60 protein-coding genes and 1 tRNA gene (2 of these 61 running past the window's edge) are annotated in these 54,451 nt (G+C 72.1%); 30 read left to right on the forward strand and 31 right to left on the reverse strand.

Annotation, left to right across the window (positions count from 1 at the left end; all coding sequences use genetic code 11):
* Nucleotides 1–256: the end of a hypothetical protein gene (locus EDF31_RS07765; RefSeq protein ID WP_123292053.1), read on the forward strand. The gene continues 272 nt to the left of window position 1, outside the view; only the last 256 of its 528 coding nucleotides appear in the window; its start codon lies off the left edge, out of view; its stop codon occupies nt 254–256.
* Between the two features lie 215 nt (nt 257–471).
* Here EDF31_RS07765 and EDF31_RS07770 read toward each other — a convergent pair whose 3' ends face one another.
* Together EDF31_RS07770 and EDF31_RS07775 are read right to left on the reverse strand one after the other, a co-directional pair.
* Entirely contained in the window at nt 472–807 is a 336-nt protein-coding gene (locus tag EDF31_RS07770; RefSeq protein ID WP_111084327.1) for a hypothetical protein, read from the reverse strand.
* Between the two features lie 22 nt (nt 808–829).
* Nucleotides 830–2,500 (reverse strand): sodium:solute symporter family protein, encoded by a 1,671-nt coding sequence (locus EDF31_RS07775; RefSeq protein WP_123292052.1) that lies wholly within the window; start codon nt 2,498–2,500, stop codon nt 830–832.
* Between the two features lie 142 nt (nt 2,501–2,642).
* Between EDF31_RS07775 and aroQ the strand changes: the two genes are divergently transcribed.
* A complete protein-coding gene (gene aroQ, locus EDF31_RS07780; protein WP_131845731.1) occupies nt 2,643–3,086 on the forward strand; it encodes a type II 3-dehydroquinate dehydratase in 444 nt (147 codons plus the stop codon).
* Between the two features lie 299 nt (nt 3,087–3,385).
* On the forward strand, nt 3,386–4,438 hold the full coding sequence (locus EDF31_RS07785) for a Gfo/Idh/MocA family oxidoreductase (protein WP_131845732.1): 1,053 nt from the start codon (nt 3,386–3,388) through the stop codon (nt 4,436–4,438).
* Between the two features lie 115 nt (nt 4,439–4,553).
* Here EDF31_RS07785 and EDF31_RS07790 read toward each other — a convergent pair whose 3' ends face one another.
* On the reverse strand, nt 4,554–5,150 hold the full coding sequence (locus tag EDF31_RS07790) for an NAD(P)H-dependent oxidoreductase (RefSeq protein WP_165901113.1): 597 nt from the start codon (nt 5,148–5,150) through the stop codon (nt 4,554–4,556).
* Between the two features lie 92 nt (nt 5,151–5,242).
* Here EDF31_RS07790 and EDF31_RS07795 point away from each other — a divergent pair, with 92 nt between their 5' ends.
* On the forward strand, nt 5,243–5,755 hold the full coding sequence (locus EDF31_RS07795) for an MSMEG_6728 family protein (RefSeq protein WP_131845733.1): 513 nt from the start codon (nt 5,243–5,245) through the stop codon (nt 5,753–5,755).
* A gap of 69 nt (nt 5,756–5,824) precedes the next feature.
* On the opposite strand, the gene EDF31_RS19915 is transcribed toward EDF31_RS07795, so the two are convergent.
* From EDF31_RS19915 to EDF31_RS07830, 7 genes are all read right to left on the reverse strand, one after another.
* Nucleotides 5,825–5,906, reverse strand: a tRNA-Ser gene (locus EDF31_RS19915).
* A gap of 322 nt (nt 5,907–6,228) precedes the next feature.
* A complete protein-coding gene (locus EDF31_RS07805) occupies nt 6,229–6,495 on the reverse strand; it encodes a hypothetical protein (protein ID WP_131845734.1) in 267 nt (88 codons plus the stop codon).
* Between the two features lie 93 nt (nt 6,496–6,588).
* The gene (locus EDF31_RS07810) at nt 6,589–7,764 is read right to left on the reverse strand and encodes a cysteine desulfurase family protein (RefSeq protein WP_131845735.1); all 1,176 of its coding nucleotides are present in this window, start codon (nt 7,762–7,764) and stop codon (nt 6,589–6,591) included.
* A 2-nt stretch (nt 7,765–7,766) separates the two neighbouring features.
* Complete coding sequence (gene nadC, locus EDF31_RS07815) at nt 7,767–8,645, reverse strand: carboxylating nicotinate-nucleotide diphosphorylase (protein ID WP_131845736.1); 879 nt, start codon at nt 8,643–8,645, stop codon at nt 7,767–7,769.
* Complete coding sequence (nadB, locus tag EDF31_RS07820; protein ID WP_131845737.1) at nt 8,642–10,273, reverse strand: L-aspartate oxidase; 1,632 nt, start codon at nt 10,271–10,273, stop codon at nt 8,642–8,644. Before nadB ends, nadC begins: the two co-directional genes overlap by 4 nt.
* Before the next feature lie 56 nt (nt 10,274–10,329).
* Nucleotides 10,330–11,601, reverse strand: a complete 1,272-nt coding sequence (nadA, locus tag EDF31_RS07825; RefSeq protein WP_131845738.1) for a quinolinate synthase NadA — start codon at nt 11,599–11,601, stop codon at nt 10,330–10,332.
* An 8-nt stretch (nt 11,602–11,609) separates the two neighbouring features.
* Nucleotides 11,610–12,308 (reverse strand): NUDIX domain-containing protein, encoded by a 699-nt coding sequence (locus EDF31_RS07830; protein ID WP_111084339.1) that lies wholly within the window; start codon nt 12,306–12,308, stop codon nt 11,610–11,612.
* Between the two features lie 166 nt (nt 12,309–12,474).
* Between EDF31_RS07830 and EDF31_RS07835 the strand changes: the two genes are divergently transcribed.
* The 3 genes from EDF31_RS07835 to EDF31_RS07845 all read left to right on the forward strand — a co-directional run bounded on the left by EDF31_RS07835 (nt 12,475) and on the right by EDF31_RS07845 (nt 15,659).
* The gene (locus EDF31_RS07835; protein ID WP_228504877.1) at nt 12,475–12,756 is read left to right on the forward strand and encodes an acylphosphatase; all 282 of its coding nucleotides are present in this window, start codon (nt 12,475–12,477) and stop codon (nt 12,754–12,756) included.
* A gap of 132 nt (nt 12,757–12,888) precedes the next feature.
* The gene (locus EDF31_RS07840; protein WP_131845739.1) at nt 12,889–14,370 is read left to right on the forward strand and encodes an MDR family MFS transporter; all 1,482 of its coding nucleotides are present in this window, start codon (nt 12,889–12,891) and stop codon (nt 14,368–14,370) included.
* A gap of 41 nt (nt 14,371–14,411) precedes the next feature.
* A complete protein-coding gene (locus EDF31_RS07845) occupies nt 14,412–15,659 on the forward strand; it encodes an FAD-binding protein (protein WP_131845740.1) in 1,248 nt (415 codons plus the stop codon).
* A 69-nt stretch (nt 15,660–15,728) separates the two neighbouring features.
* Here EDF31_RS07845 and EDF31_RS07850 read toward each other — a convergent pair whose 3' ends face one another.
* Complete coding sequence (locus tag EDF31_RS07850; protein ID WP_131845741.1) at nt 15,729–16,223, reverse strand: 2'-5' RNA ligase family protein; 495 nt, start codon at nt 16,221–16,223, stop codon at nt 15,729–15,731.
* Nucleotides 16,224–16,369: 146 nt separating this feature from the next.
* Here EDF31_RS07850 and EDF31_RS07855 point away from each other — a divergent pair, with 146 nt between their 5' ends.
* From EDF31_RS07855 to EDF31_RS07865, 3 genes are read left to right on the forward strand one after another with little or no spacing between them, the layout of a single operon-like run.
* The gene (locus EDF31_RS07855) at nt 16,370–17,323 is read left to right on the forward strand and encodes a MetQ/NlpA family ABC transporter substrate-binding protein (RefSeq protein ID WP_131845742.1); all 954 of its coding nucleotides are present in this window, start codon (nt 16,370–16,372) and stop codon (nt 17,321–17,323) included.
* Nucleotides 17,323–18,399: a methionine ABC transporter ATP-binding protein gene (locus EDF31_RS07860; protein WP_131845743.1), complete on the forward strand. Its 1,077-nt coding sequence runs from the start codon at nt 17,323–17,325 to the stop codon at nt 18,397–18,399. The genes EDF31_RS07855 and EDF31_RS07860 overlap by 1 nt, the downstream gene beginning before the upstream one ends.
* Before the next feature lie 50 nt (nt 18,400–18,449).
* Nucleotides 18,450–19,067: an ABC transporter permease subunit gene (locus EDF31_RS07865; RefSeq protein ID WP_131845855.1), complete on the forward strand. Its 618-nt coding sequence runs from the start codon at nt 18,450–18,452 to the stop codon at nt 19,065–19,067.
* Nucleotides 19,068–19,401: 334 nt separating this feature from the next.
* Here the strand turns inward: EDF31_RS07865 and EDF31_RS07870 are convergent, their stop codons facing one another.
* Both EDF31_RS07870 and EDF31_RS07875 read right to left on the reverse strand, forming a co-directional pair.
* Nucleotides 19,402–20,178: an endonuclease/exonuclease/phosphatase family protein gene (locus tag EDF31_RS07870; protein ID WP_111084345.1), complete on the reverse strand. Its 777-nt coding sequence runs from the start codon at nt 20,176–20,178 to the stop codon at nt 19,402–19,404.
* A gap of 164 nt (nt 20,179–20,342) precedes the next feature.
* Nucleotides 20,343–21,740 (reverse strand): MFS transporter, encoded by a 1,398-nt coding sequence (locus tag EDF31_RS07875; protein ID WP_131845856.1) that lies wholly within the window; start codon nt 21,738–21,740, stop codon nt 20,343–20,345.
* Between the two features lie 171 nt (nt 21,741–21,911).
* On the opposite strand from EDF31_RS07875, the gene EDF31_RS07880 reads away from it, so the two are divergent.
* From EDF31_RS07880 to EDF31_RS07900, 5 genes are read left to right on the forward strand one after another with little or no spacing between them, the layout of a single operon-like run.
* Nucleotides 21,912–23,132 carry an alanine racemase gene (locus EDF31_RS07880; RefSeq protein ID WP_165901363.1) on the forward strand — a complete coding sequence of 407 codons (1,221 nt, stop codon included), beginning with the start codon at nt 21,912–21,914 and terminating at the stop codon, nt 23,130–23,132.
* Nucleotides 23,132–23,977 (forward strand): IclR family transcriptional regulator, encoded by an 846-nt coding sequence (locus EDF31_RS07885; protein ID WP_123338793.1) that lies wholly within the window; start codon nt 23,132–23,134, stop codon nt 23,975–23,977. The genes EDF31_RS07880 and EDF31_RS07885 overlap by 1 nt, the downstream gene beginning before the upstream one ends.
* Nucleotides 23,974–24,951 (forward strand): sugar kinase, encoded by a 978-nt coding sequence (locus EDF31_RS07890; RefSeq protein ID WP_123292033.1) that lies wholly within the window; start codon nt 23,974–23,976, stop codon nt 24,949–24,951. The genes EDF31_RS07885 and EDF31_RS07890 overlap by 4 nt, the downstream gene beginning before the upstream one ends.
* Before the next feature lie 55 nt (nt 24,952–25,006).
* Nucleotides 25,007–25,666 (forward strand): bifunctional 4-hydroxy-2-oxoglutarate aldolase/2-dehydro-3-deoxy-phosphogluconate aldolase, encoded by a 660-nt coding sequence (locus EDF31_RS07895; RefSeq protein ID WP_131845745.1) that lies wholly within the window; start codon nt 25,007–25,009, stop codon nt 25,664–25,666.
* Entirely contained in the window at nt 25,663–27,336 is a 1,674-nt protein-coding gene (locus EDF31_RS07900; RefSeq protein WP_243649927.1) for an amidohydrolase family protein, read from the forward strand. The genes EDF31_RS07895 and EDF31_RS07900 overlap by 4 nt, the downstream gene beginning before the upstream one ends.
* Nucleotides 27,337–27,386: 50 nt before the next feature.
* Here EDF31_RS07900 and EDF31_RS20325 read toward each other — a convergent pair whose 3' ends face one another.
* On the reverse strand, nt 27,387–27,788 hold the full coding sequence (locus EDF31_RS20325; RefSeq protein ID WP_235035960.1) for a Rid family hydrolase: 402 nt from the start codon (nt 27,786–27,788) through the stop codon (nt 27,387–27,389).
* 223 nt (nt 27,789–28,011) lie between these two features.
* Here EDF31_RS20325 and EDF31_RS07910 point away from each other — a divergent pair, with 223 nt between their 5' ends.
* The gene (locus tag EDF31_RS07910) at nt 28,012–29,253 is read left to right on the forward strand and encodes a hypothetical protein (RefSeq protein WP_131845746.1); all 1,242 of its coding nucleotides are present in this window, start codon (nt 28,012–28,014) and stop codon (nt 29,251–29,253) included.
* Between the two features lie 154 nt (nt 29,254–29,407).
* On the opposite strand, the gene EDF31_RS07915 is transcribed toward EDF31_RS07910, so the two are convergent.
* The 3 genes from EDF31_RS07915 to EDF31_RS07925 all read right to left on the reverse strand — a co-directional run bounded on the left by EDF31_RS07915 (nt 29,408) and on the right by EDF31_RS07925 (nt 32,148).
* A complete protein-coding gene (locus EDF31_RS07915) occupies nt 29,408–29,899 on the reverse strand; it encodes a pyridoxamine 5'-phosphate oxidase family protein (protein ID WP_123292028.1) in 492 nt (163 codons plus the stop codon).
* 360 nt (nt 29,900–30,259) lie between these two features.
* On the reverse strand, nt 30,260–30,889 hold the full coding sequence (locus tag EDF31_RS07920) for a hypothetical protein (RefSeq protein ID WP_123292027.1): 630 nt from the start codon (nt 30,887–30,889) through the stop codon (nt 30,260–30,262).
* Between the two features lie 149 nt (nt 30,890–31,038).
* Nucleotides 31,039–32,148 (reverse strand): LLM class flavin-dependent oxidoreductase, encoded by a 1,110-nt coding sequence (locus tag EDF31_RS07925; protein ID WP_216834442.1) that lies wholly within the window; start codon nt 32,146–32,148, stop codon nt 31,039–31,041.
* 88 nt (nt 32,149–32,236) lie between these two features.
* Between EDF31_RS07925 and EDF31_RS07930 the strand changes: the two genes are divergently transcribed.
* Nucleotides 32,237–33,145 carry an SDR family oxidoreductase gene (locus tag EDF31_RS07930; RefSeq protein ID WP_131845747.1) on the forward strand — a complete coding sequence of 303 codons (909 nt, stop codon included), beginning with the start codon at nt 32,237–32,239 and terminating at the stop codon, nt 33,143–33,145.
* A gap of 107 nt (nt 33,146–33,252) precedes the next feature.
* On the opposite strand, the gene EDF31_RS07935 is transcribed toward EDF31_RS07930, so the two are convergent.
* Complete coding sequence (locus EDF31_RS07935) at nt 33,253–34,044, reverse strand: NRDE family protein (protein WP_165901364.1); 792 nt, start codon at nt 34,042–34,044, stop codon at nt 33,253–33,255.
* Between the two features lie 64 nt (nt 34,045–34,108).
* Here EDF31_RS07935 and EDF31_RS07940 point away from each other — a divergent pair, with 64 nt between their 5' ends.
* The 8 genes from EDF31_RS07940 (at nt 34,109) to EDF31_RS07975 (ending at nt 40,882) form a co-directional block, all read left to right on the forward strand.
* Nucleotides 34,109–35,383, forward strand: coding sequence for a bifunctional phosphopantothenoylcysteine decarboxylase/phosphopantothenate synthase (locus tag EDF31_RS07940; RefSeq protein ID WP_123292330.1), 1,275 nt, complete (start codon nt 34,109–34,111; stop codon nt 35,381–35,383).
* 29 nt (nt 35,384–35,412) lie between these two features.
* Entirely contained in the window at nt 35,413–35,811 is a 399-nt protein-coding gene (locus tag EDF31_RS07945; RefSeq protein WP_131845749.1) for a hypothetical protein, read from the forward strand.
* The gene (locus EDF31_RS07950; RefSeq protein WP_165901365.1) at nt 35,808–36,599 is read left to right on the forward strand and encodes a DUF2071 domain-containing protein; all 792 of its coding nucleotides are present in this window, start codon (nt 35,808–35,810) and stop codon (nt 36,597–36,599) included. The genes EDF31_RS07945 and EDF31_RS07950 overlap by 4 nt, the downstream gene beginning before the upstream one ends.
* On the forward strand, nt 36,596–37,069 hold the full coding sequence (locus EDF31_RS07955; protein WP_131845751.1) for a DUF1810 domain-containing protein: 474 nt from the start codon (nt 36,596–36,598) through the stop codon (nt 37,067–37,069). Before EDF31_RS07950 ends, EDF31_RS07955 begins: the two co-directional genes overlap by 4 nt.
* Before the next feature lie 80 nt (nt 37,070–37,149).
* Nucleotides 37,150–37,800, forward strand: coding sequence for a GntR family transcriptional regulator (locus EDF31_RS07960; protein WP_131845752.1), 651 nt, complete (start codon nt 37,150–37,152; stop codon nt 37,798–37,800).
* Between the two features lie 186 nt (nt 37,801–37,986).
* Nucleotides 37,987–38,442: a MarR family transcriptional regulator gene (locus EDF31_RS07965; protein WP_111084361.1), complete on the forward strand. Its 456-nt coding sequence runs from the start codon at nt 37,987–37,989 to the stop codon at nt 38,440–38,442.
* 290 nt (nt 38,443–38,732) lie between these two features.
* On the forward strand, nt 38,733–39,623 hold the full coding sequence (locus EDF31_RS07970) for a phospholipase (RefSeq protein WP_131845753.1): 891 nt from the start codon (nt 38,733–38,735) through the stop codon (nt 39,621–39,623).
* Between the two features lie 92 nt (nt 39,624–39,715).
* Nucleotides 39,716–40,882 (forward strand): low temperature requirement protein A, encoded by a 1,167-nt coding sequence (locus EDF31_RS07975; RefSeq protein ID WP_235035940.1) that lies wholly within the window; start codon nt 39,716–39,718, stop codon nt 40,880–40,882.
* Nucleotides 40,883–41,047: 165 nt separating this feature from the next.
* Here the strand turns inward: EDF31_RS07975 and EDF31_RS07980 are convergent, their stop codons facing one another.
* The 4 genes from EDF31_RS07980 to EDF31_RS19920 are packed head-to-tail and all read right to left on the reverse strand — an operon-like array spanning nt 41,048 to nt 42,731.
* Entirely contained in the window at nt 41,048–41,356 is a 309-nt protein-coding gene (locus tag EDF31_RS07980) for a hypothetical protein (RefSeq protein WP_131845754.1), read from the reverse strand.
* On the reverse strand, nt 41,353–42,000 hold the full coding sequence (locus EDF31_RS07985) for a hypothetical protein (RefSeq protein ID WP_131845755.1): 648 nt from the start codon (nt 41,998–42,000) through the stop codon (nt 41,353–41,355). Before EDF31_RS07985 ends, EDF31_RS07980 begins: the two co-directional genes overlap by 4 nt.
* Entirely contained in the window at nt 41,997–42,551 is a 555-nt protein-coding gene (locus tag EDF31_RS07990) for a sigma-70 family RNA polymerase sigma factor (RefSeq protein ID WP_131845756.1), read from the reverse strand. Before EDF31_RS07990 ends, EDF31_RS07985 begins: the two co-directional genes overlap by 4 nt.
* 9 nt (nt 42,552–42,560) lie before the next feature.
* Complete coding sequence (locus EDF31_RS19920; protein WP_165901117.1) at nt 42,561–42,731, reverse strand: hypothetical protein; 171 nt, start codon at nt 42,729–42,731, stop codon at nt 42,561–42,563.
* Nucleotides 42,732–42,834: 103 nt separating this feature from the next.
* Between EDF31_RS19920 and EDF31_RS07995 the strand changes: the two genes are divergently transcribed.
* Nucleotides 42,835–43,500, forward strand: coding sequence for an MOSC domain-containing protein (locus tag EDF31_RS07995; protein ID WP_131845757.1), 666 nt, complete (start codon nt 42,835–42,837; stop codon nt 43,498–43,500).
* Here EDF31_RS07995 and EDF31_RS08000 read toward each other — a convergent pair whose 3' ends face one another.
* Complete coding sequence (locus tag EDF31_RS08000) at nt 43,501–43,875, reverse strand: MmcQ/YjbR family DNA-binding protein (RefSeq protein WP_131845758.1); 375 nt, start codon at nt 43,873–43,875, stop codon at nt 43,501–43,503.
* 155 nt (nt 43,876–44,030) lie between these two features.
* Here EDF31_RS08000 and EDF31_RS08005 point away from each other — a divergent pair, with 155 nt between their 5' ends.
* Entirely contained in the window at nt 44,031–44,330 is a 300-nt protein-coding gene (locus tag EDF31_RS08005; protein WP_243649928.1) for an excalibur calcium-binding domain-containing protein, read from the forward strand.
* Nucleotides 44,331–44,386: 56 nt separating this feature from the next.
* On the opposite strand, the gene epsC is transcribed toward EDF31_RS08005, so the two are convergent.
* Together epsC and cysK are read right to left on the reverse strand one after the other, a co-directional pair.
* Complete coding sequence (gene epsC, locus EDF31_RS08010) at nt 44,387–44,971, reverse strand: serine O-acetyltransferase EpsC (protein WP_243649931.1); 585 nt, start codon at nt 44,969–44,971, stop codon at nt 44,387–44,389.
* Nucleotides 44,968–45,906, reverse strand: a complete 939-nt coding sequence (cysK, locus tag EDF31_RS08015; RefSeq protein WP_131845759.1) for a cysteine synthase A — start codon at nt 45,904–45,906, stop codon at nt 44,968–44,970. The genes epsC and cysK overlap by 4 nt, the downstream gene beginning before the upstream one ends.
* A 166-nt stretch (nt 45,907–46,072) precedes the next feature.
* Between cysK and EDF31_RS08020 the strand changes: the two genes are divergently transcribed.
* A complete protein-coding gene (locus tag EDF31_RS08020; protein ID WP_131845760.1) occupies nt 46,073–46,744 on the forward strand; it encodes a DUF899 family protein in 672 nt (223 codons plus the stop codon).
* A 53-nt stretch (nt 46,745–46,797) separates the two neighbouring features.
* On the opposite strand, the gene EDF31_RS08025 is transcribed toward EDF31_RS08020, so the two are convergent.
* A complete protein-coding gene (locus tag EDF31_RS08025; RefSeq protein WP_131845761.1) occupies nt 46,798–47,835 on the reverse strand; it encodes a dipeptidase in 1,038 nt (345 codons plus the stop codon).
* 44 nt (nt 47,836–47,879) lie between these two features.
* Here EDF31_RS08025 and EDF31_RS08030 point away from each other — a divergent pair, with 44 nt between their 5' ends.
* Both EDF31_RS08030 and EDF31_RS08035 read left to right on the forward strand, forming a co-directional pair.
* Complete coding sequence (locus EDF31_RS08030; RefSeq protein WP_131845762.1) at nt 47,880–48,455, forward strand: GNAT family protein; 576 nt, start codon at nt 47,880–47,882, stop codon at nt 48,453–48,455.
* Entirely contained in the window at nt 48,452–48,973 is a 522-nt protein-coding gene (locus EDF31_RS08035; RefSeq protein WP_131845763.1) for an SRPBCC family protein, read from the forward strand. The genes EDF31_RS08030 and EDF31_RS08035 overlap by 4 nt, the downstream gene beginning before the upstream one ends.
* Here the strand turns inward: EDF31_RS08035 and EDF31_RS08040 are convergent.
* The 5 genes in view from EDF31_RS08040 to EDF31_RS08060 are tightly spaced (at most 43 nt apart) and all read right to left on the reverse strand, a layout consistent with a single transcriptional unit that may run on beyond the window.
* Nucleotides 48,940–49,773 (reverse strand): MurR/RpiR family transcriptional regulator, encoded by an 834-nt coding sequence (locus tag EDF31_RS08040; RefSeq protein ID WP_123292009.1) that lies wholly within the window; start codon nt 49,771–49,773, stop codon nt 48,940–48,942. The genes EDF31_RS08035 and EDF31_RS08040 overlap by 34 nt on opposite strands.
* The gene (locus EDF31_RS08045) at nt 49,770–51,029 is read right to left on the reverse strand and encodes an allantoate amidohydrolase (protein ID WP_131845764.1); all 1,260 of its coding nucleotides are present in this window, start codon (nt 51,027–51,029) and stop codon (nt 49,770–49,772) included. The genes EDF31_RS08040 and EDF31_RS08045 overlap by 4 nt, the downstream gene beginning before the upstream one ends.
* A complete protein-coding gene (locus EDF31_RS08050) occupies nt 51,026–52,258 on the reverse strand; it encodes an alanine--glyoxylate aminotransferase family protein (RefSeq protein WP_131845765.1) in 1,233 nt (410 codons plus the stop codon). Before EDF31_RS08050 ends, EDF31_RS08045 begins: the two co-directional genes overlap by 4 nt.
* A gap of 43 nt (nt 52,259–52,301) precedes the next feature.
* Nucleotides 52,302–53,726, reverse strand: a complete 1,425-nt coding sequence (allB, locus tag EDF31_RS08055) for an allantoinase AllB (RefSeq protein ID WP_131845766.1) — start codon at nt 53,724–53,726, stop codon at nt 52,302–52,304.
* Nucleotides 53,723–54,451, reverse strand: the 3' portion of a protein-coding gene (locus EDF31_RS08060; RefSeq protein WP_131845767.1) for an aspartate/glutamate racemase family protein. 36 nt of this gene lie beyond the right edge of the window; 729 of the gene's 765 nt are visible here — the last part of the coding sequence; its start codon lies beyond the right edge, outside the window; its stop codon occupies nt 53,723–53,725. Before EDF31_RS08060 ends, allB begins: the two co-directional genes overlap by 4 nt.

Genomic DNA, 54,451 nt, shown 5'->3' on the forward strand with positions numbered 1-54,451 from the left:
CTTGGAGCGACTCGTCTGGGAGCTCGAGGTGCGGGGCGTCACACTCCTCGTCCTCGAATCGCGAGGGAGGGCACGAGATGACGGCGACCGGTCGATGTTCGATGCCCTTCGACGACGAGGAGTCGGCGTTCCGGTGCGACACGAGCACGTCCGCGGGGTCGATGAACCACTGGTCGCACTGGCTGATCTTGCTTGCGGTGCGCACGTGGCGGGCCTCGACGACGAGCTCGACAGCACCCTTGTCCGCGTGGGGTGAACGACCCTGGACAGCGCAAAACCCCGGTCCCGCGCTGGCTGCAGGATTCTCCGGGGCTCACTTTCGACCGAGCAGCACGCGGTCGACATATCAATTTTACGAGTCCAGCGCGGGCCACGTCAAGTGATCCGGGACACCGACTCGGAACGACGAAGCCGCTGTCGTGCGACAGCGACTTCGTCGTTCCGGGTCGGCTCAGTGGCGCGCGACCGAGGTCAGGCGGACGCGCGGCCCTCGCCGGCGGCCTTCTGGTCGGCCTCGGCCTCGGCCTGGCCGATGATGTCCTCGGCCGGCACCGGGTTCAGGCGGTCCCAGAGGAAGAACAGCAGGCCGCCGACGAGCATCGACAGTCCGACCCACAGGTTGATGTGGATGCCGCCGGTCTTCTCGGGGTCGGTGTCCCAGTGGACGATGCCGACGATCGTCACGATGACGCCGTAGAGCACGAACAGGCCGCCGAGGATGCGGCGCAGGTCGAGACGACGGGTCGAGCGGACGAGGGCGGCCTTCTGCTCCTCGGTCAGCGCGCCGGGGGTGGTGGTGTCACTCATGGTCGGTGATCTCCTTCGCGGATCAGAGGAACGGCAGGTACAGGACGACGCACAGGATCAGTGCGACGGTGCCGAGCAGTGCGGGCGAGCGGTACCAGGCGGTGTCGGTCGCGACGGAGTCGCCGTGCAGGTCGATCTTGCCGATGCCGTAGACCAGACCGCCGAGCTCCTTCTCGTCCTTGGGCGTGGTGAACATCGAGACGATGAACCCGACGATCAGGACGGTCACGAACGAGATGATCGCGCCGTACAGGGTCTCGGCGGTCGCCGTGGCGAACAGGTCCGGGTTCACGAGGTACGCGATCCAGGTGATCGTCGGCGTGACGATGCCGAGCACGTAGCCCCAGAGCGCACCCTGCGTGGTCATCCGCTTCCAGAGCAGACCGAGGATGAAGACGGCGAACAGCGGCGCGTTGAAGAACGAGAACAGCGTCTGCATGTACGTCATGATGTTCGACGCCTGGGCCGCGATGAACGCGGTCGCGATGCCCACCAGGACGCCGACGACGGTGACCCAGCGACCGGTCTTCAGGTAGTGGATGTCCGGCATGTTCGGCTTGATGTAGCGCTGCCAGATGTCGTACGTGAAGACGGTGTTGAACGACGAGACGTTGGCCGCCATGCCGGCCATGAACGACGCGAGCAGGCCGGTCACCGCGACGCCGAGGACACCGGTCGGCAGGTACATCTGGATGAGCTTCGGGATCGCGTCGTTGTAGGTGAGCGAGCCGTCGGCGAACTGGTTGCCGACGACCGCCGCGGCGATGAGACCGGGGATCACGACGATGGCCGGGATGAACAGCTTCGGGATCGCGGCGATGAGCGGCGTGCGGCGCGCTGCGGACATGTTCTTCGCCGAGAACGCGCGTTGCACCTCGGTGAAGTTGGTGGTCCAGTAGCCGAAGCCGAGGACGAAGCCCAGGCCGAGCACGATCGCGAGCCAGTTGGCGCCGATCGGGTTGGTCACGTCGCCGAAGCCGGTGCCGGCCCACGCCTGCAGGTGCTGCACGCCCTGGGTCTTCACGATGGCAGACGACAGCCCGTCCCAGCCGCCGACGCGGTGCAGACCGACGATCGTCAGCGGGATGAGCCCGGCGATGATCACGAAGAACTGCATGACCTCGTTGTAGATCGCACTGGAGAGCCCGCCGAGGGTGATGTAGACGAGCACGAAGCCGGCGGACACGACGATGGCCAGCCACTCCGGCCAGCCGAGCATCGCCTCGATGACGATGGCCATGGCGTAGAGGTTGATGCCCGCGATGAGCACGTTCGACACCGCGAACGCGATCGAGTTCACCAGGTGCGGGGCCTTGCCGAACCGGCGGAGCATGAACTCCGGCACCGACCGGACCTTCGAGCCGTAGTAGAAGGGCATCATCACGAGCCCGAGGAACACCATGGCCGGCACCGCGCCGACCAGGTAGTAGTGCAGGGTCGCCATGCCGATCTGGGCACCGTTGGCGGCCATGCCGAGGATCTCGGTCGCACCGAGGTTCGCGGACACGAAGGCCAGGCCCGTGATCCACGCCGGCATCGAGCGCCCGGACAGGAAGAAGTCCATGCTCGTCCGGACCTGTTTGCGGGCGGTGAACCCGATCCCGATGACGACCGCGAAGTACACGATGACCATCAGGTAGTCGACCCAGCCCAAGTCGAGCCGGATCCCTTCGTTCGCTGCAGCGAGAACCATTCAACATCTCCACGTCAGTGTGTTGCAGTCGACAACTCCGCCGACCCGGACGGAGACGTTACACCGAATTGTGACCGTTCACATAGCCGAGGCATGTGTCTGCCGGCGGTACCCCGTGGCCCGCGATCGCTAGGCTCGCCCCATGACCGACCAGGCGCGCATCCTCGTCCTCAACGGACCGAACCTCGACATCCTCGGGCGGCGCGACCCGGAGCAGTACGGCACCGTGACGCTCGCCGAGCTCGAGGCGATCGTGCACACCGAGGCGGCCGTGCACGGGCTGGACGCGGACTTCCGCCAGACGAACCGCGAGGGCGAACTGGTCGAGTGGCTGCACGAGGCCCTTGACGACTTCGCCGCGGTCGTGATCAACCCCGCGGCCTACGCACACACCTCGGTCGCGCTGCACGACGCGGTCGAGGCGCTGTCCGTCCCCGTCGTCGAGGTGCACCTGTCGAACACGTGGAAGCGCGAGCCCTTCCGGCACGTCGACCACGTCGCCACCGCCGCGACCGCGGTCATCGTCGGCGCGGGCGCCGACGGCTACCGCCTGGCCGTCGCACACGTCGCGTCCCTCATCGCCTGACGCCCGTCACGCCGCACGGGCGTCTCTCGCCCCGCCCCCGCCGAGGTTCCGAGATCTCGGAACCTCGGCGCCGCTGCCGCCTCGGAGTGGAACCTCGGCGTCACGCGGACGGCAAGTCGTGGAACCTGGCGGTCGCGCACGTCGCGCACGTCGCGCCCGTCGCGCCCGTCACGCGCGCACGTCGCGCCCGACACGTGCGCAAAAGGCGGACGGGAGGCCCGTGGCGGGGCCGCCGCGGGCCTCCCGTCCGCCTCGTTGGAACGTTCCCAACGCTGGCTGGACGCGCTAGGTTCACATGTATGGACAAAGTGCGCATCGGACTCGTCGGCTACGGCATCGGAGGGTGGGCGTTCCACCGCCCGTTCCTGCTGGACGCGGCAGGCATCGACGTCGTCGGCGTCGTCGCCCGCTCGGCAGCGAAGCGCGAGCAGCTCGCGACCGACCTGCCCGGCGTCACCGTGTTCGACTCGCTCGGTGACCTGATCGCCGCAGGCGTCGACGCCGTCGTCGTCACCACTCCCCCGTCCACCCGCCGCGAACTCGTCCTGCAGGCGATCGCCGCCGGGGTCTCCGTCGTCGCGGACAAGCCGTTCGCCCCGGACCCGGCCATCGCCCGCGAGATCCGGCAGGCCGCGGCCGACGCCGGCGTCGTGATCACGCCCTTCCACAACCGCCGCTGGGACACCGACCTCACCACCCTCCGGAGCGTGCTGGACGCCGGACGGGTCGGGACGCCACTGCGCTTCTGGTCCCGCTTCGACCTGGTCGAGCGGCACGGCATCGCGACCGGCATCGGCGGCGGCGTGCTCTCCGACATCGGATCGCACCTGGTCGACCAGGCCGTGTCGTTGTTCGGACCGATCGCCCGGGTGTCCTGCACGCTCGACGTCCGCGATGCCCGCTCGCTCGGCCGTGACCAGGACGGCCAGATCGACGCCGGCTTCACGCTCGCAGCGACGCACGTGTCCGGTGTCGAGTCCGTCCTGACGTCGAACAAGGCCGGGTGGCTGGGTGCACGGCAGCTCCGCCTCGACGGTGTCGACGGGACGTACGAGGCCACGAGCACCGACGTGCAGGCACAGGCAGCCGTGGCGGGTGCGTCACCTGCCGACGACCGGTCGACCTGGGGAGTCGAGCCTTCGTCCGGGACCCTCACGACGGAGTCCGGCACGGTCGACGTCCCGTCGGCGCAGAGCTCCTACACGGACTACTACGAGCGGTTCGCGCGTGCCGTCCGCGGGCTCGGTCCGGTGCCGGTGCCCGTCGACGACGCGGTGCACGTGGTCGAGGTGCTCGACGCGGCGCGCCGGTCGGCGGTGTCGGGCGAGACGGTCACCGTCCCCGCTCCGTAGGCGTTCTTTCCCACGACATCTGCGATGCGAGGTCGAATCGGGCGTACCTGGTGAGAACTCCAGACCAGGTACGCCCGAATCGACCAGGAACGCGCGGGAGAGCGGCGGCCCCGCGTCAGAAGTCCGCGGGGCGCCGCACGTCGGCCAGGCCGGCCGTGGCGAAGCCCCCGCGGATGATCGGGATCGCCCGGCGCACGGCCTGGTCGATGCGGAGTTCGAGGTCGACGTTGCCGATGTCGTAGCCACCTTCGCGCTTGGTGAAGTCGCGCTCGTTGCCGAACACCCCGATCGGCAGCGTCGTCGACTGGAAGAAGCCGAACAGCGGGCGCATCTGGTGCTCGACGAGCAGGGCGTGACGGTCGCTGCCGCCCGTCGCGGTCAGCAGGACCGGGGTGTCGACGAGGTCGTACTGCCCGATCCAGTCGAAGAACAGCTTGAACGCGCCGGAGTAGGCGGCGCGGAACGCCGGGCTGCCGACGACGAGCACGTCGGCGGCCTCGACGGTCTCGAGTGCCGCCCGGGTGCGCTCGGACATCGCCTCGCGCGACGAGGCGGCACCGAGGTCGGCCAGGAGCGGGCCGATCTCGATGGTCTCGGTGCGGGCACCCTCGATCTCCTGCCCGAGGCGCGCCACCGTGGCGGCGACCAGGGTGGACGTCCTCGAGGGGTCCGAAGGGCTACCGCTGACGCCGACGACCAGTTCTCCACTCATGCGGTCGATGCTCACACGCCTGCCGCCGGGGCGGTCCGCGTGTGACGACATGTGTCGGGTGCCAGGCCCCCCCCCGGGTACCGTCCCGCGGCATGCAGACGTTCTTGCCGTACGCCGACTTCCGGGCCTCTGCCGAGGTCCTCGACGACCGACGTCTCGGCAAGCAGCGCGTGGAGACCCTGCAGGTGATGCGGGCGCTGACACTGCCGGGGTACGGCTGGCAGCACCACCCGGTCACCGCGATGTGGCGCGGCTACCGTCCGGCGCTGATGGCGTACCAGGAGGCGACGTGCCGCGTCTGGCTCGACCGCGGGCACGTGGACACCTGCCTGGAGAAGACGCTGCTGGACCTCGGGCGGGTCCCGGAGGACCTGGCGGCGTACGAGCGCGGCGACGTCCCGATCCCGCCGTGGAACGACGACGAGGCCCTGCACGCGTCACACCGCTCGAAGCTGGTGCAGAAGGCGCCGGAGCACTACCGCGTACTGTTCCCGGACGCACCCGACGACCTCGACTACGTCTGGCCGGGCACGCCGCACGCCCCGGGCAGCACGGCCGCAGCCGTCACGCCACCGGGATCCACCGCGCACCGTCGCGGCGCGTGACGACGTCGGAGCGGATCTCGACCACGTCGCGGAGGCCGTGCACGGCCCGGTCGCGCACGACCGCTGCCGTGGCGTCGTCGTCGGACTCGAACCGGACGACCGCGCACGGCACACCGCGCAGCAGGCGGACGTCCTGCGCCTCGACCACGGCGTGCTCGGCGACCAGCCGGGCCGCAGCGGGCAGGACGGCGTCGGGCGCGGTGCCGGCGGCGAGCGCGCCGATCGCCAGGGTCACACGGTACGAGGGCATGCCCCGACGGTAGCGGGAGCGGGAGACACCGGGAGCCCGCCGTGGGCTGCAGGGGAACTGACGTCGTTCAGGGGGTCGACGTCGGCCCACGGCGGGTCGCGGTGTGTGGCGGGACGCGACGACAGGGGGAACGTCGCGCCCCGCTCCGGATGTCGATCAGGGGTATCGGCATCCGGTCTGGGGCACCGGCCGGGTCACGGGAGGAGCCGGGCGGTGTCGGACCTCAAGGGTGTTCGGTGTCCTCTCGGTACCGGTCCGTCTCGATCGGTGCGGGCATCGATCGTCGAGCGGCGGCGGGTCGGATCATGGGGAGCAGGGCGCTCCCGACGGTCGCGAGGGCTCCGACGGCGGCGATCAGCCCGAGGGGGGCGGTGCCGAGGTCGTGCTGCGCAGCCAGGGCGAGCGCGACGAGGGTCGCCGGTGCAGGCAGGAGCTGCACCGCTCGGAAACGGTCGTCCCGTCGTGTCCGGGTCATCACCACGTTTGCCATGTGGACACTCTGGCGCAGATTCCGTGTCCGCATAAGGGGGGACACGACCCCACTCATGGAGTAGAACGTCTAGTACACCCTGGATACGATGTCTCAGCCCAGAGCGCGGACGGTGGCCACGGCGTCCGCGACCGCTCCGACGACGACCGGGACGTCCTCGGCGCCGAGGGAACCGTCGAAGGTGAGTCGGAGCGCGGTGCGGGCGACCTCGTCCGGGATCCCGAGCGCGGTGAGCACGTGCGACGCCTCGGTGCTGCCCGCGGCGCAGGCGCTGCCCGACGAGGACACGACGTCACGCTGTTCCAGCTCGAGCAGCACGGTCTCGCCGTTGACCCCGGGGAAGCAGAACGACGCGTGCCCGGGCAGTCGGTGCTCGCGCGACCCGGTCACGAACGCGCCGGGGACGGCGGCGAGCACCCCGTCGAGCACGGCGTCACGGACGGTCGTCGCGGCGGCGGAGGCAGCAGAACCACCAGAGGCAGCAGCACCACCGGAGGCAGCAGCACCACCGGAGGCCACCAACCCGAGCGCCGTCGCGACCGCCACCGCGCCGGCGACGTCCTCGGTGCCGGAGCGTCGGCCCCGCTCCTGTCCCCCGCCGTGCAGCAACGGTTCGACGGGCACCCCCGACCGGACCGCGAGCACACCGGTCCCCTTCGGCGCCCCGAGCTTGTGCCCGGACAGCGACAGTGCGTCGACACCCAGGACGTCGAGCCCGACCGGCAGCCACGGCGCGGACTGCACGGCGTCGGTGTGGAAGCGCGCGCCGACCGCGTGGGCCTCGGCGGCGAGCGCCGGGACGTCCTGCACGGTGCCGATCTCGTTGTCGGCGTGCGCGATCGACACGAGGGTCGTGTCCGGCCGGAGCGCCGCGCGCAGCACCGACGGGTCGACCAGGCCGTCCGACGCGACCGGCAGCACCGTGACGTCGAAGCCGTGGAAGCGTGCCAGGTACGCGCAGCTCTCGAGCACGGCCTCGTGCTCGATCGCGCTGGTGACGACGTGGCGTCCGCGTGGGGCGGCGAGCGCGATCCCCTTGACCGCGGTGTTCGCACCCTCGGTCCCACCCGTGGTGAAGACGACCTCGGCCGGTCGGCAGCCGAGCACGCCGGCGACCGTGGCCCGTGCAGCGGCGAGCCCGCGCGCGGCCTCGTCACCGACACCGTGCGTCGACGACGGGTTGCCGAACACCCCGGTCAGGTACGGCCACATCGCCTCGAGGACCTCGCGGCGGACGGGGGTCGTGGCCGCCCGGTCCAGGTAGAACACGGTCAGTCCCCGGCCGCCACCGCGATGTCGAGCCCGAGGTCGAGCGCCCGGGCCGAGTGTGTGAGCGCCCCCACCGAGATGACGTCGACCCCGGTCGCGGCGATGGCCGCGACGGTGTCGAGGGACACCCCGCCCGACGCCTCGACGAGCGCACGACCCGCGACGATGCCGACACCCGTCTCGAGCTCGGCCGGCGTGAAGTTGTCGAGCATGATCGTGTCGACGCCCGCCGCGACGACGGGCTCGATCTGGTCGATGCGGTCCACCTCGACCTCGACGTGCACGGTGTGCCCGAGCCGCTGCCGTGCGGCGGTGATCGCGTCGCCGATGCCGATGCCGCCGGCGAGCAGCACGGCCAGGTGGTTGTCCTTGGCCAGCACGGCGTCGGAGAGCGACGTGCGGTGGTTGTGGCCGCCGCCGCAGCGGACGGCGTACCGCTCGAGCGCACGGAGGCCTGGCGTGGTCTTCCGGGTGTCGACGATGCGCGCCGAGGTGCCCGCTGCGGCCGCGACGTGGGCCGCGGTGGCGGTGGCGATCCCCGACATGCGCTGCACCAGGTTCAGCGCGACCCGCTCGGCGCGGAGCACCGAACGCGCCGACCCCGTCACGGTGGCGAGCGTGTCGCCGGCGGTGAACGCGGCCCCCTCGTCGGCGTGCACGGTCGCCCGGATCGACGGGTCGACCGCGTGCATCACCGCCACGAAGACGGTCCCGCCGCTCAGTACTCCGGGCTCACGGGCCGCGAGCGTCGCCGTCGCGGTCGCGTCGGCCGGGATGAGCGTCTCGCTGGTGACGTCGCCCCAGGGCGCGTCCTCTTCCAGCGCGGTCTCGATGACTCGGCGGAGGGCGTGCGGCGGGATGGTGCCGGGGTCGATGGTCATGCGGGAACCTCCTGCGGAACGGCGATGTGTCGAGTGACCGTCTCGGCGACCCAGGCGTACGAGGCCGGGGCTGCTGGATCGGTGTCGGGGTGGTCGGTGCGGGCGTGGGCACCGCGGGACTCGGTGCGGGTCTCGGCGGCGAGCGCCACCAGCCGTGCCAGGTCGAGCAGTGCGCGGTCCTCGTGCTCGCGCACGCCGCCGGTGGCGGGCGCGGTGAGCGCGTCGAGGTCCCGCCGGGCGCTCGCCAGTCCGGTCGCGTCACGCAGCAGCCCGACGCGGTCGGTCATGACGGCCTGGACCGCCTGGCGGACGTCGGTGGACCCGTCACGGTGATCCGGGCCTCCTGGCCAGGTCTGACGGGAGGCGCGGATCACGTCCGCCGCTCGGGGAACGCTGGTCACCCGCAGGTCTGCGTTCCCCCGCAGGCGGAGCAGGCCGGGCCGGGGTCCGGCGACCGCGTCCGCTGCGCGGACCGCGAAGACGAGCCCCTCGAGCAGGGAGTTCGAGGCCAGTCGGTTCGCGCCGTGGACCCCGGTGCACGCGGCCTCGCCGATCGCGAGCAACCCCGGGAGGCTGGTGCGCCCCTCGGCGTCGGTGGCGATGCCGCCCATCGAGTAGTGGGCCGCCGGGGACACCGGCACACCCTGCCGGGTCCAGTCGAAACCGGCCGCACGGGTGGCCCGGGTGATACCGGGGAAGCGTCCGGTCAGGAAGTCCGCGCCGAGTCCGGTGGCGTCGAGGAGCACGGGTGCGCCGCCCTGGTCGCGGACGGCGGCGGCGATGCCTCGGGCGACGACGTCGCGCGGAGCGAGCTCGGCGTCCGGGTGCACCGCCGTCATGAAGCGGCGTCCGCGCGCGTCGCGGAGGACGGCTCCCTCGCCGCGGACGGCCTCGGAGACGAGCCCGCCGTCCGGCACTGCGAGGCGGGTCGGGTGGAACTGGACGAACTCCAGGTCGGCGACCACCGCTCCGGCACGCCACGCGGCGGCCACGCCGTCCCCCGTCGCCACGAGCGGGTTGGTGGTCTCGCGGTACAGGTGTCCCGCTCCCCCGGAGGCGATCACGACGGCGTCGGCGTCGATCCGTCGGGGTTCGCCGAGCAGGTCGAGGACGTCGATGCCGACGACGGTGCCGTCCCGGACGACGAGGTCGGTGAGGCAGGTGCGCTCGAGGATCGTGACGTGCTGACGGTGCAGCGCGTCGATGAGCGTGCGCTCGATCGCGGCGCCGGTCGCGTCGCCGTCGGCGTGCACCACGCGCCAGCGTCCGTGCGCGGCTTCGCGCCCGCGGGCCAGGTCGTCGCCGTACCGGTCGAGGGCCGACGGGTCGGTCGAGCGGTCGAACGGCACACCGAGGGCGAGCAGGTCGCGGACCCGGGCCGGCCCGTCGGTGCAGAGGACCTCGACGGCGCGCGCGTCCGCGCTGCCGGCCGCCGCGACGTGGGTGTCGGCCTGGTGGAGTGCCGGCGCGTCGTCGGCACCGAGCGCCACCGCGACCCCGCCCTGGGCGTACGCGGTGGCACTGTCGGCGAGCGCGCCCTTCGTCACCAGCGTGACGTCGTGGACGGCGCTGGCACGGATCGCTGCGGTCAGTCCGGCGATGCCGGAGCCGACGATGACGACGTGCACGGTGGTCTCCCTCGGTCGTTCGGGTTCGGGCTCGGGCTCAGGCTCGGGCTCGGGGCTCAGCCGCGGGGCTTGGCCGCGAGCATGCGCTCGAGCGCGACCTTGGCGTCGGCCTGGACCTCGGCGGGGACGACGATCTCGTTGAGCACCTCGCCGCGCACGAGGGCCTCGAGCACCCAGGCGAGGTAGCCCGGGTGGATCCGGTACATCGTCGAGCACGGGCAGACGACCGGGTCGAGGCAGAAGATCGTGTGCTGCGGGTACTCCGCGGCGAGCCGGTTCACCATGTTGATCTCGGTGCCGATCGCGAACGTCGTCGGTTCGGTGGCCGCGGCGACGGTCTTCCGGATCAGGTCGGTGCTGCCGGCGTGGTCGGCGGCGTCGACGACGGCCATCGGGCACTCCGGGTGCACGATGACCTGGACACCGGGGTGCTCGCGTCGGGCCTGGTCGATCTGGTCGACCGTGAAGCGACGGTGCACCGAGCAGAAGCCGTGCCAGAGGATGACCTTCGCCGCTTCGAGGTCGCGCTGCTCGTTGCCGCCCAGGGGCTTCCGGGGGTTCCACATCGGCATCAGGTCGGTGCTGATCCCCATGGCCTTGGCGGTGTTGCGACCGAGGTGCTGGTCGGGGAAGAACAGCACGCGCTGCCCGCGCTCGAACGCCCACTCGAGCACCGTCGCGGCGTTCGAGCTGGTGCAGACGATGCCGCCGTTGCGCCCGCAGAACGCCTTGAGGTCGGCAGCGGAGTTCATGTAGGTGACGGGGATGACGGGCACCCGGCCGTCGGCGTCGGGCTCGGTGCCGTAGACGGCGGTCAGCTCGGCCCAGGCGGCCTCGACGCTGTCGATGTCGGCCATGTCCGCCATCGAGCAGCCGGCCGCGAGGTTCGGCAGGATGACGCGCTGGTCGTCGCGGGCCAGGATGTCGGCGGTCTCCGCCATGAAGTGCACACCGCAGAACACGATGGCCTCGGCGTCGGGCTTCGTCAGCGCCGCGTTGGCGAGCTGGAACGAGTCACCGAGGAAGTCCGCGTGCCGGACGACCTCGTCGCGCTGGTAGAAGTGCCCGAGGACGACGACCCGGTCGCCGAGCGTCGCCTTCGCCCGCTCGATGCGCTCGTGCAGCTCGTCGGTCGACGCGGTCTTGTACTCGTCCGGCAGCACGCCCTGCCGCGGTGCGCTCGTCGGGATGACGTCGGTCATCGACGAGCCCGGGCCGTACCCGGGCCGGGAGTCGAAGTCCCACGTGGGCATGGCGAGGTCGGGCGTGCAGGTGCTGCCGCCGGCCTTGCCGTTCGAGATGAGGTCGATGGTCGTCGCGATGGACACGGTGGTTCCTATCGGTTCTGCGGTCGTGTGCCCTGCTGCAGCGGGCCGTTGTCCGCGTAGGCCAGGTCGGGGTTCGAGCGGTACAGCCGGGCCGGACGGTGCCGACCCCCGCTCGTGGTCTCGTCGGTCGGCAGGATCGCGTCGGTCTTCTCGACCTGCCGACGGAAGTTCGCGGGGTCGAGCGCGCGCCCGAGCACCGCCTCGTACACCCCGCGCAGCTCGGCGAGGGTGAACCGGTCCCCCAGGAAGGCCTGGGCGATGCGGGAGTACGACATCTTGGTGCGGAGCCGCCAGAGCGCGTACTCCACGATCCGGTCGTGGTCGAAGGCGAGCGGCGGGTGCTCGTCGGCGAGGAACCAGCGGACGTTCCAGTCGTCCGGCACGACGTTCGCCTCGTCCGGGTGCACGAGCGCCCAGTACACGATCGACACCACCCGGCTCGGTGAGCGGCCGACGTCGCCGAACGCGTAGAGCTGTTCGAGGTAGCGGGGCTGCACGTTCGTCGTCTCGCGCAGTCGGGCCGCGGCGGAGTCCTCGAGTCCCTCGTCGACGCCGACCCAGCCGCCGGGCAGCGCCCACGACCCCTCGAACGGTTCGGCGACCCGGCGCACCAGCGGCATCCACAGCGCCGGCGCCCCGGTGTCGGGGTGCGGGCGCAGCGCGACGATCACGGTCGAGACCGCGACGCGGATGCCTGCTTCGTCCATGGTGGACCTTCATGTCATTCTGACTCGAAGTGTTCGGGTTGCGATGACCCTATCACCGCTTCGCGGTGTGTTGCGCCCGCAGGCGGCTCCGGGTCGTCACGAACCGGAAACAGATCGTCACGAGGCCGAAAACTCCGGGAGGCCCCGCGTGGATACGGTGAGGATCATGACGACGGTGACGAGGATGCATGCCGTGGTGTCGGGGACCGTCCAGGGGGTCGGGTTCCGGTACTGGACGGCACGGAAGGCCGACGGGCTCGACCTCGTCGGGTACGCCAGGAACCTCTGGGACGGCACCGTCGAGGTCGAGGCCGAGGGGCCGTCGGTCGCGGTCGAGACGCTGATGGAGTGCCTGCGGAGCGGACCGCCGTCGGCCACCGTGACGGACGTCGAGTTCCGGCCGGTCGTGCCGCACGGCGACGCCGACGGGTTCGCGATCCTGCACTGACCCGGTCGCACCGACCGTTCACGTGCGGATGTCGGTGCCGAGCGGAATAATCGAATCCACTCAGGCGGTTGCCCTGTCTGCGCGTTCTGCGCCACCTCGTTCCACCAGTCGTGATCCACCAGGAGCTCCCGCATGACCCAGGCCGTCGATTCCGCCCCCCGCACGGGAAGCGTCTCGCAACCGACCGCTGCCGAGACCCGACTCGTGATCGGGCTGTTGCTCGTGTCCGCGTTCGTCGTCATCCTCAACGAGACGATCATGGGCGTGGCGCTGCCGCGGCTGATGGACGACCTCGACATCAGTGCGGCGACCGGGCAGTGGCTGACCACCGGCTTCCTGCTCACCATGGCGGTCGTCATCCCGATCACCGGGTTCCTGCTGCAGCGGTTCAACACCCGCCCCGTCTTCGTCTGGGCGATGGGCCTGTTCTCGGCCGGCACCCTGATCGCCCTGCTCGCACCCGGGTTCACGCTGCTGCTCGTCGGCCGCATCGTCCAGGCCAGCGGCACCGCGATCATGATGCCGCTCCTGATGACGACGGTGCTCACCCTCGTCGACCCGGCCCACCGTGGCCGCATCATGGGCAACATCTCGATCGTCATCTCGGTCGCGCCGGCCATCGGCCCGACGATCTCCGGGCTCATCCTCAACGCGTTCGACTGGCGCTGGCTGTTCGGCTTCGTCCTGCCGATCGCGATCGCTGCGCTCATCCTCGGCATGGTCAAGGTCCGCAACGTCTCGACGCCCCGCCGGGCACCGCTCGACGTGTTCTCGGTGATCCTGTCCGCGTTCGCGTTCGGTGGGATCGTCTACGGCCTGTCCAGCATCGGCGAGGCCGGCACCACCGGCCTGTTCGTCCCGGTCACCGCGCTCGTCGTCGGCGCCGTCGCCCTGACGGTCTTCATCCTCCGTCAGACCCGACTGCAGCGCACCGACAGCGCCCTGCTCGACCTGCGCACCTTCCAGACCCGCGGCTTCACCGTCCCGATCGTCGCGATGGCGCTGAGCTTCATGGCGATGTTCGGCACGCTCATCCTGCTGCCGATCTACCTGGAGCGCGTCCTCGGGCTCGAGGTCCTGAACGTCGGACTGCTGCTGCTCCCCGGCGGGCTGCTCATGGGGCTCCTCTCTCCCATCGTCGGACGCATCTACGACCGTCGCGGACCGCGCGTGCTGCTCATCCCCGGGTCGATCATCGTCAGCGCGGTGCTCTGGGCGCTCTCCACGGTCGGCGTGGACACCAGCGTGTGGTTCGTCCTCGGGGCGCACGTCGTGCTGAGCATCGGCCTGGCGCTCACCTTCACCCCGCTGTTCACGGCGGCGCTCGGTGGCCTGCCCCCGAAGCTCTACTCGCACGGCAGCGCGGTCCTCGGCACGGCGCAGCAGCTCGCCGGAGCCGCCGGCACCGCCCTGTTCGTCACCCTGCTCACGATCGGCGCCGCCACGGCAGCGACCGGCGCGGGTGCTGACGCCGTGGCCGCTGCGACCGCTTCCGGTGTGAAGACCGCGTTCATGGTCGGCGCGGTGATCTCGCTGTTCGGCATCCTGGCATCGGTCTTCGTCACCCGTCCGGCGGTGCCCGAGGGCGCGCCGACGCCCCCGCCCGCGCACTGACCGCGGTGCCGCCCACGGGTCCACGTGGCATCGTGGGCGGCATGCGGTCGACGGCGAGCGAACTGAACTGGTCCGGCACGGTCACCTACACGGCCGAGCAGGTGCTCCGACCGGGCTCGATCGACGAAGCAGCCGAGGTCGTCGCACGCTCCCCGCGGGTGCACGGGCTCGGCACCCGGCACTCGTTCAACGACTCCGCCGACGCCCCGGGGGTCCTGCTCGACCTGACCGCGATCCCCACCGACCTGGTCGTCGACCCCGAGCGGCGGACGGCGACTTTCGGAGCCGGCACCCGCTACGGCGTCGTCGCGCCCGACCTCGACCGCGCCGGGTTCGCGCTGCACAACATGGGGTCGCTCCCGCACATCTCCGTCGGCGGCGCGGTCGCCACCGGCACCCACGGCTCCGGCACCACCCTCGGCTCGCTGACCACCGCGGTCCGGTCCCTCGAACTGCTCGGCCCCGACGGTTCGCTCCGGACCGTCGACCGCACCGACCCGGCGTTCCCCGGCACCGCCCTGCACCTCGGGGTGTTCGGCATCGTGACCCGGGTGACGCTCGACCTCGAACCCGCGTACCGGATGCGGCAGGACTCGTACGGGCCGTTCCCGTGGAGCACGTTCACCGACCACGTCGCCGCAGTCCACGCCGCCGGGTACTCGGTGTGCGCCTACACGGTCTTCGGCGACGAGATCAGCGAGGCGCTCGTGAAGTCCCGGGTCCCCGACGGCGCCGACGACACCGCCGTGCCGGACGACCTGTTCGGCGCTCCCCGGCTGCCCGGCTCCCCCGGCGACGGCCACCACACGGCGCGCGACGGGTCGGTGGGCCCCTGGTGGGACCGGCTGCCGCACTTCCCCATCGAGTCCGTGCCGAGCCACGGGTCCGAGGTGCAGAGCGAGCACTTCGTCCCGCTCCGGCACGCGGCGGCGGCGCTCGACGCCCTGCGCGGGCTGGCCGACCGCATCCAGCCGCACCTGCACGTGTGCGAGCTCCGGACGATGGCGGCCGACGACCTCTGGCTGAGCCCGACCCAGGGCGAGGACGTGCTCTGCATCGCGTTCACCTGGCAGAAGCACCCGGAGGCGGTCGCTGCGCTGCTGCCCGACCTCGAGGCGCGGCTCGCGCCGTTCGACGGGCGACCGCACTGGGGCAAGATGAGCTCGCTCGACGGCGACGCGATCGCGGAGCTGTACCCGCGGGTGGCGGACGTCCGTGAGCTGATCGCACGAGCCGACCCGGACCGGACGTTCGCATCCGCGTTCGGCGAGCGGGTGCTGCGGGCCTGACCCGCGCCTCCAGTCCGACGCTCCTGCGCACCTGCGCACCCGCGCCCCGGTGCCGGTCCGCAGCGTGCGTCAGCGCAAGCGGGTGACCACCTTCGCACCCCCGTCCCAGTGCCGGAGACCGCCCACGGTGAGCACCTCGGGCAGGGGCGTGTCCGCAGCGAGGACCCGGAGCGCCGCCGGCAGGTCGACGTCGCGGATCCGCCGAGCGAGGGTGACGTGCGGCGCCCACCGACCGGGCAGCGACGAGTCGACCGAGCCCGGAGCGGCGGCGTCGACCGCGCGGTGGAAGCGGGCCAGCGGCTCGTCGACGACCACGCCGAGGCCGAGCACGTGCCGACCGGGGCCGGCGGGGAAGAGCAGGACACCGGCGACGCGCAGGGTCTCGGGCACCGCGACGTCGAGGTCCGTCGGGACGGGCAGGGTCTCGCCGGCCACGAGGGTGACGTGCGGGTCGTTCGTGCCCGAGTGGCCGAGGCTCGGCAGCTCCGCGGCGACGAGGGTCTGCCAGAGTGCCCGGACCGCCGCGTCCGAGGGGCCGTCGAGGACGAGTTCGATGCTGCGCACGTACCGAGTGAACCAATGCACCCCGTGACGGCGATGTAACACGGCGGAACGGAACTCGCACCGGGGACCCGCTCCCGTCACACTCGACTCCACGCCGCGGACCACCGCGGCTCCCCCACACAGCACGGCCCACGAGGAGCACCAGCATGTCCGCAGCCCCCGCACTGCCCGAGAAGCCGAAGGGCAAGCGCCCGATCGGCTGGATCATCGCCGCCGTCATCGTCGTCGTGGCGATCGTCGTCGCCGTCATCGTCGGAGTCGTGCGCTCCGGTGGCGACAGCGGTGGCGCTGCCGCCGGTGACGCTGCGCCGAAGACCGTCACGATCGGTGTCTCGGACAAGTCGCTGCCCTACTGGAACACGTACGTGAAGGCCGCCGAGGAGCAGCTCAACGTCACCGTGAAGCTCCAGAACTTCTCGGACTACTCGCTGCCGAACCCTGCGCTCAAGGACAAGCAGATCGACATCAACCAGTTCCAGCACATCCAGTACCTGGCGAACTACAACGTCACCTCGGACGACGACCTGCAGCCGATCGGCGCGACGGCCGTCTACCCGCTGCCGCTGTACTCGACGAAGGTCTCCGACGTCGCGGACTTCGAGGACGGCGCGAAGGTCGCGATCCCGAACGACGCCATCAACGAAGCCCGTGCGCTCCTGGTCCTGCAGGCCGCTGACCTGCTCGAGCTCAAGGACGGCGGCAACGCCTTCTCGACCACGGCCGACATCACCTCGCACAAGGTCGACGTGCAGACGCTCGACGCCTCGCAGACCGCGAACGCCCTGCAGCAGGGTTCCGTCGAGGGCGCGATCGTCAACGTGAACTACGCCACCTCGGCCGGGCTCGACACCAAGGACGCGATCTTCCAGGACGACCCGAAGAGCGCCTCGGCTGCCCCGTACGTGAACGTCTTCGCCGTCCGCGACGCCGACAAGACCAACAAGACGTACCTCGACCTGGCGAAGCTGTTCCAGGACGACGCCGTGCAGAAGGTCTTCGCGAAGGACTACCCGGACGCCGTCCCGAGCGACGAGAGCGCCGCCTCGCTGCAGAAGGAGCTCACCACGGTCGAGTCCGACGCGAAGGCGGCAGCGGAGTAGTGCCGGTCCTCGTCGAACTCCGCGGCGTCTCGAAGCACTACCGCCGCGCCGACACCGGCGAGACCGTGGTGGCCGTCGAGGACGTCTCCCTGGACGTGCACCAGGGAGAGGTCCTCGGCGTCATCGGGTACTCCGGTGCCGGCAAGTCCACCCTGGTCCGTCTGGTGAACGCCCTCGAGCTCCCCAGCTCCGGGACGGTCACCGTGGCGGGCAAGGAACTGACGGCGATCCCCGAGCGGGATCGCCGTCTGGCGCGTCGCAACATCGGGATGATCTTCCAGCAGTTCAACCTGTTCCGGTCCCGCACCATCGCCGGCAATGTCGCGTACCCGCTCAAGGTCGCCGGTGTGCCGAAGGACGAGCGCGACCGTCGCGTGGCCGAGCTGCTCGACTTCGTCGGGCTCCTCGAGCGCGCCCACGCCTACCCGGAGCAGCTGTCCGGCGGTCAGAAGCAGCGCGTCGGCATCGCGCGGGCCCTCGCGGCGTCGCCCGACCTGCTGCTCGCCGACGAGGCCACCAGCGCCCTCGACCCGGAGACCACGTCCGAGGTGCTCGGGCTGCTCCGCCGGGTGAACAAGGAACTCGGCGTGACGATCATCGTCATCACGCACGAGATGGACGCCGTCCGGCAGATCGCCGACCGCGTCGCCGTGATGGAGCAGGGTCGCGTCGTCGAGGTCGGAGACGTCTACGACGTGTTCTCCGCGCCGAAGACGGGCGCTGCGCAGCGGTTCGTCCGCACCGCGCTGCACGACCGCCCCTCGGTCGACACGCTCGTTCGCCTGCGCGAACGCCACCCCGGTCGTCTGGTGACCGTGCAGATCACCGACGAGGCCGGGCTGCAGAACCGGATCGACGCGGTGTTCCGCGCCGCTGGGGTCACCGCCGAGCTCGTCTACGGCGGGGTCGGCGAGATCCGCGAGCGCCGGATCGGTTCGCTCACGTACGAGCTGACGGCCGGCGGGGTTGCCGGTGCTGGTGCTGGTGCCGGTGCTGGTGCACCGGACGCCATCGACCGCGCCGTCGCCGCCCTGCGCGCCGACGGCGTCACGACCGACGAGGAGGCAGCCGCGTGAACAACTCGTTCCAGAGCGTGATCGACACGTTCGACGTCTTCCTCGCCGCCATGCGCGACACCATCGTGATGTCGCTCGTGTCGCTCGTCATCGCCGGCGTCATCGGGCTCGCCCTCGGGCTGCTGCTCTACGCGACCCGTCCGGGCAACCTGCTCGGCAATCGCACCGCGTACACGATCATCAACGTCGTCGTGAACCTGGTCCGGCCGATCCCGTTCGTGATCTTCCTCGCCGCGATCGCCCCGCTGTCGCGCGTCGTGGTGCAGACCACGATCGGCGTGCCCGCGGTGACCTTCGCGATCTCGTTGGCAGCGGCCTTCGCGGTGTCGCGCATCGTCGAGCAGAACCTGCTCGCGGTCGACCCCGGCGTCGTCGAGGCGGCTCGAGCATCGGGTGCAAACCCGGTCTCGATCCTGCTGACCGTCCTGATCCCCGAGGGCCTCGGGCCGCTCATCCTCGGCTACACGTTCATCTACATCGGCATCGTCGACATGACGGCGCAGGGTGCGTTGATCGGTGGCGGTGGACTCGGCGAGTACGCGATCACCTACGGATCGCAGCGGTACGACTGGTGGATCGTGTACGTCTCGGTGGCGGCGATCGTCGTCATCGTGCAGCTCGGCCAGTTCGTCGGCAACCGGCTGGCGCGCGCGACCCTGCGTCGCTGACGGGTCGCGACTCCCCGCTCACGTCCGCCGAGTGGTCACGACGTGTCGCTCGGCGGAACGCTGGCCGACAGTTCGTGACCACACGGCGGCGGGCACGGCGCGTTTCGCCGCCTCGCCACGTGCTGTGGCCGCAACCGACTGGAGGCCCGGTGCCGGTACACGAGACCGGCACCGGGCCTCCAGTGCGTTGCCGGCTCCACCGGCGCGCCCAGCGTCGCCCGCCGAGCGGTCAGGACTTCCCGCCGTCGCCCGCGGAGTGGTCACGACGTGTCGTCTGCCGGACCGCCGGACCGCCGGCCGACACTTGCTGACCATTCGACGACATGCGCGCGGGTCAGGCGGCCGGGGACTCCACGGTCTCGATCGTGCCGGTCGCTCCGGGGTGCTCGTAGTGCGCGCGCACCAGGATCGGACGGTGGTCGGAGATGCCCGCCGGCAGGGTCTCGACGCCGGCGATGTGCAGCCCGACGCTCGTCGCGAAGTCGAAGTGACCCGTGAACTTGCGGTAGCGCAGGTACGTCGGCTGGTCGGACAGCGACAGTGCGAACCCGCCCTGCTCGATCTTGCGACGCAGGTTCGTCTGGAACCAGGGGTAGTTGAAGTCACCGACCATGACCGCGGGGACGTCCTTCGCGAGCTCGCGGAGGAACTGGTGCGCCGCCTCGATCTGCTTGCGGCGCAGGGAGTTCGTCGCGGTCAGCGGTGAGGCGTGGAACGAAGCGACGACGACCTCGGCGTCGGCCTCGGTGTCGCGCAGGTGCATCGCGATGAGCCGTTCGTGCGCGGGTGCGAGGACCCGGTCGTGCAGGGACTTCTGCAGCGAGTGGATGCTGAAGTCTTGCACCTCGAAGCGGTCGTCGCGCTTGTAGATGGCGAGTCCGAGGCGGTTCGTGCGGGTCGACGCGGCGAGCGAGAGCCCACCGATCGACGGGGCGAGGTCGTTGCTGTCGCACTCCTGCACGCAGAGGACGTCGGCGTCTGAGGCCTCGGCCAGGGCGGCGAGTTCACCGTTCGCGGTGTGCTCCCGGAGGTTGTAGCTGACGACCCGGAGGGCAGTGGGCGGCACGCCTGCGTCGGTGGCGATCGTGCTCTGCTGTTCTGGCGCGGCCATGCTGCCTTCCTGTCCGGGTGGTCCGGGTCACCCTGCCGCGGCAACCGTACTCGGCGTTCGCAAACGGATGCTGAGACTGTAACGCCTGTCGGGTTTCACGCGTGTGACCGTGACGGAAACGGACAGCCGCGGGCCGCGCGCAGGGCTACGTGGAACCGCCCGGGTCAGGCGCGAACCCGGCGGGCAGGGCGGACGGTGTCCCCCGCTGTGCGGCTCATCAGGATGCCCTCGAGGCACGCGACGGCGAGCAACGCCGCGATGACCCAGAACGCGACGGAGTACGGGCCGTCGCCGCCGAGCCCGCCGGCCGCGCGGATGACGACCGCGGCGACGGCGACGCCGAACCCGGCGGCGGTCTGCTGGAGCGTCGACGAGAGCGTGTTGGCCGGGGTCATGTCGGCCTGCTCGACGTCGGCGAAGGCGATGGTGTTGTACGCCGTGAAGCCGACGGAGCGGGCGGCTCCGCTGACGACGAGCAGGACCGCGAGCAGCCAGAACGGGGTGTCCTCGGTCATGAACGCCATCGCGACGACGGTCAGCGCAGCGATCGCACTCGACACGATGATCACCGGGCGGTAGCCGAACCAGCGCAGGAACGGTGTCGTCATCGGCTTGATGCCGAGGTTGCCGACGAAGACCCACAGCACGGCGGACCCGGCGAGCACGGCGCTCCAGCCCCAGGCGTCCTGGAACAGCAGCGGGAGCACGAACGGCACCGCGGAGACCGCCAGTCGGAACAGGCTGCCGCCGGCGTGCGACACCCGGAACGTCTCGAGCCGGAACGCCTCGAGCCCCATGATCGGGTGCGGTGCGCGGCGGAAGTGCCGGATCGCGAACCAGCAGCAGACAGCCCCGACGACACCGGACACCACGACGGCCAGGACGGGGATGACGTCGAGCGCGAGCAGGGACGCCATGACGACGAGCGACCCGAGGCCGAAGCACGCGAGCAGCGACCCGAACCAGTCGAACGGCACGCGCTGCGCGGCGCGCTCCTGCGGGACGAGCACGAGCGCGGCGACGAACGCGATGACGCCGAGCGGGATGTTGATCAGGAAGATCCAGTGCCACGTCAGGGTGTCGACGAGCACGCCGCCGATGAACGGGGCGATGATCGGCGCGGCGAGGGCGGGCCAGGTGAGGATCGCGATGGCGGTGACGAGCTGCTCGCGGCCGGCGCTCCTGAGCACCACGAGCCGGCCGACGGGCACCATGAGCGCACCGCCGAGCCCCTGCAGGATCCGCCAGAGCGTCAGGTCGACGAGGCCGGTCGACATCGCGCAGAGCGCCGATGCGATCGTGAAGAGCGCGATCGCGCCCGCGAAGACGGTGCGGGACCCGATCCGGTCGGTGAGCCAGCCCGAGACGGGGATGAACACCGCCAGGGTGACCAGGTACGCGGTGATCGCGACGCCCACCGCGGCCGAGTCGACGCCGAGATCACGTCCCATCGCGGGCGCTGCGGTCGCCAGGATCGTGCCGTCGAGGAGCTCCATGAAGAAGGTCCCCGCCACGAGCACGGCGACCGCCGTGCTGCCCGTCCGCCGTCTGGGTGTCGTCATCGTCGTCGCCATGTCGCGTCAAAGGCTATGCCCGGTGCCGGGTCGCAGGGGGATCGTGTCAGGAGGTTCCGCGATCCTGTTGTGCATTGCAGAATGATGCGCACCAGTGCGTTGCCCCGCGGGTGCGCCGAGCGGGAGCGTGGAGGCTGCGCGACGACAGGAGGCTCACCGATGACCGACGCCGACACGACGACCGGGACCGTGACCGCGAAGGGCGCCTGGGACCCGGCAGCGGGCACTCCGCACCACGTCCTCGACCACGCCCACCTGCCCGTGATGACCCTGCGTGAGTCCGCCCTGGCGAACAACACCGCCGTCATGCAGGCCTACGTCGAGCGCCACGGTCTGCTGTTCGCGCCGCACATGAAGACGCACATGGCACCCGACCTCGCCGCGCGGCAGATCGACGCCGGAGCGTGGGGTGTGACGGTCGCGTCCGTCCAGCAGGCGATGGTCGCGTGGGAGCACGGCGTCCACCGGATCCTGGTCGCGAACGAGGTCCTCGACCCCGCCGGCCTCGCCTGGCTCGTGTCCCGGCGCACGGTCGACCCGGACGCCGACGTCCTCTGCTACGTCGACTCCGCCGCGGGCGTCACCGCCGCCGTCACCGCACAGGGCAGCGTCGCCGGCGAACTGCACGTCCTGGTCGAGCTCGGGTTCCCGGGCGGGCGCACCGGAGTCCGCTCCCCCGACGACGCGCGTGCCCTCGCGCTGCTCGCCCACGACGCCGGGCTCGTGCTCCGCGGGGTCTCCGGGTACGAGGGCGGACTGCCCGGCGTCGACGCTGCGCGCGAGTACGTCGCCGGCGTGCTCGACGTCGCCGAGGACGTCCGCGGGCTCGTCGACGGTCGCGGCCTCCTCAGCATGGGCGGCAGCGCCTGGTTCGACGCCGTCGTGGACGCCGTGGCAGCCCGCACCGACGATCTCGACGTGCTGCTGCGGTCGGGTGCGTACCTGACCCACGACGACGGCTTCTACGCCGAGCGCACGCCGTTCGGCCGGCACCCGGCCGAGGGCTCGCTCGTCGCCGCGATCGAGGTCTGGGGACGCGTGACGTCCTGCCCGGAGCCCGGGCTCGCGTTCGTCGCCGTGGGCAAGCGCGACATCTCCTTCGACGAAGGGCTGCCGGTGGTGCGGTCCGTGCGGCCGACCCTGCCAGGAGGCCCGGCGGGCGCCCCACAGGTCGTCCCGCCGCCCGGGGCGGTCACCGTCACCCGCCTCGACGACCAGCACTGCTACCTCGCGCTGGCGGACGGTGCCCCCGAGCTGACGCCCGGTGACGTCGTCGTCTTCGGTATCTCGCACCCCTGCACGGTGTTCGACAAGTGGCGGCAGGTGCACGTCCTGGCCGACGACGACACCGTGCTCCGGACGATCGCGACGTGGTTCTGATGCGCGCGACCACCGCGGCCCCGGTGCCGACGGACGGCGACGGTCCTGCCCGGAACGCTGCACTGTCCCTGCGTCGCGGGCTCCGCCTGCTCGACTGCATCGCCGACCGGACCCGCAGCGGCGCGGTGTCCGTCAGCCTGTCCGTGCTGGCCGCCGAGCTCGGCACCTCGAAGTCGACGGTGCTCCGTCTGACGGCCCCGATGCTCGAGAACGACCTGCTGCGCCGCACCCCGGACGCCGGGTTCACGCTCGGCCTCGGCGCCCTGCTGCTCGGGCAGAGCTACCTCGAGGGGATCGACCTGCGCTCCGCCGCCGCACCGTTCCTGCGTCGGACGGCGGAGCAGACCGGGCTGACGTGCCACCTCGTCGTGCCGGACGGCACCGACATCGTCTACGTCGACAAGGTCGAGACCCGTGGCACCGTCCGCATGGGCTCCCGGATCGGGAACCGCCTGCCGATGCGGAACACGGCGTCGGGCAAGGCGATCGTCGCGTTCGGTGAACCGGAGCTGCTCGACCGGGTGCTCGCCGAGCCGGCCCAGGTCATGACGGAGCACACCATCACCGACGACGACCGCTGGCGGCACGAGGTCGACCGCACGCACGGACGGGGGTACGGCATCGACGACCGCGAGAACGAGCCGGACATCCGGTGCGTCGCCGCCCCGGTGTTCGACCACGCGAACCAGGTGGTCGGCGCGATGAGCATCTCCGGGCTGGCCTCGCGGTTCCCCGCAGCGGCGGTCCGCGAACTCGGCGACGGCGTCGTTCGGACCGCCCACGAGATCTCCGTCGCGCTCGGGTCCTCGTCGGCGCAGCTCGCCCTCGCGCGGGGTGCCCGGTGACCGGCTCGGTGCTGACGTTCGGCGAGACGATGCTGCTCCTGACCGGGCGCGACGTCGGCGCGGTGCCGGACCTGGAGCACATGCGGGTGGACACCGGCGGCGCGGAGAGCAACGTCGCGATCGGCCTGGTCCGCGCCGGGGTGCCGGCCACGTGGATCGGTCGGGTCGGCACGGACCCCGCCGGCGACCGGGTCGCCGCCGACATCGGTGGGGAGGGCGTCGACGTCCTCGCGGTCCCCGACGCCGAGCGATCCACCGGCATCATGATGAAGGAGCGGCTGCTCGACGGCCGCACCCGGGTGACCTACCACCGCCGTGGTTCGGCCGGCTCGGCGTTGGCCGCGACGGACCTGCCCGGCAGCGTCGTCGAGACCGCTGCGCTCGTGCACGTCACCGGGATCACCCTCGCGCTCTCCGAGTCCGCACACGACACCGTGACCGCAGCGCTCGACCGGGCTGCCGCCGCCGGTGTGCCGGTGTCGTTCGACGTCAACCACCGGCCGAAGCTCATCGGCGCCGACGCTGCACGAGACCGGTACCGAGCTGTCGCAGCACGGTCCGCCGTGGTGTTCGCCGGCGACGACGAGGCCCGACTCGTGCTCGACCGCGACGAACAGGACGACGACGAGGAGTCACTCGCGCACGACCTCGCCGCGCTGGCACGGGGCCGCGCGGTCGTGAAGCTCGGCTCCCGCGGCGCCGTGGCGTCGATCGACGGCGTGTTCGTCCGTCGGCCCGCGACCCCGGTGCGCGTCGTCGACCCGGTCGGTGCCGGTGACGCGTTCGTCGCGGGCTGGCTCGCGGCGAGCATGGGCGGAGCGGACGCCGCCGAGGCGCTCGACCGGGCCGCCGACGCCGGCGCCCTCGCCTGCACCGTCGAGAGCGACTGGCGCCGCCCGGACCCGGCCGCCTTGCACCACGCCCCGGACCCGTCGGACACCGACCACACCGTGCACGACCACGTCGACCGCTGACACCGCGTCCGACGACACCGCGTCCGCTGAACACCACCACTCGAGGAAGCGCACCATGACGAACGACACCACGAGCACCGAGCAGCACGCCGGCGCACGGCACCGCCACCAGGCCGGACCGGCGATCGCGATCCTCCGCGGCGGCACCGGCGACCACGTCGAGGACGTCATCGCCACCCTGGTCGAGTCCGGCGTGACGGCGATCGAGATCACCACGAACACCCCACGCTGGCGCGAGGGCATCGCCTGGGCGGTCGAGCGGTACGGTTCCGCGGCCTCCATCGGCGTCGGCACGGTGCTCGACGTCCGCCAGCTCGACGAGGCCGCCGCCGCCGGCGCCTCGTTCGCCGTCAGTCCCCACCTCGACGCCGAACTCGGCGAGCGCGCGCACGAGCGTGCCCTCGGCTGGTACCCCGGCGCCGCGACCCCGACCGAGATCGTCCGCGCGTGGCGGCTCGGCGCCCGTGCGGTGAAGGTCTTCCCGGCGGCACAGCTCGGCGGCCCCGCGTTCCTGAAGCAGGTCCTGGCACCGCTCGACTTCGTCGACGTCATCCCGACCGGGGGCATCGGGGTCGACGACGCCCCGGACTACCTGGCCGCCGGTGCGGTCGCCGTCGGACTCGGGTCCCCGCTCGTCGGCGACGCGCTGACCTCGGGCGACCTCGACGCCCTGCGGGACCGGGCCGGCCGCCTCGTCGCGGCGCTCGACCGATGACCACCGGCGATCCCGAGCACATGACGGGCTCCGAGCAGCCCACCGGCGAGCAGTCCGCCGGCGGCGTCGTCCTGCTGCGCGGCGGGTCGGTACTCAGTGCGGACGGGTCCCCGGTGCGCGCCGACGTCCTCGTCACCGACGCCGTCGTCCGCGCTGTCGGTGCCGACCTGGACGCCCCTGCCGACGCGCACGTGATCGACTGCGACGGACGCCTGGTGCTGCCGGGCTTCGTGGACGCGCACTCGCACGCCGGGTCGCTCGTGTTCGACGAGGGCGTGCAGCTCGCGCTCCTGCGCCAGGGCGTGACCACGATCGTGACCGGACAGGACGGCGTCGGGCCGGCACCGGGCGACGGTTCGTACGCCGACACGTACTTCGCCGCCATCGACGGTCCGCATCCGACGTACCGCGGTGGCGGGGTCGACGGCCTGCTGACGACCTACGACGGAACGACCCCGATCAACGTCGCGACGCTCGTGCCCGCCGGCACGGTCCGGCACCAGGTCATGGGCGACGACCCCGGGCCGGCGGACAGCGCGCAGCTGGCCGCGATGCGGGAGCTCGTGCGCGACGGTCTCGCGGACGGTGCAGTCGGCCTGGCGACGGGGCTCGACTACGTCCCCGGCCTGTTCGCCGACACCGCCGAACTCGCTGCGCTGTGCACCGAGGTCGCTGCCGTCGACGGGCTGTACGTCTCGCACATGCGCGGTGGTTACGAGGGGAACGCCCGCGCCGGCCTCGACGAGATCGCCGACATCGTCCGCGCGTCGAGCGTCCGCGCACACGTCTCCCACCTGCACGCGCCCGTCGACCTCGCGGTGACCGCACTGGCCGAACTCGAGGCCGAGGGCGCCCCGATGTCGTTCGACGCCTACCCGTACTCGCGCGGCTGCACGATCCTGTCGATGCTGCTGCTGCCCGCGGCCCTCGCCCGCCCCGGCACCGAGGACCTCGCCCACGCGATCGCCGACGACGAGGGTCGTGCCGCGGTCCGGGCGGCCGTGCTCGACCGCGTGCTGTCCCGCGCCGACCTCGGCACCGGCTGGGCGGAGCAGATCACGCTGTCGCACGGGCCCGCCGCCGAGTTCCACGCGCTGCAGGGCCGCACCCTCGCCGACGCCGCCGAGGCGACCGGGACGGATCCGGTGGACCTGGCCCTCGACGTCCTGGTCGACTCGGCACTGCAGGTCACCGCCGTGATGCGCGTGCCCCGTCCCCGGACTGCCGACGACCTCGCACCACTCTTCCGACTGCCCGGGCACACGGCCGGGTCCGACGGCATCTTCGTGGGAACGCATCCGCACCCGCGGGCGTACGGCACGTTCGGGCGGTACCTGCAGGACTTCGCCCGCACGGGGCTGCTGACCTGGCTCGAGGCCTCGCGGCACCTGTCCACCACGGCGGTCGAGCGACTCGGCCTCGGTCGACGGGGCTCAGTCACCGTCGGGGCGGTCGCCGACCTGGTGGTCGTGGATCCCGATCGCGTCGGGGCGCGGTCGTCCTACGACGAACCGATGCGCCTGGCCGAGGGCATCGACGACGTCCTCGTCGCCGGCGTCCCCGTGCTGACCGAGGGCGCCCTGACGCACGCGACACCCGGTGCCGGGCTGCGTCGTGACCCGGGCCGGATCGACCACGAGCAGGGAGCAGCGGGCACCGGGGGTCGGTGACCCAGCGCGGCGAGGCGCCTCGGTGAGGCTTCACACAGCCTGCGCCGACGTCACGAAGCGCTCGGCAGCACCGCCACGACGTCGATCTCGACCAGGATGTTCGCCAGGTGCGACTGCACGGTGGTGCGGACCGGGTACGGCTGCGAGAAGTGCTTCGCGTACTCCTCGTTGAAGGCCGGGAAGTCGCGGTCGGAGTGCTCGAGGTGCACCGTGGACTTCACGACGTCGTCGAGGGTGGCACCGTGCTCGGCCAGGACCGCTGCGACGTTGGCCAGCACCTGCGCGGTCTGACCGGCCACGTCGTCGGCGATCGCACCCGTGGCGGGGTCCTGCGGGCCGAACCCGGCGGTGTAGATGAAGCCGTTGGCGACGATGCCCTGGCTGTACGGCCCGGCGGGCTTCGGGGCGTTGTCGGTCACGATGGCGGTCTTCGGGGCGGTGGGGTTCGGCACGGTTCCTCCTGGGGTTCGTCGGTCGTGGGGCTCCAGGCTAGGCGGAAGGCCGCCTCGAGAGCCGACCACGCACCCGACCGATTCCGTATTGCAGAACGCAGGGCGGGCCTCCCGTCCGGGGTGCCGCACCGACCACCCAGGTGGAGGGCGACTACCCTGGCCGGGTGCCGTCCTCCCTGCCCGAACGCCGCCGAGCGCGCACGGGCTCGCGCCGAGCACGCGCATGAGCCGGCTCGACGGCGCGGTCACCGGGACCGCCGCGACCGGACGGCGCCGCGCACTCGACACCGTGACCTCCCTGCCGGCGTGGGCGGCCGTGCTGCTCGTCTGGACCGGCGGCCGGATCGTGTCGACGCTGTGGCTGGCACTCGCGTACCCGCTCATCGGACGGGCGATGCCGGACAACGCCATCTGGGGCAACGGGCACGGCTTCACGGCGTTCCTCACCGCCTGGGACGGTCAGTACTACGAGCAGATCTCGCTGCACGGGTACCCCGACGTGCTGCCGCTCGACGCCGTCGGCAACGTGGCGCAGAACGCCTGGGCCTTCCTGCCGGCGTTCCCGTTCACGATCCGGATGCTCACCGCATCGACCGGGCTGCCGTTCACCGTCGGTGCCCCGCTCATCTCCGTGCTGGCCGGTCTGCTGGCGACCTACCTGCTGCACCGCCTGGTCCGCGACCGTGCGGGCAACGCCGCCGCGATGTGGGCAGTCTTCTTCTTCACGTGCGGGCCGCTGTCGTTCCTGCTGCAGGTCGGGTACGCGGAGAGCATGTTCCTCGCGCTCACGTTCGGCGCGCTGCTCGCCCTGGAGCGTCGCCGGTACGGGCTGCTCACCGTGCTCGGAGTCGCCGCTGCCTTCACCCGTCCGGGTGCGTTGGCCGTCCCGCTCGTGCTCGGGGTCATCGCGCTGGTGCGGTGGGTCCGGGCTCGCCGTGGGACCGGGCGGGTGCTCGACACCTTCCCGCTCCGCGAGCAGGTGCAGGTCGTGGCCGCCGGTGCCGTGATGGTGGCGGCGGGCCTGGCGTGGCCGGTCATCGCGTCGCACGTGACCGGCACGCCGAACGCCTACCTCGAGACCGAGATGTCGTGGTGGGTGAACTTCATCGGCCGCGTGGACTTCGTGCCGCTGTCGCCGTGGTTCCTCATCGCGGGGCGCTGGCTCGGCGTCGGCGGGATCCTGATCGTGGTGTTCCTGCTCGTCGGGTTCCCGATCTGGCTGCTCCGCCGGTCGACGAAGCGGCTCGGGTCGACCACCGTGTTGTACTCGGCCGCCTACGCGCTCTACATCTTCGCGGTGTCGCTGCCGATGGCCTCGACCCCGCGGCTGCTCATGCCCCTGGCGCCGTTGTTCGGCTCGCCGGAGCTCGTCGCGAAGCCGTGGATGCGGTGGACGTTCGTCACTGCGGCGCTGGCCGGGCAGCCGGTGCTCGTCGCGGTGCTCTGGCTGCTCGGGCCTCCGTAGCGAGGACGGGGACGCCGGCAGCGGCCCGGCACCGGCATCGGCACGACGGCAGCTCCGACGCGGAACGACGGAATCGACGTCGTACGACATCGGTCCCGTCGTTCGGAGTCGGATCGAGCCGAGCCGAGCCCGTCCGCCCCGCCCCGCCCCGCCCCTACAGCTCGACGGTCCCGTGGTCCCCGGTGTCCGGCTGGCTCTGCTTGCCGAGTGCGGCCTTGAGCGTCTGCACGAGACTGCCGACCGGGCCGGTGTCCTGCGTCCAGTACTCGACCGAGTCGCCCGACACGGTGAGGAGTCGGATCGAGGGGTCGTCGCGGCCGTCCGGGAACCAGGCCTCGGCGAACGGTGACCACAGCTCGTCGATCACGGCACTGTCCTGCGTCACCGTGGCGGTGCCGGCGATGGACAGGTAGCCGCCCTGCGACTCGATGGAGACGTTGACGTGCGGGTTCCTGGCGATGTCGTCGACCTTCTCGCTGCCGTCCTGCACCAGGAAGCGGAGGGTCCCGTTGAACGCCTTGTCCTGCACGGCGAGGGGCCGGGCGTGCAGCTGGCCGTCCTCGCTCACCGTCGTCAACAGGGCCGTGTGGGCGCCGTGGACGATGTCCGAGATGGCGGCGCGCTGGTCGGTCTGCGTGTCGGTCATGATGCTCCTTTGCGTCGTGCGCCCCACCCGTCCCGACGTTCGACCGCGGGTCCGGCGGGGCCGTACCGTTCCCGCCAGTGTGCCCCTCGACGCTGGGCGCGTCCGGCACACGGCAGCACCACCCCGACCGGGAGGCCCGCGCCGACTCCCCCGGACACGTCCGGCCACGCAGGTGGCCGGTCCGCAGTGCCCGCACCCGGTCCGGCGCGCTCCATGCGTCCGCACACAGCGACACTCCACCAGTCGATCACCGCGTGCATCGTCGGAACATGCACACGCACCGGATGCATGCGCAACGAGCGACACTCCACGAGTCGATCCGGTGGTGGATCGTCGGAAGATGCGCCCGTACGGAACGCGTCAGGCGGGTTCGCGGATGGTGGTCTCGACGTCGACGACCTGCGGCACCCGCGGCATCGACGCGAAGCCGAACGCCACGGGCGGGTCGAGCGGCGCCAGGGTGCCGAGGGGCTCCCCCGCCCAGGTCCCGCGCACGCCGGTGACGTCGTGCGCCCCGGTCACGCCGTAGTACTCGCGGCGTCCGTTGCCCGCCGAGCCGGCGGTGCCGGATCCGGGCGCGACGAGCCGGGCGATCGGGTCGATCGCGGCGAGCCACCGCGGGTCGCGGGCGATCGGCTTGGGGACCACGCGCAGCACCCGGCCGAGCGGTGAGATCGTGCCGACGTCGACCGAGACCTGCAGGGCGCCGGCGTCGAGCTCCAGGCCACGTGCCGTCCGTCGGGCCCGGACGTCGACCACGGACACCGTGTCGAACCGGTAGGTGCCGGAGACGTACGCGGCGACGATCTCGTCCGGCGCGAGCAGCACGCTGGTGCCGTCGGGTAGCTCGAGGAACACGTCGGTGAACGCTCCGAACGGCGAACGGTCCCACATCCCGACGACGATCCGGACGCCCGAGGTGGTGCCGACGCCCATGATCCGGCCGCGGAACCGGCGCTCGACGGGAGGGGTGCTGGGACGTGACGGCATGCCGTGGACCGTACCCGGCGTGCCCGTGAGCCGGACCGACGGAGCCGACCCGCGCCTCCCGGCCGACAGGTGCGCGAAAGCGACAGATCGCCGCGAACGTTCCGCGGCGATCTGTCGCTTTCGCGGGGTAGGCCCGCCGGGGTGATCGCCTACGGGACGGGGACGGGCTCGGCGAGCAGCTCGCGCACGCGCGGCGCGACCTGCGTGCCGTAGAGCTCGATGGACCGCAGCATGTCCTCGTGCGGCAGACGACCGGTCGCGTAGCGCATGTCGAACCGCGAGGCGCCGAGGATCCGCATGTTCCGGGCGATCTTCCGCGCCACGGTCTCCGGCGACCCGACGTACAGCGAGCCACCGGCGGACAGGCCCGCGTGGTACCCGGCGACGTCGAGGGGCGGCCAACCGCGCTCCCGGCCGAGCTGGTCGGTGACGGCCTTGTGGTACGGCCAGTAGCGCTCGGCGGCTTCCTCGTCGGTCGCCGCGACGAAGCCCGGCGAGTGCATCGCGATGGGCTGCTGCGGCAGGTCGAGCTGAGCGAGCGCCTGACGGTACAGCCGCGAGAACGGGGCGAACTGTGCCGGCTGCCCGCCGATGATGGCGAGGAACAGCGGCAGGCCGTACGACGCCGCACGGATGACCGACTGCGGGGAACCGCCGACGCCGATCCAGGTGGGGATGGCGCCGTGCTCGAGCTTCGGGAAGACGTCCTGGTCGACCAGGCTCGCGCGCTTCGTGCCGGACCAGGTGACGGCGTCGCCGCCGCGCAGGGCCGCCCAGAGCTGGAGCTTCTCCTCGAACAGGACCTCGTAGTCGGAGAGCTCGTGGCCGAACAGCGGGAACGACTCGGTGAAGGATCCGCGCCCGAGGATGACCTCGGCGCGGCCGTCCGAGATCGCGTCGACGGTGGCGAAGCGCTCGTAGACGCGCACGGGGTCGTCCGACGAGAGCACCGTGACGGCGGAGCCCATCCGGATGCGGGAGGTCGAGGCGGCGATCGCGGCGAGGACGACCTCGGGTGCGCTCACCACGAAGTCGGCACGGTGGTGCTCACCGACGCCGATGAAGTCGATGCCGACCTGGTCGGCGAGGACGGCCTGGGCCACGACGTCGCGGATGCTCTGCGCGTCGGACTTGAGACTGCCGTCAGCGAGTTCGGTGACGTCACCGAAGGTGTCGATGCCGAGCTCCACGCGTCCGATCCGCTCGGGTGCGGGCGGCGGGACGTCCGAGGGGCGGTCGGTGCCGAATGCGTTGCTCATGGTTCCTCCTGGTCGCACTTCCATGCGTTTGCATCAAACTATCACGATCGGGCCGGCAGGGCCAGCGCCCGCGTGTACGGTCGCCCGCATGCCGAAGCTCCCTGACCAGACCGGACGCAGGATCGTCGTCACCGGCTCCAACAGTGGCACCGGGAAGGAAGCCGCGACCCGTCTCGCGGCCGCCGGCGCGAGCGTCGTGCTCGCCGTGCGCACGACCGCGAAGGGCGATGCCGCCGCGGCCGAGATCCGTGCAGCCCACCCGAACGCCGACGTCGAGGTGCGCGAACTCGACCTCGCGGACCTGGCGAGCGTGCGCCGCTTCGCCGACGGCATCGTCGGCGAGGACCGCCCGATCGACGTCCTGGTGAACAACGCTGGCGTCATGGCGCCGCCGCAGCGCTTCGAGACGGTCGACGGGTTCGAGCTGCAGTTCGGCACGAACTTCCTCGGTCCGTTCGCGCTGACGAACCTGCTGCTGCCCTCGCTGCTGCGTGCCGAGGCACCGCGGGTCGCGACAATGTCGAGCCTCGCCGCGATCCCCGGCCGGATCCGCTTCGGCGACCTGCAGTGGGAACGCGGGTACAACGGCTGGCGCGCCTACGGCCAGTCCAAGCTCGCCGACCTGCTCCTCGCGCTGCACCTGCACCGACTGACCGTCGAGGCGGACGTCCCCCTCGTCAGCACCGCGGCGCACCCCGGCTACACCCGCACGAACCTCCAGTCGGCCGGGCGCTCACTCGGACGCGCGAAGCCGGTGCGGTCCAGCAACCGCGCGCTCCCCTTCACGCAGGCGGTCGAGCAGGGCACCGAGCCGCTGCTCTACGCCGCGGTCGGCCCGAACGCGGTCGGCGGCGCCTACTACGGCCCGGCCGGCCCCTTCGGCCTGACCGGACCGACGACCGCCGTCTCGATCCCCGGGTCGGCACGGAGCGCCGACCTCGCCCGCTCGCTCTGGGCCGTCGCCGAGGACCTCACCGGGACACGTCCGCCCCTCTGAGCGCCGGGCGCGGTTCGCACGGTGCGAGGGCACTGCGGTCCGGTGCGCGGGTGCGGGGCGCGGGGCACGGCCGGGAGGCCCGTGGCGCGTCCGGTGCGCCGCCCGCGTCAGGCGCGGTGCAGCTCCACCGACCCGTCCAGCCGTCCGGGTTCGGTCAGGCGGGCGTGCTGCAGAACGGTGCGGTCCGGACCGATCGCCGCGGCGACGATCGACAGCGTCGTCATGTGCCCCTCGGCCTCGTGCGCGTCGCGGAGGATCGCGTCGGGGTGGTCGCTCGGCAGCGCAGCGGACTCGGCCAGGACACCGAACCAGCCGCTCCACTCGTCTCCGGCGTCGTCGCCCGCGTCCACCGTCCGGAGCTCGCCGAAGGGTCCGAGCACCGGTGGCCCGACCGGGGCGTCCGCGGCACGGAAGGCCTCGAGCCACCGGCCGATGCGCGGCGCCGCCGGGTCGTCCGGTTCGCCGTGCGTCACCATGTGCACGCCCGGGCCGAGCTCGGTCGCGCGGACCCGTGTGCCGTCCCAGGTCAGGACCGCGGCGCCGTCGGCGGTCGCCCGCACCAGGTTGAACGCGCGGGTGGTCGGCAGCGTGCCGTCGTGTCCGGGCAACAGGTCGTCGGCGACGGCGTCGACCGGCACCACGCCGCGGGTCGTCCACGTGCCGTCGACACTCGGCACCGGTTCGCCGCGGTTGAGCACGACCGCCAGTCCGGCGCGGTCCGAGGCGGCGAGCCACGCACCGCCGGCAGCACGGTCACGCACGCCGCGGACCCCGGGGTCGCGATCGGGCCACCACGCGGCGGGCGGGTCCCACGGACGCTCGGGTGACTCGTCCCGCAGGGCGAGCACGGTGACGGGCCACGCGGACCCGGGGTCGACGCGGACGACGACGGTGCACATGCCGTCGATCCTCGCACGTGCCCCCGGTAGCGTGAGCGGCGTGAACGCAGCAGCAGAGCGCACCCTGACCGTCATCGTGGGGATCACCGGGGGCATCGCCGCCTACAAGGCCGTCGGCGTGGTCCGCGACCTCGTCAAGCGCGGGCACGAGGTGCACGTCGTCCCGACCGAGGGGGCGCTGCGCTTCGTCGGGCTGCCGACGCTCGAGGCGCTCAGCCGCAACCCCGTCACCACGAGCGTCTGGGACGACGTCTCCGAGGTCCGCCACGTCGCCCTCGGCCGTCGCGCGGACCTGGTCGTGGTGGCCCCGGCGACCGCGGACTCCCTGGCACGGATGGCGAACGGCCTGGCGAGCGACCTGCTCGGCACGACGCTGCTCGCCACCGACGCCCCGGTCGTCGTCGCTCCGGCGATGCACCCGCAGATGTGGGAGCACCCCGCGACCCGGGCCAACGTCGCCGTCCTGCGCGAGCGGGGCGTGCACCTGGTCGGACCGGTGGTCGGCGCGCTGACGGGCGACGACGCCGGCATCGGCCGGATGGCGGAACCCGAGGACATCGTCGCCGCTGCGCTCGCCGTGCTGGACGACACGGCCGGTGCAGGCGCGGGGCGTCGCGCCGGCACCGACGGGGGGACGCAGTCCGGCGCCGGGGCCCGTGGCGAACAGGGGGACCTGTCCGGCGTCCGAGTGGTCGTCAGCGCGGGGGGCACCCGCGAGCCGTTCGACCCGGTGCGCTTCGTCGGCAACCGGTCGAGCGGTCGGCAGGGCTTGGCGATCGCCGCCGACGCAGCGGCGCGCGGCGCCGTCGTCACCGTCGTCGCCGCGAACGTCGAGGCCGGCCTGACCGCGGGCATCGACGCGACCGTCGTGCCGGTGGGGTCAGCGCTCGAGCTCGCCGAGGCCGTGCACGCCGCGGCGGTCGACGCCGACGTCGTCGTGATGACCGCTGCCGTCGCCGACTACCGGCCGGCCGAGGTCCTCGCCGAGAAGCTCAAGAAGGACGCCCAGGGCGAGCGGATGACGCTCGAGCTGGTGCGGAACCCTGACGTGCTCGCCGACCTGGTGGCAGCGCGGCGCACCGGGCAGGTCATCGTCGGGTTCGCCGCCGAGACCGAACCCGACCGCGACGCCCGCATCGCACTCGGGCGCGCGAAGATCGCCCGCAAGCCCGCCGACCTGCTCGTCGTGAACCACGTCGGCTGGTCGGCCGGGTTCGAGCGCGAGGAGAACGCGATCGAGGTCCTGGTGCCGGGCGGCGAGGTGGTCCGCGAGACCTCGGGCACGAAGGCCGAGGTGGCGGCGGCGGTCCTCGACCTCGTCGCGACCGCACTGACCTGATTCCGAGGACGGGCGAGCACGATGGGGCCATGCGACGACGTGAGCGGATCAAACGAGCCACCCGGACTGCCACCATGCTCGCGGTGCTGCTCAGCGGGGCCGGCGTCACCCACTTCCTGCAGCCGCGCCACTACGACCGGATCGTGCCGGACACCCTGCCACCGCGCCTGACGACGGTCGCCTCCGGCGTGGCCGAACTCGGCATCGCAGCCGGGCTCGCGTTCCCGGCCACACGGCGGGCCTCGGGGTGGGCGGCAGCTGCCCTGTTCGCCGCGGTCTTCCCTGCGAACGTGAAGATGGCGAACGACCTGCTCGACAGCCCGCGCTCGACCCGGGCGATGCGCCTCGTCTCCGTGCTGCGGCTCCCGCTGCAGGCTCCGCTCGTCCTGTGGGCCGTGCGCGTCGGTCGGCACGCACCGAAGCGGTGACCCAGCCGTCCTGGACCCGTGCGGCCGCACCGCTGCTGCACCGGCCGGTGACCCAGCACGCGTGGGACGACGTCGTCTTCGTGCACTGGCGACACGACCCGGGCTCGCTGGCGCGACTCGTCCCGCGGGGGACGCGCCCCGACGTGGTCGACGGCAGCGCCTGGGTGGGACTCACGGCCTACGTCTTCCACGAGACGCGAGTGCCGCCGTTCCCCTCCGCCGGCCGCCTCGGCCGCATGACCGAGGTCACCATCGAGGTCCTGACCGTGGACGACCAGGGCCGGCGCGGGGTCGCGTACCGCACCGTGGACACCGCGAACGTGCCGGCGATCGTGGCCGCACACGCGCTGCTCGGCGTGCCGTACACCTTCGCGCACGCCCGGTCGCGCCGCCGCGGCGAGGTCGTCGCGCACCGGTCGGTCCGGCATCCCGCACGTGCACTGCACCCGGTGCGCTGGGCGCGATCGCTGCGGCAGGAACGCCCCTCGGGCACGGCCAGACCCCGGCACGCGGCCTCGATCCGGGTCACCGCCGGTGACGTCGTCGACACGCCACTGGCCGCCGAACTCACCACCCGCGCCGGCATCCACGCCCGGTACCTGGCCCAGACGCTGTTCTGGCAGCGACAGCACCCGACGCTGACCGTGCGGGCCGCGCACCTCGACCGGCTCGAGGGGGACCTGCCCGACGCCGTCGGCATGCCGGGGCTGTTCGACCGGGCACCCGACTCGCTGCTCGTCGTCGACGGCACCACGGTGCGGTACGCCTGGGGTGGGGTCGTGCGGTGAGCGACCACGCCACGGACGATGCCGCCCAGGACGACCTCGACCGCTTCGTGCGGGCGCAGGACGGCGTGCACGACGACGCCCTCGCCGAGCTGCGGCGTGGACGGAAGACCTCGCACTGGATGTGGTTCGTCTTCCCGCAGCTCGCCGGCCTCGGGCGGAGCGCCACCGCTGAGCGCTACGGCGTGCGCGGGCTCACCGAGGCCCGCGCGTACCTCGCGCACCCGGTGCTCGGGGACCGGATCCGGACCGCCGCGACCGTCGTCGCGGCGGCGCCGGCCCCGTCGGCCGAGGCGCTGCTCGGTGGGACAGACGCCCTGAAGCTCCGGTCCTCGATGACGCTGTTCGCCCGGGCGGCGACCGACCCGGAGCCCTTCGCGGCGGTGCTGGACCGGTGGTACGACGGGGCGGAGGACCCGGTCACCGTCCGGCTGCTGGACGCGGGCGAGCGAGCGACCGGTGACACGCGCTGAGCCGAGCGGAACGCCGGTCTCATATCAGGTACGTTGATCGGTGCGCGTGCACTGACCGCGCCCCGATCGAAGGAGAACGCATGCCGGTCCCCCGCAGCGCCCCGACCGAGCACCAGCTGCTCCGCGACACCGTCCGGCACAAGATCCACGACGCGATCATGGACGGCACGCTCGTCCCCGGCGAGCGACTCAACGACGACGAGCTCATCGCCTGGCTCGGCGTCTCCCGCACGCCGATCCGCGAGGCGCTGAGCCAGCTCTCCCGTGCCGGCCTCATCGAGATGGCGCCGAACCGGTACACACGCGTCACGACGCCGAACCCCGCTGAGGTCATCGAGGCGATGCAGACCCTCGGGGTGCTGTTCGGTGGCGTCGTCCGCCTCGCGGTCCCGCGCCTCGGCGCCGGCGCACGGAAGAAGATCCTCGCGCAGCTCGACAAGACGATCGCCGAGCTCGAGTCGCACGACGTCCCCGCCGTGAACCACGACGCGCTCGACGTGTTCGCGCTCTACGTCGCCGAGTGCGGCAACGAGAACCTGCAGCGCGTGTGCGGCGACACCATGGACGGTCTGGCCTTCCGCCTGCGCCTGCCGAACCTCGACGAACTGGTCGACTGGGACCGCATGACCGAGGACTTCCGTCGACTGCGCACTGCGACCGAGTCCGGCGACAACGTCACCGCCGAGCTCGCGACCGAGGCGATTCACCAGCTGCCGGGCGAGAAGCACTGAGTCCGGCTGTACCCCCGTACAGGAACCCGCCCGTCTCGCGCACGCGAGGCGGGCGGTCTGCGTTCCACGGGCCTCCCGGACACCCCGTGCTGGCCCACGACCGACGCGCACGACGCTCCCAGACTGCGGATCCGGCGAGCCGATAGCATCGCTGGCGACCACCCGATCGCCCACCCGGAGCAGCACATGAGTCCTCGATCGACGGACCGTACCGAGGTCGCCGCACGTCTGGCCGCGGCGGTCGGACGGATCAACCGGCGAGCACGGACGGACTCGGCCTCGCTCGGGTACGGGATCGTGTCCGCACTCGCCACCATCCAGCGCGAAGGACCCCTGCGCCCGGGCGACCTGTCGCGGATCGAGGTGGTCACGAAGCCCACGATGACCCGCATCCTGACCGAGCTCGAACAGCGCGGCTTCATCGAGCGCGAGGCGGACCCCCGGGACGGCCGCGCCTTCATGGTCTCAGCCACCGACGAGGGCATCGCGGCGGTCGAACGGGCGCGCTCGGACCGCACCGGGATCGTCGCCGAGCTCATCGCCGAGCTCGGTGAGTCCGACGTCACCGCGATCGCCGGAGCGCTCGACGCCCTCGAACGCGTCGCCCAGGGCGACCGCACCCAGGAACCTCACACGTTCTAGGTCCGAACCGGCCGTTACCGAACCGTTACCAACGGGTGGACGGACGGTTCTGCCAGCGATCCTGGACGCGTCATCCAGTCTGACGAGTCATCGTGTCGGCTTCGCCCGACGGCGGCCTCCCCAGGGCCGGTCGCGGCGGACGGACGGGCCCCACACCACCGTCCGGTCCTCCCCGGTTCGCCGGACTCCCCCTGCTGCGCGCACCTCGACGCGAGCAGCATCGCTCACCGGCCCCGACGTGCCGCGCAGCCCGGAGTCCCGCACCACGAACCGCCCGACCACCGGAACCGATGCCAGGACACACCCCCGACCTCCCCACCACCACCGCCTCGACCCGACGTGAGGCCCTGAACTCCCCCAGCCGGCGCGTGCGCCGCGCCCTCCGCCACCGTGCGCTCCGACACCGTGCGACGTTGATCGTCGGCGGCGCCGCGGTCCTCGCCGTCGCCGGCGGTGCCCTCACGATCGGCACCCAGCCCGCCATCGGCGAAGCGCTCGGCATGCCGACCGGCACCGCGAGCGCGTCCGCGACGGCCCAGCCCGCCCTGCGAGGCACCGCCCTCGACCGTGCCCAGGCAGCGGCGACCATCTCCACCGCGAAGACCGTGATGACGACGGCGAACGCCAAGACCGACACGGCCTCGCTCGAGCAGCACATCGACGCGCTCAGTGACTACCCGGAGCTGTCCGGCGCCGCGCTCACGACGCGCATCTCGTCGACCGTCGAGTCGACCGCGCACGTCGCGCAGGCCAGCGCCACGCAGGACAAGCGCGACGTCGACGCGAAGGCAGCAGCCGTCGCGAAGGCCGCCGCCGAGAAGCGGGCGGCCGCAGCAGCAGCGGAGGCCGCACAGAAGCTGGCGGCGGGCAACACCGTCGCAGGCGCCAAGGCGACGGCGACCTCGCTGGCGTCGTCCGAGTACGGCTGGGGCTCCGACCAGTTCCAGTGCCTCGACAACCTGTGGACCAAGGAGTCGGGCTGGAACTACCAGGCCGTCAACGCGAACGGCGGGGCGACCGGCATCCCGCAGGCGCTGCCCGGTTCGAAGATGGCGACCATCGGCTCCGACTGGCAGACCAACGCCACGACCCAGATCAAGTGGGGCCTGCAGTACATCAGTGCCGCGTACGGCACGCCGTGCTCGGCGTGGGCGCACTCGCAGGCGAGCAACTTCTACTGAGCGGCGCGGGCCGACCGACTGGTGGCCCACGCACCTGCACATCGAACGGCCCCGGGTACCGCCCGGGGCCGTTCGTCCTGTAGGCATGCCGGGTGACGACGATCGGACTGCGCCGGATGGCGCCCCGCGACCCCGCCGAGCGACACCGTGCCGCGAGCCCCCTGGAACTGCTGTTCGACCTGGTGTTCGTCGTCGCGGTGGGCTTCGCCGCCACCAACCTGCACGAGATCGAGACCGAGGGGCACGTCAGCTCCGCGGTGGTGGCGTACGCCATGGTGTTCTTCGCCATCTGGTGGGCGTGGCTGAACTTCAGCTGGTTCGCGACTTCGTTCGACACCGACGACTGGCTCTACCGCGTCACCACGTTCGTGCAGATGGCCGGCGTGCTCGTGCTCGCCGCCGGGGTGCACGCCGCCATGACCGAGGGGGACTTCACGGTGCCGGTGATCGGCTACGTGGTGATGCGCCTGGCGATGGTGGCGCAGTGGCTCCGCGTCGCCGTGTCGTCCTCGCGGTACCGCCGCACCGCACTCCGGTACGCCGTGGGCATCGTCGTCGTGCAGGCGCTCTGGGTCGGCATGCTCGCGCTGCCGCAGGGATCGACGGTGTGGGCGTTCCCCGTCCTCGTCCTGCTCGAGGTCCTCGTCCCACCGATCGCCGAGGGCACGGGCGAGACGACGCCGTGGCACACGCACCACATCGCCGAGCGGTACGCGCTGTTCACCCTCATCGTGCTGGGCGAAGGGCTCGTCGCCTCGGCGAACGCGGTCATCGACGGCATCGCCCAGGCCGACCACCTCGCGTCGCTGCTCGTCCTGGCCGCCGCCGGGCTCGTCATCGTCGCCGGACTCTGGTGGATCTACTTCTCGCGCGAGCAGCACGACCACATCCGGAACCTGCCGAGCGCGCTCGTGTTCGGCTACGGCCACTACTTCGTCTTCGCCGCCGCGGGTGCGCTGCCGGCCGGGATCGAGGTCGCGGTCAGCGCGGACGCAGGCGAGGCCGACCTGTCGCACGCCACGGTGGCGGCGACCGTGGCCGTCCCGGTCGCGCTGTTCGTGCTCGCGATCTGGGCGCTCGCACTCCGGCCGTCGATGTCCGCCGGGTGGAACGCGATCGTCGTCGTGCTCGCCGTCGCGATCCTCGCGACGATCGCGGTGCCCGACGTCTCCCTCGTCGCGACCGCGCTGCTCGTCGCCGCGATCGTCGTGGTGCTCGAGGTCGCCGAGCGGCGGCCGGGGACGCACCGCGTGCGCTGAGGACGCGACCGGGGGTCGGACGGGAGGCCCGTGACGGCGCCGCCACGGGCCTCCCGTCCGCCGTCGTCGAAGCGACAGAATCCCGCGAACTGTTCACGGGATTCTGTCGCTTCAGCGGGACGTCCGTGCACGGTGACGGGACTGTGTCGCGTTGACGAGCCGGGTTCACCCCACTCGCGCGACCCGCACGTCGACCCGCGTGAGCGCCAGGCCGTGCGCTGACGCCGTCGTCAGGGCGACGTCGTGCACGGCGCGGGCGACCTCGGGCGCGGGACGGTGTCCGTCGGTGCCGATGACGACCCGCAGGACGCCGTCGTCGACCACGACACGTGCGGGGGTCGCGCTGGACGCCATGCCGCGGACGGCACTGACCGTGCTGGCCACGGTCGGGCGAGCGCGGTAGACGTCGGTGACGCCGGGGACGTCGACCACGGCCTGTTCGACCGCGGCGAGGGTGTCGTCGGTGGTGCTCATCGGGTCCCCTCGGTGTCGGTGTCGGTGTCGGTGTCGGTGTCGGTGTGCGGGTCGTCGGTGTTGTCGGGCCGCGGTTCGAGCAGGTCGCGGACCACCACGTCGATCGACTCGACGACCAGGTCGGTCTGCTCGGCCAGTGCCTGGGCGACCCCGGTGCGGACCAGGTCCGCCGTCGCGACGATCGACGGACCCGACATGATCGCGACCTCGACGACCACGCGGATCGGGGCGGCGAGTTCGGTGACGTCGCCGTCGAGCCGGCACCGGGCGACGAGGACGCCGGGAACACCGTCGCCGGTCCGGCGGATGAGCGATCGGATCGCTCCCTCGGTCATGACCGGGCGCTCCGACTCGGACTGCGCGCGGAGCGGGACGTCCCGTCCGGAGCGGGACTCCAGCGAGATGTTGGCGAGCACGCCGCCGATCCACGACTCGTCGGCCGGGGCTTCGTCGCGGGCGGCGGCCTCGAGGGACCCGAGCGACGCGTGCCGCACCCGCAGGATCGCCGCGAGGGCGTTCTGGCACGCGGGTGAGCCGTCGATGGTGGGGTCCGGCGGCTGCATGCCGGCGTCCAGGTAGTCGGCGAGCTCGTCGATGGAGTGGCCGTCGAGGTCGTCGAGTTCGAGTGCGTCGAGGTCGCTCATCGCCATCCCTCCATGAGTCGGATCATGTTCTTCCTCGCTCGGGACAGGAGTCCGCGGACCGTCGAGGGCGGCAGGTCGAGTTCGGCGGCGATGTCGTCGTAGCTGTACTCGAGCACCTCCTTCATGATCCAGCAGCGTCGTTGGGCTTCGGGCAGTTCAGCGAGCGCCGTCTCCGCCGCTTCCTCGCGCGAGCGGGCCTCGGCCACCCGGTCGGGAGCGTCGTCGGCGGGTGCGGCGACCTCGAGTTCGGTGACGTCGTCGTGGAACCGTCGGGCCCGGATGCGGTCCAGGCACTTCCGGCTGAGGATCCGCATCAGCCAGGACTTCACCTTGGCGTGGTCCTCGAGCCGGTCCAGGCGGTCCCACGCGGTGATGAAGGTCTCCTGCACGACGTCGTCGAGTTCGTCGGTCGATCCCAGGCTCCGACGGGCGTAGGCGCGCAGGAGCGGTGTGTAGCGGCGGATCAGGACCTCGAAGGCCCGGACGTCGCCATCGGACGACCGGCCGGCGAGGACCGCGTCGTCGAGCTCGGCGAGGGACTGGTGGTGCACGCTTTCCTTCTACTGGTGGTGGATGGTGTTCCGCTGGACGCGCTTGCGGACGGGGACGACCCGCAGCGGACCGACCGGTCGGGAGCTGAGCGAACGGATCCGGGCCTGCACCAACCCGTGCGTCGGTGCGTGCCTGCCATGTGAGGTCAGGCGGACGGCAACGATGTCGTCGTCGAGCATGGGAACTCCTCGGTCGGACCACCGGGCGTGGTCCCTCACCGGTGTGACGCACCGAACCGGCGGTTCGTCACACGTGCCGACGGACTTGCGCCAGAGTTGTGGCATGTCGCTCGTCACCGCCGTCTGCCGCGTCGACCGCCTGCTGCCCGACTCCGGCACGATCGGCGTCACCGCCATCGACAAGCGTCCGGTCGACGGCAAGGTCCGGGTCCGACCGCTCGGGCTGTACGCCGACGTCCAGGCCGACCGGAAGCACCACGGCGGCGAGGACCAGGCCGTGTACGCCTACGCCGACGAGGACGCCGCGCACTTCGCCGCGTCGCTGGAGCGCGAGATCCCGCCGGGCCTGTTCGGCGAGAACCTGCGGACCACGGGTGTCGACGTCACCGGGGCCGTGACGGGCGAGCGGTGGCGCATCGGCGAGACACTGGAGCTCGAGGTGACGATCCCGCGGATCCCGTGCGGCACGTTCGCGCGCCGGATGGGCGTCGACAAGTGGGTCCGGCGGTTCACCGAGGAAGGCCGTCCGGGCGCGTACCTGCGGGTCGTGAAGTCCGGCCCGGTGGCAGCTGGCGACCCGGTCGTCGTGACGTACCGGCCGGAGCACGGCGTGACGATCGGCGAGGTCTTCGCGGGGCTCACCCCCGAGCGTGCCCGTGCCGTCCTCGAGTCCGGGGAGCGACTCGCGCCGAAGGTCGTCCGCGACGTCTCGAAGGTCCTCGCCCGGTCCTCGGCAGCCGCCAGCTCCTCGGCAGCCGCCAGCTCCTGATCAGTCGCCGCGCGTCGGGTCGAGGGGCCGCTTCGCTCGGGGCAACCCGGCGACGACCAGGTCGTAGGCGTTCGCGACGAGGTCCTCGACCAGGGTCTCGTCGATGCCGTCACCGGGAGCGAGCGTGATCCAGTGCCGCTTGTTCATGTGCCACCCCGGTGTGATCTCGGCGTGGTCGCGGACGAGTGCTGCCCCATGCGGCGGCGCGCACTTCAGGTTGACGATCGGCACACCCCGGAGCTCGCTCGTCATCACGAACATCTTGTCGACGACCTTGTAGACCAGGGCGCCCTCGCCGAACGGCTCGGTCTCGAACACCGCGGGCAGGGCCATCGCGGTGCGAATCGCGATCTCGTGCAACTGCGCGCCGTCCATGCACCCAGCATGCCCCAGACGCCCGACACCGCGGCTCGCGGACCGGACCTGTTCGGGGGCATGTCATGAGCGTCGTTCACATCGTATGATCAGCTCGCCGCGTACCCGACGCGGCGGTCGCTCCGGCGATCACCCACTCGTTCCAGGGGGAACCCGTGCGCATCATCCGTACCCTCGGCATCGCCGCCGCCACCGCAGTCCTCGCCACCACCGTCGTCGTCGGTGGGGCCTCCACCGCGCAGGCCGCCCCGAAGACCTACGCCAACTGCACCGCGGTGCACAAGGTGTACTCGGGCGGCATCGCGAAGAAGTCGGTCACGAAGAACAAGGTCACTTCGAATGGCAAGGTGACCTACCGCGCCCTCAAGGGGACGGTGAAGAAGGACGACGCCCTGTACAAGGCGAACAAGAAGATGGACCGCGACGCCGACGGCATCGCCTGTGAGAAGAGCTGACGCGCCGACGCGCCGAAGCACTGGCCCTCGGACGCCCCGTCACCGCGACGGGGCGTTCAGAGCGTCGGCACGCCCTCGTGCCCGGACCTCGGACGGGCGGTCCCGGCGACCCCGGTGACGACCGAGCCGGCAGGGACGTCCTTCGTCACCACGGTGTTCGCGCCCACGACGGAGTCCTGTCCGATGGTGATCGCCCCGATCAGCGAGGATCCCGCGCCGAGCACGACGCGGTCGCCGACGATCGGATGCCGGCGAGCTCCTGGGCCGTGGTCGCCACCGCGCCCGCCCAGGGTCACCCCGTGGAACAGCACGACGTCGTCCCCGATCACCGCGGTCTCCCCGATCACGACGCCCATGCCGTGATCGATGAAGAACCGTCGGCCGATGCGGGCGCCGGGGTGGATCTCGATGCCCGTCACCGACCGTGCTGCCTGGCCGATGACCCGTGCGACGAACCGCGATCCAGGCAGGCCCCTGGCGAGCCAGAGCCGGTGCGTCACGCGGTAGGTCCAGATGGCGTGCAGCCCGGAGTAGACGATCGCGTTCTCGAGGTCACCACGGGCGGCGGGGTCGCCGCGGCGTGCTGCGGCCAGGTCCTCCCGGACCGTCCGCAGCACGCCTCGTCGGACGGGACGACTCACGCAGTGAGTCCCTCGAAGAGCACCGTCGACAGGTAGCGCTCCCCGGTGTCGCAGACGATGGCGACGACGCGCTTGCCGGCGTTCTCGGGTCGTGCGGCGATCTCGAGCGCGGCGTGGATGATCGCGCCGGACGAGATGCCGGCGAGGATGCCCTCGTCGGTCGCGAGCGCCCGCGACACACGCAGGGCGTCGTCGAGCTCGACGTCGAACACCTCGTCGATGACGGACTGGTCGAGGACCTCGGGGATGAAGTTCGCACCGATGCCCGCGATCTTGTGCGGTCCGGCCTTGCCCTCGGTCAGCAGCGGGGAGTCCTTCGGCTCGACCGCGACGATCTGCACGCCGGGCACGCGCTCCTTGAGCACCTGGCCGACACCCGTGATCGTGCCACCGGTCCCGACGCCGGCGACGAACACGTCGACGTGCTCCTCGGTGTCGCGCAGGATCTCCTCAGCGGTGGTCTTCCGGTGGATCGCGGCGTTCGCGGCGGTCTCGAACTGGTGGGCGAGAATCGCGCCGGGCGTCTCGTCGACGATCGCGGCGGCGCGTTCGACCGCGCCCTTCATGCCCTCGGGACCGGGGGTGAGCACGATCTCGGCCCCGTAGGCGCGCATCACCGCACGACGCTCGACGCTCATCGTCTCCGGCATCGTGATGATCACCCTGTAGCCGCGGGCCGCACCGACGAGCGCGAGGGCGATGCCGGTGTTGCCCGACGACCCCTCGACGATGGTGCCGCCCGGCTGCAGGTCGCCGGACTGCTCGGCCGCGTCGATGATCGCGACGCCGAGGCGGTCCTTCACGCTGGCGCCGGGGTTGTAGAACTCGAGCTTGGCCAGCACCTCGGCGCCGCCCGCCTTCGGCAGCCGGTTCAGCTTGACGAGCGGGGTGTTGCCGAACGCCTGGGAGATGTTGTCGTAGATCGTGCCGCTCATCCGGTCCGTCCTCATCGGGTCAGGTCGCGCATCGCTCTTCCTGGAGGCGCGGTGTGCGCCCGATCCTAGCGACCGGACCCCAGGTGGTCCTGTCCACGGCGTCGGGCCCCCGTTGCCGTGTGGCCCACCTGGGCGTACGGTGCCGGGCAACGACGAGGAGGTCGCCATGTCCAAGCTGCAGCAACCCGAGGTCGCACCGCCCGTGGTCGACCGTGCCGCGTTCGACGAGGCACTCGCCACCCAGGTCCGCGACGAGAAGGAACTCACCCGGCACGGCGACCGGGTGTCCGCCGCCCGCCGCCGACTCCCGATGGCCCAGGTGGAGGACTACGAGTTCCAGGGCTCCGACGGCCCGGTCCGGCTCTCCGAGCTGTTCGACGGCCGCTACCTGCTCCTCGTGCAGAACGTGATGTTCGCGCCCGACTGGGACGACGGCTGCCCGAGCTGCACCTGGGCCGTGGACAACCTGCCGGCGAACACGGGCCGGCTCGACGACGAGGGCATCGCGTTCGCCATGGTCTCGCAGGCTCCGATCGAGAAGCTCGAGCGCTGGCGAGAGCTGCACGGCTGGCCGCACCGGTGGGTGTCGTCGGGTGCCACGAGCTACCACGACGACTGGGGGTGGACCCTGCACCACGACGACTACGACGGTCCGGTGCCGGGCTACTCGTACTACCTGCTGCGCGACGGCGTGCCCTACCTGACGTACGCCACCGGATCGCGTGGGACCGAGGCGATCCTGCCCGTCGCGCACATCATGGACCGCACCGCGTACGGCCGCCAGCAGGACTGGGAGGACAGCCCCGAGGGCTGGCCGCAGTACCCCACCTACGGTTGACGCCGGCGCTCCGTGCCGATCGGTCAACAGGCTGTTGACCTATTGACGATTCGTCAGCGCACGAATGCCGTCCGCGCGAACCGCTCGTCGGTCGCTTCGAGCACCCGCAGCACGTTGCCCCCGGCGAGCGCCCGCAGGTCGTCCGCTCCCCACCCGCGCCGCTGCAGCTCGGCGGCGAGCACCGGGTACCGCGACACGTCGCGCAGGTCCGGCGGCAGCACCGGGGTGCCGTCGTAGTCCCCGCCGAGGCCGATGTGTGCTGCGCCGGCGAGGTCGCGGGCGTGCTCGACGTGGTCCGCGACGTGCGCCACCGTCACGAGCGGCGGTTCCCCCACCGAGCCGGCGTCCTCCCAGTCCGCCCAGTCGCGTGAGACGAACTTCGGCACGAACGTGATCATCACGATGCCGCCGTTGTCCGACAACCGGGCGAGCACGTCGTCCGGCACGTTCCGCGGGTGGTCGTCGACGGCGACGGTGGACGAGTGGCTGAAGACGACGGGCTGCGTGGCGACGTCGAGGGTGTCCCGCATGGTCGCCGGTGCGGTGTGGGACAGGTCGACGAGCATGCCGATCCGCTCCATCTCGGCCACCACCTGGCGGCCGCGGTCGGTCAGCCCGCCGTGCGGACGCGAGCCCGTCGCCGAGTCGGCCCAGGGGGTGTCGTCGTTGTGCGTGAGCGTCATGTAGCGGACGCCGAGTCGGGCGAAGTCGCGGAGCACCGCCAGGTCGTCGCCGATGGAGTGCCCGCCCTCGGCGCCGAGCAGCGACGCGATCCGGCCGGACTCGACCGCCGCCCGGACCTCGGCCGCCGTCCGGGCCAGTACGAGCGACTCCGGGTACCGCTCGATGATCCGGTGCGCCAGGTCGATCTGCTGCAGCGTCGTCCGCACCGGGTCCGGTTCGTCGACGGGCACGAAGACCGACCAGAACTGGCCGACGACCCCACCGGCGCGGAGCTTCGGCAGGTCGGTGTGCAGCGAGTCGACCTCGGTGTCGATGCCCTCGACCCCGGAGTCGTGGGTCTCGCGGCGCTCCCACGGCAGGTCGTTGTGGCCGTCGATGACCGGGAACGGGATCGCGTCGAACGTCATGCCCCCGACGCTACCGCGCACGTCCCCGTGGCTAGGCTCGGCACGTGGACCCCGTCACCCTCCGGACCGATCGCCTGGTGCTCTCCGTGCCGGTGCCCGCCGACACCGAGAACGTCATCGCCTACGCGAACGACCCGGACGTCGTCACGTTCATCGCGATGCCCGAGCCGTACGGGCACGCCGAGGCGCACCAGCGGCTCACCGCGGTGGTGCAGGAGGGCTGGGCGACGGGCACCCGCTACGAGTTCGGTATCCGTCGCGCCGGTGACCCGCGCCTGCTCGGCACGGTCGGGCTCTTCGGCATCGACGGTGGCGGTGCCGAGATCGGGTACGCGACGCACCCGGACGCCCGTGGTCAGGGCCTGGTGACCGAAGCGGCCGAGCGGGTGCTGCAGTGGGCGTTCGCACCGGCTCCGCAGGGACTCGGACTCGTCCGGGTGCAATGGCGGGCGAAGGCCGAGAACACCGGCTCGATCGCGGTGGCCCAGCGACTGGGCATGCGGTACGAAGGCCGACGGCGCTCGGCGGTCCTGCACCACGGCGTCCGGCACGACGAACTGCTCGCCGCGGTGCTCGTCGACGACGACCGCTCGGCCGGAACGGTCTGGCCGGCCTCGTGACGGTGACGTTCCGCGTGGTGACCGAGCTCGCGGCACCGCCGGAGCGCGCGTTCGCGCTGTCGCTCGACATCGGCGCGCACGAGCGGTCGATGGCTGCGACGGACGAACGCGCCGTCGCCGGCACGACGTCCGGCAGGATCGGCCTGGGCGAGTCGGTCACGTGGCGCGCGCACTTCGGGATCGTCTGGCGGATGACGAGTCGGATCACTGCTCTGGAGGGCCCCCACCTGTTCGTCGACGAACAGGTGCGTGGGCCGTTCGCCCGCTTCCACCACGAGCACCGGTTCGAGCCGTCGGCCGGCGGCACGCGCATGGTCGACACCATCACGTTCCGCGCACCGTTCGGCCCGCTCGGTCGTCTGGCCGAGGTCGTCGCCCTCGAGCGCTACCTGCCGCGGCTCATCCGTGAGCGCAACGCGTCGCTCGCCGTCGAGCTGCACGCCGACGGCCGCGACGGCCCCGACAGCCCCGATAGCCCCGACGGTCAGGGCGCTGCGAGCTCCCCCAGCGCGTCGTAGGCACTCGCCACCGCGTCGACCCGCGCGCGCCCGGCCGGTCCCGAGGCTTCGTACACGTCGTTCGCGATGGCCGCGACGACCGCGAACAGGGCCGCCATCGAGTCGAACGCCGCCGGCGAGTCGACCGGGCACAGGATCGCGGTGTTCGCCGGTGCCGCGATGACGGCTGCGGTCGGATCGCCCAGCACGACGACGTCGGCGCCGGTCGACACGCAGTGCCGCACGATCCGGTCGACCCCGGCCGTGTGCCGACGCACGGTCACCAGGACGACGAGGTCACGGCGGTCGAGGTCGGCGACCTCTTCGCCGAGCCGCTGCCCCGGTGCCGGACCGACCCGGACGTCGGAGCGGACCTGGGCGAGCTGCGCGCGGAGCTGCAGCGCCACCGGGTAGGCGCCGCGCTCGCCGAACACGAGCACGCGATGAGCACGGACGATGCGGCGAGCGAGTCGCGGACGATCGGCACGGGCCAGCGAGGCGAAGGCCGCGTCGAGGTTGCGGGCCTCGACGGCGCGCTGGTCGACGTGGGCGGCGTCTTCCGCAACCCACGGCAGGCCGGAGCCGCGTGCGGACATCAGGTTCTGCCGGACCTCGGCCGCGTCCTGGAACCCGAGCGACCGGACGAGCCGGGACACCGTGGCCTTCGACGTGCCCGACTCGGCGGCGAGTTCGGCCGAGGTCCCGACGAGCAGGAGTTCCGGGTCGTGCCGGACCATCGCGGCGACGCGTCGTTCGGCGGGCGAGAGCTGCTCCCAGACGGAGTCGATGCGGGCGCGGACGTCCGGTCCGGCGGTGCTCATGCCCGGGCCACCTGCTCCACCGCGACGGCGAGCGCGTCGAGCCCGAGCGCGATGTCGGGCGTCGAGACGAACTCGTCCGGGTGGTGGCTGATGCCGTCCGGGTTGCGCAGGAACAGCATCGCGACGTCGGTGACGAGCCCGAGCGACATGGCGTCGTGTCCGGCCCGCGAGAACAGCTCCATCGGCGCGGTCTCGCCCGTCGACTCGATGCCGGCGCGGACGGCGTCCATCAGCCGCGGCGCGCAGAACACCGCCGGCGCGCGGTGCACCTCGGTCGGCGTGACGCTGACCCCGCGTCGTTCCCCGATCAGCGAGAACGCCTTCGTGAGCTCGTCCCACACCGCGTCTCGGCCGTCGTCGAACTCGCCGCGCAGGTCCACCGAGAACCGTGCGAGGCCGGGGACCACGTTCACCGCGCCCGGTTCGACGGTCATCGTGCCGACGGTGCCGACGTGGTGCGACGCCCGGCAGATCCGCTCGACGGCCAAGGCGGCCTCGGCCGCGGCGAGCAGTGCGTCGTGGCGGCGCTCGTACGGCGTTCCGCCCGCGTGCCGGGCCTCGCCGACGGCCTCGACCGAGAAGCGTCGGGCGCTCGCGATGCTCGTGACGACGCCGAGCGCCTGACCGGCCTGCTCGAGGTACGGGCCCTGTTCGATGTGCGCCTCGAGGTAGCCGGCGAGCGTCGTCGGGTCGGCCGCCGCGTCACCCACCCGGGCCGGGTCGAGCCCGAACCGGGTGAAGGCCTCGCGCAGGGTCACGCCGTCGCCGTCCGCCAGGTCCCACCAGGACTCGTCCCACACCCCGGCGACGGCGGACGACCCGAGCAGGGCCTTGCCGAAGCGGGTCCCCTCTTCGTCGGAGAACGCGATGACCTCGAGCGCGACGGGCAGCGGTCCCGCGGCCGTCAGTCGCGCAGCGGTGCGGACGGCCATCAGGACCCCGACGATCCCGTCGTAGCGGCCGGCGTCCACCACGGTGTCGAGGTGCGAGCCGAGCAGCAGCACGGGGGCGTCGGGGGCCATCCCGCCGACCCGTCCGTGCAGGTTGCCGGCGGCGTCCTGCCAGGTGGTGAGTCCGGCGTCCTGCATCCACCCGGCGACGATCCCGTTGACACGGGCGTGCTCGGGCGACAGGTACACGCGGGTGATCCGGCCGGTCTCCTCGGTGACCAGGGCCAGCTCGTCGCACCAGCGCGCCACGAGCTCGGCGTCGGCGGTACCCAGGGCGGTGGCGGTCACGACCGGGGCCGCGCTCACGCCAGCACCCCGACCGGCGCACCGGAGAAGACGTCGAGGGCCGCGTCGACCCCACCGCCGTGCGGGACGGCGTGCCCCGCACGGCGGAGCGCGTGCTCGAGGGCGGCGAGGGTCGTCACGACGGTGTCCTTGCGGGCGTTGTAGCCCATGGTGCCGATGCGCCAGACCTTGCCGTGCAGCGGTCCGAACGAGGTGCCGATCTCGATGCCGTGGTCATCGAGCATCGAACCACGGACCTGGTCGCCGACGACGTCGGACGGGATCTCCACCGCGACGACGTTGTGCATCTTGTGTGCGACGTCACCGAACACGCCGAGCCCGAGCGCCTGGACGCCCTGCAGCATCGCGCGGCCCGCGAGTTCGTGGCGTGCGATCGCCTGCTCGCGCCCTTCGTCGAGCAGGATGCGGGCGCACTCGTTGGCGGCGTAGAGCATCGACGCGGCCTCGGTGTGGTGGTTCAGCCGCCGCGGACCCCAGTAGTCCAGGATCATCGCGAGGTCGAGGTAGTTCGAGCGGATCGGCTCGTCGGCGACGTCGTCACCGGGTTCGCGGATGCCCGCCTCGACACTGCGGCGCTCGTCGAGCACGGCGGTCGCACGCGGCGAGACGGTGACCGGCGCGCTGCCGGACGGCCCGCCGAGGCACTTCTGGAGGCCGGCACTGACGGCGTCGATGCCCCAGGCGTCGACCTCGAGCGGGTTGCCGCCGACGGTCGCCGTGGCGTCGGTGTAGAACAGCACGCCGTGCCGCTCGCAGATCGCGCCCAGTTCGTCGAGCGGCTGGTTCATCGTGGTGGAGGTGTCGCCCTGCACGATCGCCAGCACCTTCGGCCGGACACGGACGATGGCGTCCTCGATCGCGGACGGCGTGAAGACCTGGCCCCACGCGGTCTCGATGGTGTGGACCTCGGCCCCGGCACGGCCCGCGATCTCGGCGAGCAGGTGCCCGAACCGGCCGAACACCGGCACGAGCACGCGGTCACCCGGTGCGAGCAGCGACACGAGCACCGCCTCGATCCCGGCGCGCGAGGTGCCGTCGACGAGCACGGTGGCGTCGTTCGTGGTGCCGAACACACCGCGGTAGAGCTCCTGGGTGTCGTTCATGGCGGAGGTCATCCACGGGTCGTACTGCCCGACGAGCGGGGTCGACAGGGCGCGGAGCACACGCGGGTCGGCGGTGATCGGGCCGGGGCCCATGAGGAGGCGGGCTGGCGGGTTCACGGGGTGCATGGTTGGTCCTTCCGTTCCGATCACAAGCGTACCGGAACGATCGTTACAGACGTGTTTCGGTGACCCGGGCATCCGCGGTCACGGGAGCCGCGACGAGCTGCCCCTCGACGGCGGTGACGCCCGACGCGGTGGACGCCACCACGCGCCCGCGCAGCCAGGTCTGGGTGACGCGGCCACGGGCCTCCATGCCGGCGAACGCGGAGACCGGGTTGCGGTGTGCGAGGCCGGCCACGTCGATGACCGCCGTGGCGGACGGGTCGAACACGGCGAAGTGGGCCAGCGCGCCGGGGGCGATGACCCCGCGGTCGGGGAAGCCGACGAGTGCTGCCGGACCGGTCGTGAACAGCGGCAACAGCACCTCGAGCGGGACGCCGCGGCGGAGGGCCTCGGTCCAGACGGCCCGGAAGCCGACCTGCAGGCCGGCGATCCCACCCCAGGCGAGTCCCCAGTCGTCGACCTTGAGGTCGGCGGTCGACGGCGAGTGGTCCGACACGATCATGTCGATCGTGCCGTCGAGCACACCGGCCCACAGGGCGTCGCGGTTCGCGTCGTCACGGATCGGCGGGCAGCACTTGTACTCGGTCGCGCCGTCGGGGATGGACCCCGCTTCGAACGACAGGTAGTGCGGGCAGGTCTCGACCGTGATCCGGACGCCGTCGTCCTTCGCGGCTCGGATCATCGGGATCGCTCCGGCGTCGGACAGGTGCAGGATGTGGACCCGCGCGCCGGTGGCCCGTGCGCCGTCGATGACCCGCGCGATGGCGGACCGCTCGGCGTCGACCGGGCGGGTGGCGAGGAAGTCCTCGTAGTGGCCGCCGAGCGCCGCGTGGTCGACCAGGAACTCGGGGTCCTCGGCGTGCACGATGAGCAGGGCGTCGATCCGGGCGACCTCCTCGATCGCGGCGCGCAGTTGGTCGGCGTCCAGGTGCGGGAACTCGTCGACCCCGGACGGCGCGGTGAAGCACTTGAAGCCGAAGACGCCCGCGTCGTGCAGTGCGCCGAGCGAGCCGGCGTTGTCGGGGACCGCCCCGCCCCAGAACCCGACGTCGACGGCGACCCGCCCCTCGGCACTCGCGCGCTTCACGGCGAGCGCCTCGACCGTCGTCGTCGCGGGGATCGAGTTGAGCGGCATGTCGATGATGGTCGTGACCCCGCCGAGGGCGGCGGCCCGGGTCGCGGACGCGAACCCCTCCCACTCGGTGCGTCCGGGTTCGTTGACGTGCACGTGGGTGTCGACGAGGCCAGGCAGCAGGACCTGGTCGGCCGGCACGGTGCGGTCGTCGACGGCGGCCACGGGCGCGTCGACCGGCAGGACGGTGTCGACGCGGCCGTCGCGCACGACGACCGCTGCGGGGCGGAAGGCTCCGTCGATCCAGGCGCGGTCTGCGCGCAGGACGAGGTCCGCGACGGTGTCGGTGTCGACGTCGGTGCGGGACTCGGTGCTGCCGTCGACCGGGAGGCCCGTCATGCGCCCGCCCCGACCGTCGCGGCCGCCTCCGGCTGGCGTTCGAAGCCCGCCAGCAGACCCGACATCGCCTTCGTCGGCGGGGTGGCGTACTCGCCGTGCTTGCCCGTCGAGAGCCCGAGCCGCACGAGCGACTCGGCGAGCACGGTCGCCGCGGCGACGCCGTCGACGACCGGTGCCCCGATCGCCCGCGAGACCTCGGCGCAGAAGTCCGCCATCCCCGCGCAGCCGAGCACGACCGCGTCGGCTCCGCCGGCGATGACGGCCCGGCACTCCTCGATCACCAGGGCGCGTGCGCCCGAAGCGGGGTCGTCGAGCTCGAGCACCGCGACCTCGCACGCCCGGATCTCGGTGACGAGCGACGCGAAGCCGTAGCGCTCGGCGAGCTCGTGGGCCCGTCCGGTCGTCCGCGCCAGGGTCGTCACGACGCCGAACCGGCGCCCGAGCATCGCCGCTGCGTGGAAGCCCGCCTCGGCGATCCCGATGACCGGCCCGGAGGCGAGCTCCCGCGCGGCGTCGAGGCCCGGGTCACCGAAGCAGGCGACGACGTAGGCGTCCACGCCGTCCTGCTCCCCGAGCGCGATCTGCTCGAGGAGCCCCGGCACCGCGAGCGCCTCTTCGTAGTGGCTCTCGATCGACGCCGGGCCCATCGTGGGGTTCACCGCCTCGACGATGGTGCCCGGGCCGGCGACCGCGGTGGCGGCGACGCCGATCGAGCGGGTCATCGA

Source organism: Curtobacterium sp. PhB142, assembly GCF_004341255.1.
Lineage (GTDB): Bacteria > Actinomycetota > Actinomycetes > Actinomycetales > Microbacteriaceae > Curtobacterium.

What these genes read in the sequence shown, in the direction of transcription:
- EDF31_RS07770 (WP_111084327.1), bottom strand. Translation starts at nt 807, where the DNA reads ATGAGTGACACCACCACCCCCGGCGCGCTGACCGAGGAGCAGAAGGCC.
- EDF31_RS07775 (WP_123292052.1), bottom strand. Translation starts at nt 2,500, where the DNA reads ATGGTTCTCGCTGCAGCGAACGAAGGGATCCGGCTCGACTTGGGCTGG.
- aroQ (WP_131845731.1), top strand. Translation starts at nt 2,643, where the DNA reads ATGACCGACCAGGCGCGCATCCTCGTCCTCAACGGACCGAACCTCGAC.
- EDF31_RS07785 (WP_131845732.1), top strand. Translation starts at nt 3,386, where the DNA reads ATGGACAAAGTGCGCATCGGACTCGTCGGCTACGGCATCGGAGGGTGG.
- EDF31_RS07790 (WP_165901113.1), bottom strand. Translation starts at nt 5,150, where the DNA reads ATGAGTGGAGAACTGGTCGTCGGCGTCAGCGGTAGCCCTTCGGACCCC.
- EDF31_RS07795 (WP_131845733.1), top strand. Translation starts at nt 5,243, where the DNA reads ATGCAGACGTTCTTGCCGTACGCCGACTTCCGGGCCTCTGCCGAGGTC.
- EDF31_RS07805 (WP_131845734.1), bottom strand. Translation starts at nt 6,495, where the DNA reads ATGGCAAACGTGGTGATGACCCGGACACGACGGGACGACCGTTTCCGA.
- nadC (WP_131845736.1), bottom strand. Translation starts at nt 8,645, where the DNA reads ATGACCATCGACCCCGGCACCATCCCGCCGCACGCCCTCCGCCGAGTC.
- EDF31_RS07830 (WP_111084339.1), bottom strand. Translation starts at nt 12,308, where the DNA reads ATGGACGAAGCAGGCATCCGCGTCGCGGTCTCGACCGTGATCGTCGCG.
- EDF31_RS07835 (WP_228504877.1), top strand. Translation starts at nt 12,475, where the DNA reads ATGACGACGGTGACGAGGATGCATGCCGTGGTGTCGGGGACCGTCCAG.
- EDF31_RS07840 (WP_131845739.1), top strand. Translation starts at nt 12,889, where the DNA reads ATGACCCAGGCCGTCGATTCCGCCCCCCGCACGGGAAGCGTCTCGCAA.
- EDF31_RS07845 (WP_131845740.1), top strand. Translation starts at nt 14,412, where the DNA reads ATGCGGTCGACGGCGAGCGAACTGAACTGGTCCGGCACGGTCACCTAC.
- EDF31_RS07855 (WP_131845742.1), top strand. Translation starts at nt 16,370, where the DNA reads ATGTCCGCAGCCCCCGCACTGCCCGAGAAGCCGAAGGGCAAGCGCCCG.
- EDF31_RS07865 (WP_131845855.1), top strand. Translation starts at nt 18,450, where the DNA reads ATGCGCGACACCATCGTGATGTCGCTCGTGTCGCTCGTCATCGCCGGC.
- EDF31_RS07870 (WP_111084345.1), bottom strand. Translation starts at nt 20,178, where the DNA reads ATGGCCGCGCCAGAACAGCAGAGCACGATCGCCACCGACGCAGGCGTG.
- EDF31_RS07875 (WP_131845856.1), bottom strand. Translation starts at nt 21,740, where the DNA reads ATGACGACACCCAGACGGCGGACGGGCAGCACGGCGGTCGCCGTGCTC.
- EDF31_RS07880 (WP_165901363.1), top strand. Translation starts at nt 21,912, where the DNA reads ATGACCGACGCCGACACGACGACCGGGACCGTGACCGCGAAGGGCGCC.
- EDF31_RS07885 (WP_123338793.1), top strand. Translation starts at nt 23,132, where the DNA reads ATGCGCGCGACCACCGCGGCCCCGGTGCCGACGGACGGCGACGGTCCT.
- EDF31_RS07895 (WP_131845745.1), top strand. Translation starts at nt 25,007, where the DNA reads ATGACGAACGACACCACGAGCACCGAGCAGCACGCCGGCGCACGGCAC.
- EDF31_RS07900 (WP_243649927.1), top strand. Translation starts at nt 25,663, where the DNA reads ATGACCACCGGCGATCCCGAGCACATGACGGGCTCCGAGCAGCCCACC.
- EDF31_RS07910 (WP_131845746.1), top strand. Translation starts at nt 28,012, where the DNA reads ATGAGCCGGCTCGACGGCGCGGTCACCGGGACCGCCGCGACCGGACGG.
- EDF31_RS07915 (WP_123292028.1), bottom strand. Translation starts at nt 29,899, where the DNA reads ATGACCGACACGCAGACCGACCAGCGCGCCGCCATCTCGGACATCGTC.
- EDF31_RS07920 (WP_123292027.1), bottom strand. Translation starts at nt 30,889, where the DNA reads ATGCCGTCACGTCCCAGCACCCCTCCCGTCGAGCGCCGGTTCCGCGGC.
- EDF31_RS07925 (WP_216834442.1), bottom strand. Translation starts at nt 32,148, where the DNA reads ATGAGCAACGCATTCGGCACCGACCGCCCCTCGGACGTCCCGCCGCCC.
- EDF31_RS07930 (WP_131845747.1), top strand. Translation starts at nt 32,237, where the DNA reads ATGCCGAAGCTCCCTGACCAGACCGGACGCAGGATCGTCGTCACCGGC.
- EDF31_RS07935 (WP_165901364.1), bottom strand. Translation starts at nt 34,044, where the DNA reads ATGTGCACCGTCGTCGTCCGCGTCGACCCCGGGTCCGCGTGGCCCGTC.
- EDF31_RS07945 (WP_131845749.1), top strand. Translation starts at nt 35,413, where the DNA reads ATGCGACGACGTGAGCGGATCAAACGAGCCACCCGGACTGCCACCATG.
- EDF31_RS07960 (WP_131845752.1), top strand. Translation starts at nt 37,150, where the DNA reads ATGCCGGTCCCCCGCAGCGCCCCGACCGAGCACCAGCTGCTCCGCGAC.
- EDF31_RS07965 (WP_111084361.1), top strand. Translation starts at nt 37,987, where the DNA reads ATGAGTCCTCGATCGACGGACCGTACCGAGGTCGCCGCACGTCTGGCC.
- EDF31_RS07970 (WP_131845753.1), top strand. Translation starts at nt 38,733, where the DNA reads ATGCCAGGACACACCCCCGACCTCCCCACCACCACCGCCTCGACCCGA.
- EDF31_RS07980 (WP_131845754.1), bottom strand. Translation starts at nt 41,356, where the DNA reads ATGAGCACCACCGACGACACCCTCGCCGCGGTCGAACAGGCCGTGGTC.
- EDF31_RS07985 (WP_131845755.1), bottom strand. Translation starts at nt 42,000, where the DNA reads ATGAGCGACCTCGACGCACTCGAACTCGACGACCTCGACGGCCACTCC.
- EDF31_RS19920 (WP_165901117.1), bottom strand. Translation starts at nt 42,731, where the DNA reads ATGCTCGACGACGACATCGTTGCCGTCCGCCTGACCTCACATGGCAGG.
- EDF31_RS07995 (WP_131845757.1), top strand. Translation starts at nt 42,835, where the DNA reads ATGTCGCTCGTCACCGCCGTCTGCCGCGTCGACCGCCTGCTGCCCGAC.
- EDF31_RS08000 (WP_131845758.1), bottom strand. Translation starts at nt 43,875, where the DNA reads ATGGACGGCGCGCAGTTGCACGAGATCGCGATTCGCACCGCGATGGCC.
- cysK (WP_131845759.1), bottom strand. Translation starts at nt 45,906, where the DNA reads ATGAGCGGCACGATCTACGACAACATCTCCCAGGCGTTCGGCAACACC.
- EDF31_RS08020 (WP_131845760.1), top strand. Translation starts at nt 46,073, where the DNA reads ATGTCCAAGCTGCAGCAACCCGAGGTCGCACCGCCCGTGGTCGACCGT.
- EDF31_RS08025 (WP_131845761.1), bottom strand. Translation starts at nt 47,835, where the DNA reads ATGACGTTCGACGCGATCCCGTTCCCGGTCATCGACGGCCACAACGAC.
- EDF31_RS08040 (WP_123292009.1), bottom strand. Translation starts at nt 49,773, where the DNA reads ATGAGCACCGCCGGACCGGACGTCCGCGCCCGCATCGACTCCGTCTGG.
- EDF31_RS08050 (WP_131845765.1), bottom strand. Translation starts at nt 52,258, where the DNA reads ATGCACCCCGTGAACCCGCCAGCCCGCCTCCTCATGGGCCCCGGCCCG.
- allB (WP_131845766.1), bottom strand. Translation starts at nt 53,726, where the DNA reads ATGACGGGCCTCCCGGTCGACGGCAGCACCGAGTCCCGCACCGACGTC.